Annotated in this window: 51 protein-coding genes (2 of these 51 only partly in view); 28 read left to right on the top strand and 23 right to left on the bottom strand. The window is 62.0% G+C overall.

Features of this window, described 5'->3' with window-relative positions:
- Both tesB and AB6O04_RS02705 read right to left on the bottom strand, forming a co-directional pair.
- Positions 1-659 carry the 5' portion of an acyl-CoA thioesterase II gene (gene tesB / locus AB6O04_RS02710; RefSeq protein WP_368562138.1) on the bottom strand. The gene continues 250 nt to the left of window position 1, outside the view, so only the first 659 of its 909 coding nucleotides appear in the window; the start codon lies at positions 657-659; the stop codon falls past the left edge of the window.
- A gap of 180 nt (positions 660-839) precedes the next feature.
- Positions 840-1,415 (bottom strand): N-acetylmuramoyl-L-alanine amidase, encoded by a 576-nt coding sequence (locus AB6O04_RS02705; protein ID WP_368562137.1) that lies wholly within the window; start codon positions 1,413-1,415, stop codon positions 840-842.
- Positions 1,416-1,627: 212 nt separating this feature from the next.
- Here AB6O04_RS02705 and AB6O04_RS02700 point away from each other — a divergent pair, with 212 nt between their 5' ends.
- The 3 genes from AB6O04_RS02700 (at position 1,628) to rlmKL (ending at position 4,888) form a co-directional block, all read left to right on the top strand.
- Positions 1,628-2,119 carry an MOSC domain-containing protein gene (locus AB6O04_RS02700; protein WP_368562135.1) on the top strand — a complete coding sequence of 164 codons (492 nt, stop codon included), beginning with the start codon at positions 1,628-1,630 and terminating at the stop codon, positions 2,117-2,119.
- Positions 2,116-2,643 carry a hypothetical protein gene (locus AB6O04_RS02695; protein ID WP_368562133.1) on the top strand — a complete coding sequence of 176 codons (528 nt, stop codon included), beginning with the start codon at positions 2,116-2,118 and terminating at the stop codon, positions 2,641-2,643. Before AB6O04_RS02700 ends, AB6O04_RS02695 begins: the two co-directional genes overlap by 4 nt.
- Positions 2,644-2,752: 109 nt before the next feature.
- Positions 2,753-4,888 (top strand): bifunctional 23S rRNA (guanine(2069)-N(7))-methyltransferase RlmK/23S rRNA (guanine(2445)-N(2))-methyltransferase RlmL, encoded by a 2,136-nt coding sequence (gene rlmKL, locus AB6O04_RS02690; RefSeq protein WP_368562131.1) that lies wholly within the window; start codon positions 2,753-2,755, stop codon positions 4,886-4,888.
- 364 nt (positions 4,889-5,252) lie between these two features.
- Here rlmKL and AB6O04_RS02685 read toward each other — a convergent pair whose 3' ends face one another.
- The 3 genes from AB6O04_RS02685 to AB6O04_RS02675 form a co-directional block, all read right to left on the bottom strand.
- Positions 5,253-6,347, bottom strand: a complete 1,095-nt coding sequence (locus AB6O04_RS02685; protein WP_368562130.1) for an alkene reductase — start codon at positions 6,345-6,347, stop codon at positions 5,253-5,255.
- Between the two features lie 94 nt (positions 6,348-6,441).
- The gene (locus AB6O04_RS02680; protein ID WP_368562129.1) at positions 6,442-7,293 is read right to left on the bottom strand and encodes a pirin family protein; all 852 of its coding nucleotides are present in this window, start codon (positions 7,291-7,293) and stop codon (positions 6,442-6,444) included.
- A gap of 22 nt (positions 7,294-7,315) precedes the next feature.
- A complete protein-coding gene (locus tag AB6O04_RS02675) occupies positions 7,316-7,696 on the bottom strand; it encodes a DoxX family protein (protein WP_368562127.1) in 381 nt (126 codons plus the stop codon).
- A 129-nt stretch (positions 7,697-7,825) separates the two neighbouring features.
- Here AB6O04_RS02675 and AB6O04_RS02670 point away from each other — a divergent pair, with 129 nt between their 5' ends.
- The 6 genes from AB6O04_RS02670 (at position 7,826) to AB6O04_RS02645 (ending at position 13,282) form a co-directional block, all read left to right on the top strand.
- Positions 7,826-8,746 carry a LysR family transcriptional regulator gene (locus AB6O04_RS02670; protein WP_368562125.1) on the top strand — a complete coding sequence of 307 codons (921 nt, stop codon included), beginning with the start codon at positions 7,826-7,828 and terminating at the stop codon, positions 8,744-8,746.
- Between the two features lie 185 nt (positions 8,747-8,931).
- Positions 8,932-10,152, top strand: a complete 1,221-nt coding sequence (locus tag AB6O04_RS02665) for a helix-turn-helix domain-containing protein (protein WP_368562124.1) — start codon at positions 8,932-8,934, stop codon at positions 10,150-10,152.
- 59 nt (positions 10,153-10,211) lie between these two features.
- Positions 10,212-10,889: a glutamine cyclotransferase gene (locus AB6O04_RS02660; protein ID WP_368562122.1), complete on the top strand. Its 678-nt coding sequence runs from the start codon at positions 10,212-10,214 to the stop codon at positions 10,887-10,889.
- A gap of 10 nt (positions 10,890-10,899) precedes the next feature.
- A complete protein-coding gene (locus AB6O04_RS02655) occupies positions 10,900-11,325 on the top strand; it encodes a GFA family protein (protein WP_368562121.1) in 426 nt (141 codons plus the stop codon).
- 509 nt (positions 11,326-11,834) lie between these two features.
- Positions 11,835-12,623: a DUF899 domain-containing protein gene (locus tag AB6O04_RS02650; RefSeq protein ID WP_368562120.1), complete on the top strand. Its 789-nt coding sequence runs from the start codon at positions 11,835-11,837 to the stop codon at positions 12,621-12,623.
- A 26-nt stretch (positions 12,624-12,649) separates the two neighbouring features.
- On the top strand, positions 12,650-13,282 hold the full coding sequence (locus AB6O04_RS02645; RefSeq protein ID WP_368562119.1) for a hypothetical protein: 633 nt from the start codon (positions 12,650-12,652) through the stop codon (positions 13,280-13,282).
- Positions 13,283-13,491: 209 nt separating this feature from the next.
- Here AB6O04_RS02645 and AB6O04_RS02640 read toward each other — a convergent pair whose 3' ends face one another.
- From AB6O04_RS02640 to AB6O04_RS02625, 4 genes are all read right to left on the bottom strand, one after another.
- Positions 13,492-14,238, bottom strand: a complete 747-nt coding sequence (locus AB6O04_RS02640) for a DNA-formamidopyrimidine glycosylase family protein (protein ID WP_368562118.1) — start codon at positions 14,236-14,238, stop codon at positions 13,492-13,494.
- A gap of 252 nt (positions 14,239-14,490) precedes the next feature.
- Positions 14,491-16,047 (bottom strand): CoA-acylating methylmalonate-semialdehyde dehydrogenase, encoded by a 1,557-nt coding sequence (locus AB6O04_RS02635; RefSeq protein ID WP_368562117.1) that lies wholly within the window; start codon positions 16,045-16,047, stop codon positions 14,491-14,493.
- A 122-nt stretch (positions 16,048-16,169) separates the two neighbouring features.
- Positions 16,170-17,285 (bottom strand): alanine dehydrogenase, encoded by a 1,116-nt coding sequence (gene ald / locus AB6O04_RS02630; protein WP_368562116.1) that lies wholly within the window; start codon positions 17,283-17,285, stop codon positions 16,170-16,172.
- Positions 17,286-17,347: 62 nt separating this feature from the next.
- Positions 17,348-18,724 carry an aspartate aminotransferase family protein gene (locus tag AB6O04_RS02625; protein WP_368562115.1) on the bottom strand — a complete coding sequence of 459 codons (1,377 nt, stop codon included), beginning with the start codon at positions 18,722-18,724 and terminating at the stop codon, positions 17,348-17,350.
- 258 nt (positions 18,725-18,982) lie between these two features.
- On the opposite strand from AB6O04_RS02625, the gene AB6O04_RS02620 reads away from it, so the two are divergent.
- From AB6O04_RS02620 to AB6O04_RS02610, 3 genes are all read left to right on the top strand, one after another.
- Complete coding sequence (locus AB6O04_RS02620) at positions 18,983-19,531, top strand: cupin domain-containing protein (protein ID WP_368562114.1); 549 nt, start codon at positions 18,983-18,985, stop codon at positions 19,529-19,531.
- Between the two features lie 242 nt (positions 19,532-19,773).
- Positions 19,774-21,276 (top strand): aldehyde dehydrogenase, encoded by a 1,503-nt coding sequence (locus AB6O04_RS02615; protein ID WP_368562111.1) that lies wholly within the window; start codon positions 19,774-19,776, stop codon positions 21,274-21,276.
- A gap of 209 nt (positions 21,277-21,485) precedes the next feature.
- Positions 21,486-22,784: an MFS transporter gene (locus AB6O04_RS02610; protein WP_368562110.1), complete on the top strand. Its 1,299-nt coding sequence runs from the start codon at positions 21,486-21,488 to the stop codon at positions 22,782-22,784.
- Between the two features lie 158 nt (positions 22,785-22,942).
- On the opposite strand, the gene AB6O04_RS02605 is transcribed toward AB6O04_RS02610, so the two are convergent.
- Both AB6O04_RS02605 and AB6O04_RS02600 read right to left on the bottom strand, forming a co-directional pair.
- On the bottom strand, positions 22,943-24,226 hold the full coding sequence (locus tag AB6O04_RS02605; protein ID WP_368562109.1) for an NAD(P)/FAD-dependent oxidoreductase: 1,284 nt from the start codon (positions 24,224-24,226) through the stop codon (positions 22,943-22,945).
- Positions 24,227-24,413: 187 nt separating this feature from the next.
- Positions 24,414-25,811: a glutamine synthetase family protein gene (locus tag AB6O04_RS02600; protein WP_368562107.1), complete on the bottom strand. Its 1,398-nt coding sequence runs from the start codon at positions 25,809-25,811 to the stop codon at positions 24,414-24,416.
- A 209-nt stretch (positions 25,812-26,020) separates the two neighbouring features.
- On the opposite strand from AB6O04_RS02600, the gene AB6O04_RS02595 reads away from it, so the two are divergent.
- From AB6O04_RS02595 to AB6O04_RS02550, 10 genes are all read left to right on the top strand, one after another.
- Positions 26,021-26,788, top strand: a complete 768-nt coding sequence (locus AB6O04_RS02595) for a gamma-glutamyl-gamma-aminobutyrate hydrolase family protein (protein ID WP_368562106.1) — start codon at positions 26,021-26,023, stop codon at positions 26,786-26,788.
- On the top strand, positions 26,785-28,176 hold the full coding sequence (locus tag AB6O04_RS02590) for a glutamine synthetase family protein (RefSeq protein WP_368562105.1): 1,392 nt from the start codon (positions 26,785-26,787) through the stop codon (positions 28,174-28,176). Before AB6O04_RS02595 ends, AB6O04_RS02590 begins: the two co-directional genes overlap by 4 nt.
- A 169-nt stretch (positions 28,177-28,345) precedes the next feature.
- Positions 28,346-29,707 carry an aspartate aminotransferase family protein gene (locus tag AB6O04_RS02585; RefSeq protein ID WP_368562104.1) on the top strand — a complete coding sequence of 454 codons (1,362 nt, stop codon included), beginning with the start codon at positions 28,346-28,348 and terminating at the stop codon, positions 29,705-29,707.
- Between the two features lie 88 nt (positions 29,708-29,795).
- Positions 29,796-30,911, top strand: coding sequence for a polyamine ABC transporter substrate-binding protein (locus AB6O04_RS02580; RefSeq protein WP_368562103.1), 1,116 nt, complete (start codon positions 29,796-29,798; stop codon positions 30,909-30,911).
- A gap of 156 nt (positions 30,912-31,067) precedes the next feature.
- Entirely contained in the window at positions 31,068-32,201 is a 1,134-nt protein-coding gene (locus AB6O04_RS02575) for a polyamine ABC transporter substrate-binding protein (protein WP_368562102.1), read from the top strand.
- 272 nt (positions 32,202-32,473) lie between these two features.
- Positions 32,474-33,604: an ABC transporter ATP-binding protein gene (locus AB6O04_RS02570; protein WP_368562219.1), complete on the top strand. Its 1,131-nt coding sequence runs from the start codon at positions 32,474-32,476 to the stop codon at positions 33,602-33,604.
- Positions 33,601-34,539 (top strand): ABC transporter permease subunit, encoded by a 939-nt coding sequence (locus tag AB6O04_RS02565; RefSeq protein WP_368562101.1) that lies wholly within the window; start codon positions 33,601-33,603, stop codon positions 34,537-34,539. Before AB6O04_RS02570 ends, AB6O04_RS02565 begins: the two co-directional genes overlap by 4 nt.
- A complete protein-coding gene (locus AB6O04_RS02560) occupies positions 34,536-35,378 on the top strand; it encodes an ABC transporter permease subunit (protein WP_368562100.1) in 843 nt (280 codons plus the stop codon). The genes AB6O04_RS02565 and AB6O04_RS02560 overlap by 4 nt, the downstream gene beginning before the upstream one ends.
- A 162-nt stretch (positions 35,379-35,540) precedes the next feature.
- Entirely contained in the window at positions 35,541-36,902 is a 1,362-nt protein-coding gene (locus AB6O04_RS02555; RefSeq protein ID WP_368562099.1) for an NAD-dependent succinate-semialdehyde dehydrogenase, read from the top strand.
- A gap of 317 nt (positions 36,903-37,219) precedes the next feature.
- Positions 37,220-38,080 carry a pirin family protein gene (locus AB6O04_RS02550; RefSeq protein WP_368562098.1) on the top strand — a complete coding sequence of 287 codons (861 nt, stop codon included), beginning with the start codon at positions 37,220-37,222 and terminating at the stop codon, positions 38,078-38,080.
- 58 nt (positions 38,081-38,138) lie between these two features.
- Here the strand turns inward: AB6O04_RS02550 and AB6O04_RS02545 are convergent, their stop codons facing one another.
- From AB6O04_RS02545 to AB6O04_RS02500, 10 genes are all read right to left on the bottom strand, one after another.
- Entirely contained in the window at positions 38,139-38,600 is a 462-nt protein-coding gene (locus AB6O04_RS02545) for a hypothetical protein (RefSeq protein WP_368562097.1), read from the bottom strand.
- Positions 38,601-38,945: 345 nt separating this feature from the next.
- Positions 38,946-39,668, bottom strand: coding sequence for an aquaporin Z (gene aqpZ, locus AB6O04_RS02540; RefSeq protein ID WP_368562096.1), 723 nt, complete (start codon positions 39,666-39,668; stop codon positions 38,946-38,948).
- Between the two features lie 198 nt (positions 39,669-39,866).
- Positions 39,867-40,730: a pirin family protein gene (locus AB6O04_RS02535; protein ID WP_368562095.1), complete on the bottom strand. Its 864-nt coding sequence runs from the start codon at positions 40,728-40,730 to the stop codon at positions 39,867-39,869.
- Between the two features lie 379 nt (positions 40,731-41,109).
- Positions 41,110-41,817 (bottom strand): deoxyribonuclease V, encoded by a 708-nt coding sequence (nfi, locus tag AB6O04_RS02530; RefSeq protein WP_368562094.1) that lies wholly within the window; start codon positions 41,815-41,817, stop codon positions 41,110-41,112.
- Between the two features lie 265 nt (positions 41,818-42,082).
- Complete coding sequence (locus AB6O04_RS02525; RefSeq protein ID WP_368562092.1) at positions 42,083-42,946, bottom strand: DNA ligase; 864 nt, start codon at positions 42,944-42,946, stop codon at positions 42,083-42,085.
- A gap of 288 nt (positions 42,947-43,234) precedes the next feature.
- Complete coding sequence (locus AB6O04_RS02520) at positions 43,235-43,774, bottom strand: histidine phosphatase family protein (RefSeq protein WP_368562091.1); 540 nt, start codon at positions 43,772-43,774, stop codon at positions 43,235-43,237.
- 33 nt (positions 43,775-43,807) lie between these two features.
- A complete protein-coding gene (locus tag AB6O04_RS02515) occupies positions 43,808-44,554 on the bottom strand; it encodes an alpha/beta fold hydrolase (RefSeq protein WP_368562089.1) in 747 nt (248 codons plus the stop codon).
- Positions 44,555-44,595: 41 nt separating this feature from the next.
- A complete protein-coding gene (gene mfd, locus AB6O04_RS02510; protein WP_368562217.1) occupies positions 44,596-47,844 on the bottom strand; it encodes a transcription-repair coupling factor in 3,249 nt (1,082 codons plus the stop codon).
- Between the two features lie 552 nt (positions 47,845-48,396).
- Entirely contained in the window at positions 48,397-48,672 is a 276-nt protein-coding gene (locus AB6O04_RS02505) for a DUF4242 domain-containing protein (protein ID WP_368562088.1), read from the bottom strand.
- Between the two features lie 312 nt (positions 48,673-48,984).
- Entirely contained in the window at positions 48,985-49,530 is a 546-nt protein-coding gene (locus AB6O04_RS02500) for an N-acetyltransferase family protein (RefSeq protein ID WP_368562087.1), read from the bottom strand.
- A gap of 109 nt (positions 49,531-49,639) precedes the next feature.
- Here AB6O04_RS02500 and AB6O04_RS02495 point away from each other — a divergent pair, with 109 nt between their 5' ends.
- The 5 genes from AB6O04_RS02495 to AB6O04_RS02475 all read left to right on the top strand — a co-directional run bounded on the left by AB6O04_RS02495 (position 49,640) and on the right by AB6O04_RS02475 (position 55,396).
- Positions 49,640-50,572: a cation diffusion facilitator family transporter gene (locus AB6O04_RS02495; RefSeq protein ID WP_368562085.1), complete on the top strand. Its 933-nt coding sequence runs from the start codon at positions 49,640-49,642 to the stop codon at positions 50,570-50,572.
- Between the two features lie 384 nt (positions 50,573-50,956).
- Entirely contained in the window at positions 50,957-53,113 is a 2,157-nt protein-coding gene (locus AB6O04_RS02490) for a TonB-dependent siderophore receptor (RefSeq protein ID WP_368562084.1), read from the top strand.
- A gap of 27 nt (positions 53,114-53,140) precedes the next feature.
- A complete protein-coding gene (locus AB6O04_RS02485; protein ID WP_368562083.1) occupies positions 53,141-53,485 on the top strand; it encodes a DUF3649 domain-containing protein in 345 nt (114 codons plus the stop codon).
- A 10-nt stretch (positions 53,486-53,495) separates the two neighbouring features.
- Positions 53,496-55,043 (top strand): PepSY-associated TM helix domain-containing protein, encoded by a 1,548-nt coding sequence (locus tag AB6O04_RS02480; RefSeq protein ID WP_368562081.1) that lies wholly within the window; start codon positions 53,496-53,498, stop codon positions 55,041-55,043.
- Positions 55,040-55,396: a DUF3325 domain-containing protein gene (locus tag AB6O04_RS02475; RefSeq protein WP_368562080.1), complete on the top strand. Its 357-nt coding sequence runs from the start codon at positions 55,040-55,042 to the stop codon at positions 55,394-55,396. Before AB6O04_RS02480 ends, AB6O04_RS02475 begins: the two co-directional genes overlap by 4 nt.
- A gap of 227 nt (positions 55,397-55,623) precedes the next feature.
- Here AB6O04_RS02475 and AB6O04_RS02470 read toward each other — a convergent pair whose 3' ends face one another.
- Positions 55,624-56,478 carry a 23S rRNA (adenine(2030)-N(6))-methyltransferase RlmJ gene (locus AB6O04_RS02470; protein WP_368562079.1) on the bottom strand — a complete coding sequence of 285 codons (855 nt, stop codon included), beginning with the start codon at positions 56,476-56,478 and terminating at the stop codon, positions 55,624-55,626.
- A 17-nt stretch (positions 56,479-56,495) separates the two neighbouring features.
- Positions 56,496-57,467, bottom strand: a complete 972-nt coding sequence (locus AB6O04_RS02465) for a LysR substrate-binding domain-containing protein (protein ID WP_368562077.1) — start codon at positions 57,465-57,467, stop codon at positions 56,496-56,498.
- A 100-nt stretch (positions 57,468-57,567) separates the two neighbouring features.
- On the opposite strand from AB6O04_RS02465, the gene AB6O04_RS02460 reads away from it, so the two are divergent.
- A protein-coding gene (locus AB6O04_RS02460; RefSeq protein ID WP_368562076.1) for an FMN-dependent NADH-azoreductase crosses the window boundary here: on the top strand, positions 57,568-57,671 show its start. Its footprint extends 592 nt past the window's final position; only the first 104 of its 696 coding nucleotides appear in the window; it begins with the start codon at positions 57,568-57,570; its stop codon lies off the right edge, out of view.

The following is a 57,671-nucleotide window of genomic DNA, read 5'->3' as shown; positions in this document are numbered from 1 at the left end:
CCATGCGGAAATGTCGCCGTGCCGAGTAACTGGAAATCGGAGGCATACGCGAGCAAAGCGCGATGCAGTTCCGGCGAGTCGCCGACTTTTTCGCTTAGACGGAACCACACCTGCTGATACGGCGGGCGCTTGGGCGGATTAAGTTCATCGCGTGGGTATACATGGCGAAACTCGAAGGGGCCGCGTCGCGACAACCAGCGCTGCACCTTGGTAGACAGCTTCGCCATGACCTCGGCCGGTATCGCTGGCGCGGGCTCGATATCTTCCGGTTGCGGCACTTCCGGCATCGATAGCTGATGCTCGGCGCCGGGCTCTTCAGCCTGGAACGAAGCCGCGCAGAAAAAAATGACCCGGCCGTGCTGGATGGCGGTGACCCGGCGCACGGAGAAGCTGCCGCCATCGCGGGTGCGGTCCACGTCATAGACGATGGGGTGGTCGATATCGCCGGCGCGCAGGAAGTAGGCGTGCAGCGAATGCGCGCGGCGCGGACCTTCCACCGTGGCCTGGGCCGCCGACAGTGCCTGGCCCAGCACCTGGCCACCGAAGACGTATTTGGTGCCGATATCGCGGCTCTGGCCTCGGAACAGATTGTCTTCCAAACGTTCCAGCGAAAGCAGTTCGATCAGCTCGCTGACCACGGGTTCGGGAGTGGGGGGCACGGGCGTTCGCCTGGCAAAGGAATCGCCGGATTATAAAGGCGGGAGATGAAAAGGCTTCGGCGCCTGTAGGGCAACCTTGTGGGAGCGACGTGAGTCGCGACCGGAAACATCAACATCGCGACTCACGTCGCTCCCACAAGGTAAGTTGCCGTGCGATGTGAGGCCCTGAGAGATCGCCTACTACGGCTTCAACCGCTCCAGCATCACCGCTTCCATCACCCGCGCCCAGGGAAATAGTGGCCCCGGATCCAACTTCCGGTGCACCTGCGTGCCGGGGTCATTGCTGGACGCCTCCAGCGTGGTGTCCAGTTCTTCGTGCCCGGCGATGTACTTCAGCGAGGGCAGTTCTCGCTGCAGCGTTTGCAGCAGGCTGATCACCGCGACGATCTGCGCTTCGGTATAAGGTTCTTCCATCTTCTGGTTGCGCGAATCCAGCCAGTCCGGGTAACGGCCGGTGTTGACCAGTTCGATGCCCACCGCGCGTGAGTTGTAACCGCGCACATGATGAGCGACGCGCTCAGGGCGCACATAGACATGCACGCTGCCGTCTCGGTCGATGTAGTAATGGCCGCTGTTGCCGGTGCCCGAAGCGTAGAGAATCTGTTCGCCAGCCTTGCGCGCACCGGCCAAATCCGGCAGCTCGGTGCAATGGATCACCACCAGATCAATCTGCGGGCGGGGGCGTTCTTCCAGCCGCAATTCGTAAGGCAGCGGCGAGACGGTCATGGGCGGAGATGGCGGCAGGTCGGGAAGCATGGCCGAATCTTAGAGCGTGTTGTGGCCTTTTTGGGGTGTGTGCGAAGGGATCCTCCTTCCGATTGCCCGGCCGCGCCGCCGGTGCTGGGCCACGCATCCCATAGCAGACGCCATAAACGCGCTCAGCACCGCAGCTTGAGCCAAGGCGGTGGCAGGGCCGGTCCAGTAAACTACACGTCTTTATGGGTCGCGACGCCTGAAGGAATCTGTCGATGCCGCTTTCTCCCGACTCCCCGCTCGCCAAACTGATGGCCAACCTGCCGCACGCCGGACGGGTGGAATGGATCGGGCTGCGTCCGGCTCGTACCGAGGCGATGACGCCCGTGGAGGTCGTGGACGCGGCGGAAGGTGGCGGGTTGGCCGGCGATCGCTACGCCGGCGGCAGCGGCAGCCGCGGCGTGACCCTGATCCAGGCCGAACACCTGCCGGTGATTGCTGCATTGGCGCGCTACCACGGCCTGGAGCCGGCACTGCTGCGGCGAAACGTGGTGGTCTCTGGCGTGCCGCTGATCGCGCTGAAGGAGCGCCGGTTCCGCATCGGTGAAGTGGTGCTGGAAGGCACGGAGTCCTGCGATCCATGCTCGCGCATGGAAGATGCGCTGGGGGCGGGAGGCTATAACGCCATGCGGGGTCACGGCGGCCTGTGCGCACGGATCATCGTCGGCGGGCGCTTCCGTATAGGCGATGCGGTGGAGCCACTGTGATGCGAGGCCACTGCATTCTTTCGCACGGTTTCGAAAGCGGCCCTGATGCCACCAAAGTCGCGGCGCTGGCGGAAGCCGCCGAGCGGATGGGCTGGACGCACGAACGTCCGGACTACACCGATCTGGATGCACGCCGCGACATCAGTTCACTGGGCGATGTGCCGACGCGTTTGGTGCGGCTGCACGAGATCGCCACGGCCGCGGCCGCACGCGGTCCGGTGGTGCTGGCGGGTTCCAGCCTGGGCGCCTATATCGCCGGCCGCATTTCCTTGCAGGTGCCCACGCGGGGGCTGTTCCTGATGGCGCCGCCGATCAATATGGGGCCGTTGCCGGACTTGGATGCGGCAGCCGTGCCGGTGTCGATCATCCACGGCTGGGACGACGAACTGATTCCAGCGCAACAGGTCGTCGACTGGGCGCATATGCGCCGTGCGCGCCTGCTGCTGGTGAATGATTCACACCGGTTGTCCGACCATGTGGTCGCATCGGCGGAAGCGTTCGCGCAGCTGTTGGCGGAGCTGTAGTTTTTCTTGTCGTCCCGGCGTAGGCCGGGACCCAGCGGCTTTCCTGACGTCGCGCAGTCACTAGGCCCCGGCCTGCGCCGGGGTGACGACCACTTTCGAGGTTTTACTTTTGAAATTCTTCATCTCCTGCGCCAAGGGCCTGGAATATCTACTCGCCGATGAGATGCTTGCGCTCGGCATGGCCAAGGCCACCGCGACCATCGCCGGTGTCAATGCTGAGGGCGAGCCGGTGGATGCGCAGCGTGCGGTGCTGTGGTCGCGGCTCGCCAGTCGCGTGTTGTGGCCGATCGCCGAGTTCGATTGCCCGGATGAGCAAGCGCTCTACGATGGCGTCGCCGCGGTGCCCTGGACGCAGCACCTGCGTTCGGAACACACCTTGGCCGTCGATGCGCATGTATCCGGCGAGGCCATCACCCACGCGCGCTTCGCCGCGCAGCGGGTCAAGGATGCGGTGGTCGATACGTTGCGTGCGCAGGGCCTGGAGCGGCCTTCGGTGGATGTCGATCAGCCAGATGTACGCATCAACCTGTCGCTGCGCAAAGGCCGCGCCACGCTATCCATCGATCTGGGCGGCGGACCAATGCATCGGCGCGGCTGGCGCCAGGTGCAGAACGATGCGCCGCTGAAAGAGAATCTGGCCGCGGCCGTGCTGATGCGCGGCGGCTGGCCCAAGGCCTATCACGATGGCGGCGCGCTGCTGGACCCGATGTGCGGCAGCGGCACGCTGCTTATCGAGGGTGCGTTGATGGCGGCAGACGTGGCGCCCGGGTTGCAGCGCCACGGCAACGTGCTGCCCAGTCGCTGGCTCGGCTTCGACGCCAATCTCTGGCGTGAACTGTATGCCGACGCCATCGAACGTGAGAGCAAGGGGCGTACGACGCTGAAGCCGGTGTTCTTCGGCAGCGATATCGACCCGCATGCAATCCGTGCTGCGCGCGATAACGCCACGCTTGCGGGACTGGCCGGCGTCATCCAATTTGAAGCGCGCGACATCGCGCAATTGGTGCAGCCTCCATTCGAGCGCGGTGTCGCAGTCTGCAATCCGCCTTATGACGAACGATTGGCTGCCGACGCGGCGCTGTATCGCCTGCTGGGCAATGCGCTGAAGCAAGCGGTACCGCAATGGCGCGCCAGCTTGCTGTGCGGCAGCGCGGAGCTGGCCTATGCCACCGGGCTTCGCGCCAGCAAGAAATACCAGATGTTCAACGGCGCCATCGAATGCGCGCTAATCGTGTGCGATCCAGTCGCCACGCCGGTGCGGGAATCCTCTGAGCCGCGCGTGTTGTCCGAAGGCGCGCAGATGGTCGCCAACCGGCTGCGCAAGAACCTGAAGAAGTTCAAGAGCTGGCGCGAACGCGATGGCGTGACGTGCTACCGCGTCTACGATGCGGACCTGCCGGAATACGCGGCTGCCATCGATGTCTATCGCGAAGAGAGCGGGGAAGAGCGCACCTTCCTGCATGTGCAGGAATATGCACCGCCGGCGACGATCCCGGAAGCCGACACACGACGTCGTTTCGGCGATCTGCTGGCGGCCGCGCGCGAGGCATTCGCGGTGCCGGCCGAGCGCGTCGCCATCAAGTCGCGCACACGCGGCAAGGGCGGCAGCAAGTACGGCCGCTTCCAGGAGCGCGGCGAGCTCATCATAGTGCGTGAAAGCGGCGCACGGTTGCGGGTCAACCTGTTCGATTATCTGGACACCGGACTATTCCTGGACCACCGCCCGTTGCGCCGGCATATGGCGCAGGAGTCGCGGGGCAGACGTTTCCTCAATCTTTTCAGCTACACCGGCGTGGCCTCGGTGCAAGCCGGCGTGGCCGGTGCCGGTTCCACTGTCAGCGTCGACCTGTCGGCGACCTATCTGGAATGGTGCGCAGCCAACCTGGCGCTCAACGGCTTGGGCGGTGCACAGCATCGCTTGGTGCAGGCCGATGCGTTGACCTGGTTGGAAGCGGAAAAGAACCGCTACGACGTGATCTTCTGCGACCCGCCGACGTTCTCCAACTCCGCCCGCGCCGAAGACTTCGATGTGCAGAAGGAACATGTCCGCCTGTTGCATGCAGCGGTAGCGCGCCTGATGCCGGAAGGTGTGTTGTATTTCTCCAACAATTTTCGGCGCTTCAAGTTGGACGAAGACGCCGTGGCTGAATTCGCACATTGCGAAGACATAAGTGCTCAGACCATTCCGCCGGACTTTGAACGGAATCCGCGGATACATCGGTGCTGGCGGCTGACTCGAAAATGAGCATATCCACTCTGTAGGGTGGGCCCCGGCCCACCATTGCCATGCCTGAATTCACGGCGAAAATCAGCGAAGTCGATCCGAACGCCTGTATGTGGCTTTCGATGATTATCTGCGCGAGCGTCGAGATGGCGATGGTGGGCCGGGGCCCACCCTATGGATGCGTCAACCGGATTTCGAGCCAGCGAAGTAAGCCAAGCGCACCCGGGATGCTTTACGCGGAAGCTCTCCGCTCTCTGCCCGAATGACGGTATCCACTTGCTGTGGTTGTTCGCCATCTGATCGCGCTGCGGCGCGTTCTTCATCGCCATCCGTCGGCGGGGCTGCGGATCGGGATTTGGTCTGTTTTCCTTCGCGGATCAACTGATCAGCTTTGAGGAAGTTCGACCACAACGCGGTCACGGGTTGGGTAATCGGTATAGCCCCGCTCTTCGCCTTGATAAAAAGTCGATGGATCGGGTTCGTTCAACGGATCACCATGTACGAATCTTTCGACAAGATCCGGATTGGCCAGGAAGGGAACACCGAACGCCACCAGGTCGGCTTCGCCGGAGCGAATGGCCGCCGCTGCTCGCGATGCGTCATAGCCGCCGTTGGCGATATACATACCGCCGAAACGCCGCTTCAATTCAAGGAAGTCGAACGGAGCTTCACCGACTTGTATGACATGCAGATACGCCAGTCCATATTGGCTAAGCGTCTCGGCTGCATATCCAAAAATCGCCTGCGGATTGCTGTCGCTGATGGAGAAGCCAGTAAGTGGCGACAAGCGGACGCCGACACGGTCGGCTCCGAAAACCGGGATGACGGCTTCCACTACTTCCCTGAGGAAGCGCGCACGATTTTCGAACGAGCCGCCATAGGCGTCGGTCCGCTGGTTGCTGCCGTCGCGCAGGAACTGGTCGACGAGATAGCCGTTGGCGCCATGGATTTCCACACCGTCGAAGCCGGCTAGTTTGGCGTTCTCAGCACCGTGGCGAAAGTCGGCGACGACGCCCGGTATTTCTTCGATATCCAACGCACGCGGCGTTTCGTAGGCCTTGAGCCCTTCCGGGGTATAGAGCTGGCCTTCCGGGTTGATGGCCGATGGTGCTACCGGTAGCTCGCCGTTGGCCTGCACCAAAGGATGCGACAAACGGCCCACGTGCCAGAGTTGCAGGAAGATGCGCCCGCCTTGTGCATGAACTGCATCGGTCACCAGCTTCCAGCCGGCGATCTGTTCCGCGGTGAAAATGCCTGGCGTTCTCGGATAGCCTTTTCCCTGCGCCGAAACCTGTGAACCTTCCGAGATGATGAGGCCAGCGCCTGCGCGTTGCCGATAGTATTCGGCGGCCAGGGACGTTGCAGCGTCGCCTTCACCCGCGCGACTCCGCGTCATCGGCGCCATGACGATCCGGCTTTTCAACGGCAGCGAGCCGATTTGGACAGGGGACAACAGCGGAGCTAGTCGGTTTGCGGTCATGGTTGTTCTTCTCTCGCAGAAAGATGGGAGGGGACTCAATCGAATTTTTTTCGGGCGCGTTTGGACTTGTTCGTGCCGAGGTGGCACAACGACGCTAAGGCAGGCGTCCTTCGCTCCGCAGGCGCGCACCGATGCGCTGTATCTCGGCTTCGCCTTGCTCAAGCGCTTCTTTGCTCGTGTGCACCGAGTAATAGCCCGTCACTAGTTCGTGCGGGTGCTTCACCGCCGAGCCCAAAACGAAGGTGGTATCGCCCCGGGCCATAACCTCGATGGCTTGGCCGGATTCGTCGAACACAATCAATTCCCCGGCATGAAGGGAATCGCTGGTATCAAAGTCCCCGCCATCCAGGCTCCCTGCACTGATCGCCAGCCAAGCCACCGCATGATGGGAAGGCGGCACATACCGCCAGCGTTCGCCATCTTTCAGCTGCACCGCGAGGTAGTTCATGTCCGCCGGTGCGGAGATGGCGCTCTGCGCCGCACCGTGGCGCCCGAGCAGCACGCGCGCAGGGCCTTCTTGCGGAACTTGCGACGGCGCCAGGTAGATACTTTGTGCAGGTGCATTTTCTTCCGAAGCGGGCAAAGCGACCCACAACTGGAATCCCATCATCGGCTCACTGCCAATCGGGGTGCCTGTGTGCCATACACCGTTGTCGGCGCGCATCCATTCGAATCCGCCAGCAGGCAGCACACCTTGTTTGCCAGTGGTGTCTTCATAGCTCACGTCGCCTTCCATCAAGAAGGTCACGGTCGCGATGCCGGAGTGCGGATGCATGCCGAACTTCGGGAGCCCGGCTGTGCTCTTGGTGCTGAAAAAGTCAAGAAAGACGAAAGGCTTCAAGAGCTCGCCCAGGTCGCTTGGACTGATAAGGCGTGTGATCGGTCCATGCGTGCTGCCGCGCGTGCGGAAGATGATGGTGCGTGCGTCATTGGTCGCAGTAGTCATGCGGATCTCCTCACCGCGGACGTCAGTACGCCGCACCTGGGCGGAAAGCAGGGCGCAGCCGCCAAGCCACGAAGGCGGCCAGCAAGCCCAACACCACCGCCGGCATCGGGCTGCCGCCTATCAGCACGAGGTGCGTCGCCACGGCGCCGACCATGGTGGCGGTAAGGAGCAGGGCACCGAAGAACCCCGTGGCGCGGATGAGGATCAGCACGGCTCCTACGACTTCCACAGCGCCGGTCACGTAGCGGAACCACTGGCCCGCACCGATGGCATCGAACACCTGGACCATTTGCGGTACCCCCGCCAGCTTGGCCGCGCCGGCGGCGCCGAAAGCCAGGGCCAAGAGCACACGGACGCCCCAGACGATGCGGCGCTGGGTGGAAAGTGAGGGAGAAGAGGTCATGGGAGCGGCTACCTTGTGACGTGGATGGAGGGGCTGGCGCCCTGATGTCAAAAGGATAGGGATGACTTGATTGATTGATTAGACGGTAGAGTAAGATTGGACTCGTCCATTTGTATTGGTAATAGGCTCGTGCTCGACCTGAACGACATCGCCCTGTTCGTGCAAGTAGTGCGTGCCGGGAGCTTCGCGGAGGCGGCGAGGCGGTTGGGCGTGCCACCCAACACATTGAGCCGGCGTGTCCAGCACCTTGAAGAGCAACTCGGTGCGCGACTGCTGCAGCGCTCTACGCGCAAGCTCACTCTCACCAGCGCCGGCCAAGCGTTCCATGAGCGCTGTGCGGGTGCGGTTGATGGGCTAACGGAAGCGGGGCAGGAGCTCGTGACCGGCTCCCAGGAGCCCAGCGGGCTGGTACGTGTCGCGGCACCGGCCGACTTCTTCAGCTTCTTCCTGATGGAATGGGTGGCCGATTTTCTAGGCAGGCATCCGCGGGTGCGGCTCGATTTCGTGCTCAGCGATGCCAAGGCCGATTTGATCGCCGAGCGAATCGACGTGGCGTTTCGCGGAGGACCCCTGCAGGACTCGGGCTATGTTGGCCGGCAACTGGTGAGTGCCGTGAGTGATGGTTTGGTCTCCAGCCCCGCCTATCTTGCCGCACGCGGCGCACCCGATACGCTGCAAGACTTGGTGAACCACGACTGCGTGAGCTTCTCCCATGCCAGCGGATACGCCACCTGGCGCCTGACCGGTCCCGACGGTGTCGAGGAAGAGGTGCAAGTCGCCGCCCGCTTCAGCGGCAACACAGCGCAGGCGTTGCGCAAGGCAACGGTAGCGGGATTGGGCATCGCGCTGCTTCCCTACGCGATCATCAGGCAAGACCTTCAGGCGGGCCTGCTAGTGCCGGTGCTGCCGCAATATCAGCGGAAGGGCTATGGCATGCATGTGCTTTATCCAAGCCGGCGGCATCTGCCTTTGGCGGTGTCGGCGTTTATTGATCTGGTGACGGAGAAATTGAAGGAGATGCATGGCGGCGGTAGTGATGCCCGTGTCTAGCGGACGGAGGAGGTTTTCCTGTGGAGCGACGTGAGTCGCGACGTTGGTGTTTCCGGTCGCGACTCACGTCGCTCACACACGGTGACTGTGTGCAGCCTGGTTGGCCTCGTCCATTTCGGTCATTTCTGGAGCACTCCATGATCAGGCACGAGCATAGGCGCCCGGCGGCAAGGTAGCCTGTTGTCATGGATTCCCTGATCGACGCCTCCGCGCGTGCGCTCGCTGCCGGCGATGCGCTCGGTGCCCTTAAGCGGATCGCGCTGCGCGATGACCCGCCGGCGTTGGCGCTGCGCGGCATCGCCATGGCCCAGCTGGGCGAGCATCCACGTGCCCGTGAGCTGCTGCGGCGTGCCGCCCGCGACTTCGGCAGCCACGAAGAACTGGCGCGCGCGCGCTGCATTGTCGCGGAGGCCGAGGTGGCACTGGCGATGCGCGACTTCAGCGGTTCTCCGCGCTCACTTGCCGCTGCGGCGGCAACGCTGGAAGCGCGTGCCGATCATGCCAACGCGCTGCAGGCGTGGCTGATTACTGCACGCCAGCTGTTGCTGCTCGGTCGGTTGGATGAGGCCGCGGCCGCGCTGGCGCACCTCGATGGACACGGCTTGCCGCCGGCGCTCGCGGCTATGGCTGAGCTGGCTACCGCCGAGCTGGCGCTGCGCTCGCTGCGTACCGGTCCGGCGCAAGCGGCGCTCGCGCGTGCGCATGAGGCAGCCGAACACGCGCGTGTGCCGGCACTGCTGGCCGAAGTGGCCGAGGCGCGTGCTGCGCTCGATCGTCCCGCGGCCCGGCGCATATCCGCCGGAGCCGAACAAGCGGTTCGTCTTGATGAAGTCGAAGCGCTCCTGGAATCAGGCGCATTGGTGATCGATGCTTGTCGCCGCGGGTTGCGTGCGGGTACTTCATGGCAACCGTTGACGCGCCGGCCGGTACTGTTCGCATTGGCGCGCGCGCTTGCCGAGGCGTGGCCGGGTGATGTCGATCGGGAAGCGTTGATCGCTTACGCGTTCCGCACGCGCAAACCTGATGAAACCCATCGAGCGCGCCTGCGTGTGGAGATCGGCCGCTTGCGTGCGCTCATCGTGCCGTTGGCGCAGATCGAAGCCACGACGCAAGGCTTCATCCTCAAGCCACGCAACGCTGGCGAAGTGATGGTGTTGGCGCCGCCCATCGATGGCGATCAGGCCGCGTTGGTGGCGCTGCTCGCCGACGGCGCAGCGTGGTCGACTTCGGCGTTGTCGTTGGCATTGGGTACCAGCCAGCGCACTGTCCAGCGTCAGCTCGTCGAACTTGAGGCGGAAGGGCGGGTACGTTCGATCGGGCGGGCACGGGCGCAGCGCTGGCTGGCGCCGCCGCTGACAGGATTCACGACGATCTTGTTACTCCCCACTGCGCTCTCGCCCGGGTAGATTGGCCTTGCGGCGCCACCTTGGGCGCGAAAGAACCTGTTCACGATGGGAGTCAAGCCATGAACACCAAGACAAGCAAAAACACATCCGAAGTACCGGCGCGTGCGGCCGAGATCGTGCGCGAGTACGGCCCGTTTGGCGATGCCAAGAGTGTGGGCGGCGTCACTCACGACGGTCGCCACGTCTGGGCCGCCATCGGTGATCAACTGGTCGCGTTTGATCCCGATAGCGGCGAGCAAGCACGCGCGCTGACGCGCACCGCCGATGCCGGCACCGCCTTCGATGGCACCTATCTTTATCAGATCGCCGAGACGCGGATCGACAAGATCGATCCCGCCACGGGCGACGTGATCAAATCCATTCCGGCGCCCGGCAACGGTGGCGACTCGGGGCTTACCTGGGCCGAGGGCAGTCTGTGGGTGGGTCAATACCGTGACCGCAAGATCCACCAGGTCGATCCGGAGTCCGGCGCCGTCATCCGTTCCATCGAATCCAACCGCTTCGTCACCGGCGTGACCTGGATCGACGGCGAGTTGTGGCACGGCACATGGCAGGACGACGAGAGCGAAATCCGTCGAATCGATCCGGAAAATGGCGCCGTGCTGGAGCGGCTGCAGATGCCGCAAGGCACCGGCGTCAGCGGGCTCGAATCCGATGGCGCGGACCTCTTCTATTGCGGTGGCGGCGACGCCGGGAAGGTGCGTGCCGTACGGCGTCCGAAAGAAGCCAGGGCATAGGAGCGCCAACATGAGCGATGTCTATACCGGCGGATGCGCCTGCGGGGCGATCCGTTATGAAATTTCTGGCGAACCTCTTTTCCAGAACCACTGCCAGTGCCTCGACTGCCAGCGCAAAAGCGGCACTGGGCATGGCTCCTACTTGACCTTCCTGCGCTCGGGTGTGGAGCTGCAAGGAGAAGCAACGCACTGGGACATCGTGGCGGATAGCGGCAACCCGAAGACGCGCGCTTTCTGTCCTGTCTGCGGATCGCCGGTCTACGTGACGTTTTCCGCCATGCCCGAAAATATCGCGGTGCACGCTGCGAGCCTCGACGATCCCACCCGGTTCAAACCGCAAGCAGTGACGTACGGCATGCGCGGGCACGCGTGGGATCTCATCGATCCAGCCTTGGTGAAATTCGACAAGATGCCGGTGATTGCCAGTACCGTCTGATGTTGGCAGCGACGCGATGTAGAGAAAAGTGTTTGAAAACCGTCCCGCGATCGTTGGCTGCCGCATGGCATCCTTGTGGGAGCGACGTAAGTCGCGACGTTGATGTTTCCGGTCGCGACTTACCGGTGCCGGCATGCCGATACCACTCCCACAAGAAATTGATTCCGCCTTTGTAGAGCCGAGCTTGCTCGACTGCTTTCGGATCCGGCTCCACATGAGCACCCTTAAGTAGCTATTCGCTACCGTCTGCCGTTGCGACGGCCTCATTGCCACTGATTCGGTGCTATCGCGGGGCGCAGCTCCGCTCTACGTCAGACCTCTGCCGTCTTAGTCGTTAGCCGTTATTCGAAACACCGGTTCTCCACCTCCCACACAGGGCGAATCCGCGCACCTGTTTTGCGCCCAAATTTTCGGTTTTTTTGATCGAATACAACCGCACCCATCATCCGCACGGTGAGTCAGGTGCACTGGCAACAGCCCCAAAAGCTAAGGACCACATGATGCACACCATGACCGTTATCACCACCGAGCCGAACACCAAAAACCATCCTGTCGTTTCCAGGGACGAATGGCTAGCCGAACGCAAAAAACTGCTGGCGCGCGAGAAGGAGCTGACGCGTTTGAGCGACCAGATCGCCCGCGAGCGGCGCGCGCTTCCGTGGGTGCGCGTCGACAAGAACTACGTCTTCGATACCCTTGAGGGACCGCGTACGCTTGGCGATCTGTTCGAAGGTCGTCGCCAATTGCTGGTGCAGCACTTCATGTTCGCACCCGGCTGGGAGCAGGGCTGCAAGAGCTGTTCCTACATGGCCGATCACAACGATGGTGCGAACCTGCACCTGGCGCAACGCGACGTCACATTGCTGGCGATTTCGCGCGCGCCGCTGGCCGATATCGAGAAGTTCCGCCAGCGCATGGGCTGGAAGTTCAAGTGGGTGTCCTCGTATGGCACCGACTTCAACCACGACTTCGGCGTCAACTTCACCCAGGATGAGATGTCTTCGGGCAAGGTCAACTACAACTACGTCAAGCAGCCTTTCGCGCACGAAGAGGCGCCCGGCATCAGCGCGTTCTACCAGGACGATACGGGCGAGGTCTTCCACACGTATTCGCGCTTTGGTCGTGGCGTGGAGGTGATGATGCACACGTATGCGCTGATGGAGCTGACGCCCAAGGGTCGCGATGAGGAAGCGCTTGAGTACCCGATGGCATGGGTGCGCCATCATGATCGCTACGAATCGGTAGCGGCGGCAAAAGCGGCGTCGATAGTGGCCGCGTGCTGCGAAGCGCATGCCTGAGTCCGTTCCGCCCGGATGCATGTGACATGCCTGCCCTGTGGCCATGGCTCGCCGTCGCTGGACTTGGCGCCCTGCACGGGCTGAGTCCGGCGAACGGCTGGATGTTCGCCGCGGCGTGCGGTGTGCGTGCGCGCGACACGGCGCACGCACAGCGAGCATTGCTGCCGATCGCCCTCGGGCATGCCGTATCGGTCGCGGTGGTGGCGTGTGCTGTTGCGTCCGGCATATGGATGGTGGAACGCGCGTTGGTTCAAGGCTTGGCCGGCGTGCTGCTCATAGGCGTGGCGTCGTACCGCTTGATACGCGGCGCTCGCCACGTCGCGCGTATCAATGTTAGGGCGGGGCAGGCCGGCATCGCACTCTGGTCTTTCCTGATGGCGACGGCGCACGGCGCGGGAATGATGCTGGTGCCAGTGCTGGTGCCGTTGTGTCTTGCCGACGGTCCGGCTCGTGAGATCACCGCTTCCGGATCGTTGGTTTTGGCACTGGCGGCTGTTGGTGTTCACACGGTGGCGATGCTGGTGACGACGGGTGTCATTGCGACTGGTGTTTGCCGTGGCGTTGCGATGCAGCCTCGTTTGCTGAGTGGCGCTGCACTGCACCAGATTTGGACGGCGATGCTGGCAGTCATGGGTGTGTCGTTGATCCTTCTTCGTTAAAGCCGTTTTGTTTCAAGTTGCGATCGGTTTCGTCACCCCGGCGCAGGCCGGGGCCCAGTGCCTTGTACTCCAGATGGCGAAAAGTCGCTGGGTCCCGGCCTGCGCCGGGATGACGGTGGAACTAATACGAGCAACCGTTCGGTACGAACCGCTTTAGCTTCTTGCTACCAGCTCCAGCTACCAGCCATCGGCACCGATTTCCCGTCTCTCTATTCCCCATTCCCAGCTCCATACAACACCTGACAAGTTTCGCAGAAGAAGCTACGCCGGTGAGTAGTGCCAAGGTGCGCTTTGGTGAGTCGCCCGTGCCCACGCGGGCATTCTGTCTTGGTGTGCACCAGCCAGTGTTTACGCAAAACGAAAGCTTTCTTCCATTCCAGGAATTCGAAGCTGTAGTTCCGCACTTCCGTGATCAGCTGGGTGAGTTTGCGGGCGGGCAGGGCGCCGATCTTGCTGCAAGGGTGGACTCGGATGCGGGACAGGACTTCGTTTTTGATGATGTTGCCCGATCCGGCGAAGATCGACTGATCCAGTAGCGCATCGCACGCCAGCATTTCCGGTTTGGCCTTGAGTTTGGCACGCGCGGCTTTTGGATCCCATTGGTCGGACATGACGTCCGCGCTCCAGTCGTAGGCTTGGTCCAGCGGCATTTCGATATAGCGCAGCGAGCAATTGTAGAAATGCAGATCGCCATTATCGAAGCTCAAGCTCATTCGCGCGGGAGCTGGCTTGGGGTCGTCGATACGGTAGCTGCCGAACAGCATCAGGTGAACGCGCATCGAAAAGCCGGCGAATTCGATCAGGAAATGCTTGCCCCAGCTGCGTAGCGATTCGACGCGGCAGCCGTGCATGCGGCTCAGATCCAAGCTGCTATTGCCCGTCACACGGCGTACGACCTGGCCCTCGAAGTGGGCAGCTTCTTCCCTCAGGATGACGATGGAAGGACCTTCCGGCATGTCGACTGCGGGCGTGCGACGCGATCCGTCGCTGTTTGGAGCCTGCCGAATGATGAGCGAAACGGGTGTGAAGGAGATTCAGGTGATTGCGAATGGACTTTGTGGGAGCGACGTGAGTCGCGACCGCGCCCCGATTGCTACTCTAGTGTGCAGGATAAAGAACGCGCCGCAGCGCGTCCGGATGGCGAACAAGCAGGCTTCCATCGCTCTTCGGATTCGCCGTCGCGACTCACGTCGCTCCCACAAGGGCACTTACTTCATCGTCGGCATCACGAATTCCGCATGACGCGCGCCTTCCGGCCAGCGTGCGGTAATGGTCTTCAATCGCGTATAGAACCGCACGCCATCCGGCCCATGCACATGCAGCGGTCCGAACAACGAGCGCTTCCATCCGCCAAAGCTGTGGAAAGCCATCGGTACCGGGATAGGAACATTAATGCCAACCATGCCAGCTTGCACACGATGCGCGAATTCGCGCGCTGCGCCGCCGTCGCGGGTGAACACCGCGGTGCCATTGCCGTATTCGTGTTCGTTGACCAACTTCAAAGCCGTTTCGAAATCCGGCACACGCACCACGCACAGCAACGGCCCGAAAATCTCTTCGCGATAGATGCGCATGTCCGGTGTGACGCGGTCGAACAAACAGCCGCCCATGAAAAAACCGGGATGGTTTCCCGCCTCGTAGGAGCGGCGCTCCGCCGTGTAGGAGCGGCGTCCCGCCGCGAGCTCTTCCCCACCGTCCAAAGAAAAGCCCCTTCCATCCACCACCAATTCCGCGCCTTCGGCCACGCCAAGATCCACATAACCGCGCACCTTGTCACGGTGCGCGCCAGTGACCAGCGGCCCCATTTCCGGATCGTCGCAACCAGGACCGATCTTCAATGCGGCGACCTTGGGCGCCAATGTGGCCACCAGCGCATCGGCGGTGGCATCGCCCACGCAGACCGCCACCGAGATCGCCATGCAGCGTTCGCCGGCGGAGCCATAGCCGGCGCCCAGCAACGCAGACGCCGCGCCATCGATGTCCGCGTCAGGCATGACCACCATGTGGTTTTTCGCGCCGCCCAACGCCTGCACGCGTTTGCCGTTGGCGCTCCCGCGCGCATAGATGTATTCGGCGATCGGTGTGGAACCGACAAAACTGATCGCCTGCACGCGCGGCTCATCCAATAGCGCATCGACTGCTTCCTTGTCGCCGTGCACCACGTTGAATGCGCCATCCGGTAAACCCGCCTGCTTCAGCAGATCGGCCATGAACAATGATGCCGATGGATCGCGTTCGGAGGGCTTCAGGATGAAGGTGTTGCCGCACGCCAGCGATACCGGGAACATCCACAGCGGCACCATGGCCGGGAAGTTGAATGGTGTGATACCGGCGGTGACGCCGAGCGGCGCGTGTTCACTCCATGAATCCACATCGCGGCCGACATTCATCGAGTGCTCGCCCTTCAGGAGATGCGGAATGCCGCAGGCGAACTCCACCACTTCCAATCCGCGCGTGACTTCGCCGCGAGCATCCGACAGCACCTTGCCGTGTTCGGAGGTGATGATGCGCGCTAGTTCGTTGGCGTGACGTTCCAGCAGTTCCTTGAATCGGAACATCACCCGCGCGCGATTGAGCGGCGTGGTTTCGGACCATGCGGGAAACGCGGCGGATGCGGCATCCACCGCCTTACGTACTTCATCCGCCGAGGCCAGCGGTACCCGCGAGGTGACGGCGCCGGCGGCGGGATCGAAGACATCGCCGAAACGGCCGCTGTTGCCTTCCACCCGCATGCCGTTGAAGTAATGGTGCAGCGGGTTGGTCATGCAACGTCTCCGGTATGGGACCTTGTAGGAGTGGTGCCGGCATGCCGGCACCGGTGAGTCGCGATGAAGCTTTCCCGGTAACGCTTCATCGCGACTCACGTCGCTCCTACAGGGTGCATTGCTTACGCCAGCGCTTTCGCCGCTGGCACGTACTCGTAGCCCAGATCGTCGGCCACGGCCTTGTAGGTGATCTTGCCCGCGTGCACGTTCAAGCCGTTGAGCAAATGCTCATCGTCGAGCAGCGCTTGCTTGGCGCCCTTGTTGGCCAGCTGCATGGCGTAGGGCAGGGTGGCGTTGGTCAGAGCGAACGTGGAAGTGCGCGCGACACCGCCGGGCATATTGGCCACGCAGTAATGGATGATGCCGTCCACTTCGTAGGTCGGGTTCTGATGGGTGGTGGCCTTGCTGGTTTCGAAGCAGCCGCCCTGGTCGATGGCTACGTCCACCAGCACCGAACCCGGGTGCAACAGCGAGAGTTGCTCGCGCGAGATCAACTTGGGTGCGGCAGCGCCGGGAATCAGCACGGCGCCGATCACCAGGTCGGTATAGGCCAGGCGTTCTTCGATAGCGTCGCGGGTGGAGTAGATGGTGGTCAGGCGGTCGCCATAGACCTCGTCCAGATACTTCAGCCGATCCAGCGAACGGTCCAGGATGGTGACGTGCGCATTCATGCCCATCGCCATGCGCGCCGCATTGATGCCGACCACGCCGCCGCCGATCACCAGCACTTCCGCCGGCTTCACGCCCGGCACGCCGCCCAGCAGGATGCCGGAGCCGCCTTGCGCTTTTTCCAGCGCGTGCGCGCCGGCCTGGATCGACATGCGTCCTGCTACCTCGCTCATTGGCGCCAGCAACGGCAAGCCGCCTTTGCGGTCGGTGACGGTTTCGTAGGCGATGCAGGTGGCGCCGGACTTCACCAGTGCCTTGGTCTGCTCCGGATCCGGCGCCAAGTGCAGATAGGTGTAGAGAATCTGGCCGGGGCGCAACATGGCGCACTCCACCGGCTGCGGTTCCTTGACCTTGATGATCATTTCGGCGCGCTGGAAGATTTCCTCCGCGCCGTCCACGATTTCCGCGCCGGCCTTGACGTATTGGTCGTCGGTCAGGCCGATAGCCTTGCCGCCGTCGCGCTGAACCATGATCTGGTGGCCTTGCAGCACCAGCTCACGCGCGCCGGCCGGGGTCAGGCCAATGCGGTACTCGTGGTTTTTTATTTCTTTGGGAACGCCGATCAGCATTTTTCTCTCCAGTAGCAGATGAGGCTTGCGCGTGGGGAGCGCTTTGGCCGTGTGCGGCGATTTTACGGGGTGGCGCGCAAAGTGTCCGCCAGAATTTCGAAGATCCGGTCGATGTGGGATTTCTCCACGATCAATGGCGGCGACAGCGCGATCACATCACCGGTTACCCGGGTCAGCAGCCCGCCTTTGTGGAACGCGTGGGTAAATGCGTCGTAGGCGCGCGTGCCGGGTGCGCCGGGACGCGACGACAGCTCGATGGCGCCGATCAATCCGTAGTTGCGGACGTCGATGACATTGGGCAGGCCTCTCAGCGAGTGAATACCTTCCTGCCAGTAATCGCCCAACTCGAGAGCCTTGTCGAACAGGTTCTCTTCTTCGTAGGTATCCAGCGTCGCCAGCGCCGCGGCGCAGGCCAGCGGATGACCCGAATAGGTGTAGCCATGGAAAAGGTCGATGGCGTTCTCAGCGCCATGCATGAAGACATCGTGGATGCGGTCGGACACGAACACCGCACCCATCGGCACGCAACCATTAGCAATCCCCTTGGCCGCGGTGATCATGTCCGGGACCACCCCGAACCGTTGCGCGCCGAAGGCATGGCCGATACGGCCAAAGCCGGTGATGACTTCATCGAAGATCAACAGGATGCCGTGTTTGTCGCAGATCTCGCGGAGGCGTTGCAGGTAGCCCTCCGGCGGGAGTATCACCCCGGCCGAGCCGGAGATGGGTTCGACGATGACCGCCGCGATGGTGGATGCATCGTGCAGCGCCACCAGGCGTTCCAGGTCTTCCGCCAATTCGACCCCGTATTGCGGCAAGCCTTTGGAAAACGGATTGCGTTGCAGGTCCAGGGTATGCGGTAGGTGATCAGTGCCGGGTAGCAGCGAGCCGAACCACTTGCGGTTGTTCGGCAACCCGCCCACCGATATCCCACCGAAACCGACACCGTGGTAGCCCTTTTCGCGGCCGATCAGGCGCGTGCGCTGGCCTTCACCGCGGGTGCGGTGATAGGCCAGCGCGATCTTCAATGCGCTGTCGACCGCTTCGGAACCGGAGTTGGTATAGAAAACATGGTTGAGATCGCCCGGCGTCAATGCTGCCAAGCGCTCGGCCAACACGAACGGCAGCGGCGAACTCATCTGGAAATTGGGCGCGAAGTCCAGGGTCTCGATCTGCTTCTTGACTGCCTCGACGATGCGCGGGCGTGCATGGCCGGCGTTGCAGCACCACAGTCCGGCGGTGGCATCCAGGATCTGGCGACCATCCACCGTGGTGTAGTGCATGCCCGAAGCGCTGGCCAGCAGGCGCGGCGTCGCCTTGAACTGGCGATTGGCGGTGAACGGCATCCAGAACGCGTCCATCGATCCCGGCGCCTGCACGGCTTGGTGGCCGTAGAAGTCGGCCAGGGCACGGGTGGAAGAGGTGTCGTCAGCGCTCATGGGGCGACTCCGAGGGGCGGGCGGGGGAAGATTTGCGCAGCTTATCGCGTTGAAAAAACTTTACAACCGCCGCGGTACGAAATTGCATTGAGACGCCTGGGCAATGAGCTTCAGAACCTTTACCAGGCGTGGAAAAGCGAAAAATCCCTTGTCTGCTTTCCTGGAGTCGGCGGGCGGTCACAGTTTCGGCGGAAATTGACCGGATCGCCTCACGGTGTAAAGTATCCCGCAACACCGGCAACCAGATACACGAGCGGAATGGACATCGGCGCACGCCTGCAATGGATCCGCAAATCCAAGGACCTCAGCCAGCGCGAGCTGGCCAAGCGCGTGGGCGTCACCAATAGCACCATCTCGCTGATCGAACAGAACAAGGTCAGCCCGTCCGTCAGTTCCTTGAAGAAGGTGCTGGACGGCATTCCGATTTCGCTGGCCGACTTCTTCACCCTGGACCTGGATGCCGAGGCGCGCGACACGCCGTTCTATAGCGCCGACGAACTACCGGACGTGGGTAGCAATGGGATTCATTACTACCTGGTGGGCCAGCACCGCCCGCAACGGCAGATGTGCATTCTGCGCGAGGTGATGCCGCCGGGCACCGATACGGGCGAGTCGATGCTGGAGCACGATGGCGAAGAAGGCGGCGTGGTGGTGCAGGGCGAAGTTGAAGTCACCGTAGGCGACCAGGTGCGCGTACTGCGCGCTGGCGAAGGCTACTACTTCGAAAGCCGCATCCCGCACCGCTTTCGCAATGTAAGCGATGAGGATGCGGTGATATTCAGTGCCAATACGCCTGCGACGTTTTGATTGTTTTTGATCTTTCCTTCTCCTTGGGGGTGAAGGCGTACGGCTTGCGAGCCATTGGCTCGCGTACGTCTGAACGCCCTGCGTGCTTCGCAGGGCCGGGGCGCGCAGTGAGATGACTTGATATGCCGAACTAACGAAAGGAAATGCAGGTCTGAATCGATCTGTACATCTGAAAGACTATTCCCTCATCCGCCCTTCGGGCACCTTCTCCCGGGGGGAGAAGGGAACAGCTAGAGGTTCCCATGAACGCTCCGCATACCTTCGACGCCTGGCAAGCCTTCGCCAGCAATCTATCCATCCGCACCCAAGCCTTCATCAACGGCTGCTACGTCGACGCCGCCAGCGGCAAGACTTTCGATTGCGTCAGTCCCATCGATGGTCGCGTGCTGGGCCAGATAGCCGAGTGTGCCGAAGAAGATATCAACCGCGCCGTCGCCGCGGCGCGCCGGAGCTTCGCGTCCGGTGCCTGGGCCGAGGCCAAACCGACTTACCGCAAGAAGGTGCTGCTGAAGTTCGCGCAACTGATCGAAAAGCATGCGGACGAACTCGCGTTGCTGGAATCGCTGGACATGGGCAAGCCGGTAACCGATGCGCGGCAGGTCGATGTCGCCGCTACCATCCGCTGCATGGCGTGGACGGGCGAGGCGCTGGACAAGATCTATGGCGAGGTGGCCGCGACGGGACCGGATGAACTCGGCCTGGTCACTCGCGAACCCTTGGGTGTGGTCGGCGCCATCGTGCCTTGGAATTTCCCGCTGCTGATGGCGACATGGAAGCTAGCGCCGGCATTGGCCATGGGTAATTCAGTGGTGTTGAAGCCTTCGGAGAAATCGCCGCTGTCGGCGATCCGGCTGGCGGAGATCGCAATGGAAGCCGGGTTGCCCGCCGGCGTTTTCAATGTGGTGCCGGGTTTCGGCAAGGAAGCGGGCGAGCCGCTGGCGCTGCACATGGACGTGGACGGGTTGGTGTTCACCGGCTCCACCGCGGTGGGCAAGCGGTTGCTGCAATGCGCGGGCCTGTCCAACATGAAACGCGCGTACATGGAATGCGGCGGCAAGAGCCCGAATATCGTGTTCGCCGACGCGCCCAATCTGGATAAGGCGGCCGAGGCGGCCGCCAGTGGCATTTTCTACAACCAGGGCGAGGTCTGCACGGCGGCATCGCGATTGTTGGTGGAACGTTCCATCAAGGAAGAATTCGTCGCGCGCGTGGTCGAAGCCGGCCGCAAGATGCAGCCGCGCCACCCGTTGGAGCCGGGCGCGCCGATGGGCGCGATGGTCGACGAATCGCAGACCGGCCGTGTGCTGGGCTACATCGAAAAAGGCGTGGCCGAAGGTGCGCGACTGGTACTCGGCGGCAAGCGCGCCGACGTAGTGGCCGGCGGCTGCTATATCGAGCCGACCGTTTTCGACGACGTGGCGCACGCGCATACCATCGCACGCGAGGAAATCTTCGGTCCGGTGTTGTCCGTGATCACCTTCGATGACGAACAGCAAGCCTTTCGCATTGCGAACGACAGCGAATATGGGCTGGCCGCAGGCGTGTGGACGAAAGACATCAGCCGCGCCCATCGCGTCGCCCGCAAACTCCGCGCTGGTAGCGTGTGGGTGAACTATTGGGATGGCGGCGACATGACCGCGCCGTTCGGCGGCTACAAGCAGTCGGGTAATGGCCGCGATAAATCGCTGCATGCCTTCGAGAAGTACACCGAGGTCAAGGCGACCTGGATAAACCTGGCGGATTAATACTGGTGTCTTTGTGGGAGCGACGTAAGTCGCGACGTTGATGTTTCCGGTCGCGACTTACGTCGCTCCCACAAGGAAAGATTCCCACAAGGAAAGATTCCCACAAGGAAAGATTCCCACAAGGAGAGATTCCCACAAGGAAAGAGCTACCCGACTTGCGATGCCGCCGCGATCTGACAGAATCGGGTGTCGCTCACCGAACGTTGCCCATGACCGCTTCCGTCGTCTCCGCTCCCCCCGTGCAAGGCAATTCCCCGCGTCGTGTGCTGTTCGCCAGTCTGATCGGCACGACCATCGAGTTCTTCGATTTCTATATCTACGCCACGGCGGCGGTGCTCGTGTTCCCCAAGTTGTTCTTTCCGGCCAGCGATCCGGCTTCCGCCACGCTGCAGTCGTTGGCGACGTTCGCGCTGGCGTTTTTCGCCCGGCCGGTCGGATCCGCGATATTTGGCCACTTCGGCGATCGTATTGGCCGCAAGGCCACGCTGGTGGCGGCGCTGCTGACGATGGGCCTGTCGACGGTGGTCATCGGCTTGCTGCCAACCTACGCCACTATTGGTGTGGCCGCGCCCTTGCTGTTGGCGGTGTGCCGCTTCGGGCAGGGGCTGGGATTGGGTGGCGAATGGGGCGGGGCGGTACTGTTGGCCACCGAAAACGCGCCGCCGGGCAAGCGCGCCTGGTACGGAATGTTCCCGCAGCTGGGTGCTCCCATCGGCTTCCTGTGTTCCACCGGCATTTTCCTGTTGCTCACCGAACTAATGACCGACGCGCAGTTTCTGGCGTGGGGCTGGCGCATTCCGTTCCTCGCCAGTGCGGTGCTGGTGTTGGTCGGTTTGTGGGTGCGGTTGCGTATTGCCGAAACGCCGGATTTTCAGAAAGCCATCGATAAGGGTGAACGGGTGCGACTGCCGATGCTGACCGTGCTGTCGAAGCATCCGCGCGCATTGCTGGCCGGAACCTTCGCGGCCATGGCGACGTTTGTGCTGTTCTATCTGATGACGGTATTCGCGTTGAGCTGGGGAACCTCGGCTCTGGGCTATTCGCGCGAACAGTTCCTGCTGCTGCAGATGGTGGGCGTGCTGTTCTTCGCTGCAGGAATTCCGGTGTCGGCGATGTTCGCGGATAGGCGCGGCAGGCGCTTGGCGATGATGCTGGCCAGTGTCGCTATCTTTCTGTTCGGCATATTCTTCGCGCCGCTGTTCACCGCCAACAATGCCTGGGGCGTACTGCTGTTCCTGTCGCTGGGATTGGGCGTGATGGGACTGACTTATGGACCCTGCGGCACCATCCTGGCGGAGATGTTTCCGACCGAAGTGCGTTACACCGGCGCGTCGCTGTCGTTCAACCTGGCCGGCATTTTCGGCGCCTCATTGGCACCGTATATCGCCACCTATCTGGCCAAGGACTATGGATTGGCATACGTGGGGTATTACCTGTGCGGAGCGGCCGCGCTGACGTTGGTGGCGTTGTGGATGATGCCGCGCCCCGCGATAGCAACGAGTAAGTAGCAATGAGGCCGTCGCAACGGCAGGCGATAGCGAATAGCCGCTTTGGCTCCTCGTAGAGCGGAGCTTGCTCCGCTGCTTTTTTGTACCCAAACCCATGGCTCGAAGAGCAGCGGAGCAAGCTTAGCTCTACGTTGACCCGGCGCCATCCCGTGATTGCTTCACCACAACGCATCGCGCAATTTGTACCACGCCATCGCGGCTACCAGTATCGGGGTGCGGAAGGCGCGGCCTCCCGGGAACGAATGGTGCGGAATGCGGGAGAACAGATCGAAGCGTTCGGCCTGGCCACGTACGGCTTCGGCGATCAGCTTGCCAGCCAGGCCGGTCGCCGCCACGCCATGGCCGCTGAACCCTTGGGCGAAATAGATGTTCGGCGCCAGTCGGCCCCAATGCGGTGCGCGGTTGAGGGAAATGTCCACGTAGCCGCCCCAGACGTATTCGATGTCCACATCACCCAGTTGCGGGAACACGCGGCGCATGCGCCGGGCCATGGTGCCGCGCAGGTTGGGCGGAGGCAGGGTGGAATAGCTGGCGCGTCCGCCGAACAGCAAGCGGTGATCGCGGCTGAGGCGGAAGTAATCCAGTGCCCAATTCACGTCAGCTACCGCCATATTGTTGCGAATCAGCTCGTGTGCGCGCTGTTCACCCAATGGCACCGTCGCACCGATGTAGGTACCCACCGGCATGATGCGCGACTCCAGTTCTGGCGCCACGCCCCGTAGCCAAGCGTTGCCTGCCAGGATGGCATGATTGCAACGCACTTTTCCTTGTGCGGTCGTCATGACAGGTGATTTGTCACGAACCAGTTGCGTCACCCGCGAACGTTCGAAGATACGTACGCCAGCGACCATTGCTGCTCGCGCCAATCCGAATGCATATTCCATCGGATGCAGGTGACCACTATGCGGATCGTAGACGGCGCCCAGGTAGCGATCGCTCGCGAGCTGCGCACGCAATTGCTCCCGATCCCACCATTCCATGGGGTAGTCGTAGCGTTCGGCCATGTGCGCCTGCCAGGCGTGCAGTTGCCGTTCCTGACGTGACTTGATCGGCACGCTTGCATGCCCGTCGCGCCAATCACAGGCGATGGCGTGTTTGGCGATACGTCCATGCATCCAGGCCATGCCTTCGCGCGAGAGATCGAACAGCTTGCGCGCATCGTCCACGCCGACCAGTGTTTCCAGCTTGTCCTGTTCGCAGCCGAAACCGACGAGGGCTTGGCCACCGTTGCGGCCCGACGCACCCCAGCCGATGCGTTCGGCTTCCAGCACGACGACTCGGTAGCCGGCTTCCGCCAGTTCCAACGCCGCCGACAGGCCGGTGTAACCGGCGCCCAGGATGCAGACGTCGGCGTCGATTCGGCCTTGCAGCGTGGGTTGTTCCGGCAGCGGCGTGGCGCTGGCGGCGTACCAACTGGCTGGGTAGGAGTTTTTGACTGTCAAAAGATCCTCGCTGGCTTTCCTTCTCCCTCCGGGAAAAGGTCCCCGAAGAGCCTGCCCCGTACTTGATACGGGGGCGGATGAGGGAGTGGATCTTCCGATTGCAGCGCAGCTTCCGTGATCGACACTCTCCTTCCCTCATCCGGCGCTTCGCGCCACCTTCTCCCAGAGGGAGAAAGGGAAAAAAACATCACACCGCCCGCAAATACCACGCGTATTCCAGATCGGTCACCTGAGTATAGAAGCTGTGCATCTCCTTCCGCTTCTGTTGCCCATAGATATGCCGGAAGGAGTCGCCGAACTGTTCGCGAATGAATTCGCTGCCCATGAAATCGGTTATCGCGTCACGCCAGAACGGTGTTCGAACTTCCGTCTGCTCATAGGCGTTGCCAGTGATCGGCGGACCAGGATCGAAGCGGTTCTCCAATCCATGCAGCATGCCGGCCAGTACCGCGGCGGTAACCAGATAGATATTGGCGTCGGCGCCCGCCACGCGATGCTCGATGCGCGTGTTGGCTTCGTTGCTGTGTGGGATGCGCATGGCAACGGTGCGGTTGTTGAAACCCCAGCAATCGTTGAGCGGAACGAACGCATTGAGCACGAAGCGCCGATAGCTGTTGGCGTGTGGCGCGAACAACAGCAGGCAGTCGCGGGCACTGCGTTGCAAGCCACCAATAGCGTGCTTCAACGTATCGGCAGGCGCATCCGGCGAAGAGGCAAAGATGTTGCCGCCGGACTCGTCCAGCACGCTGACATGGATATGCATGCCATTGCCGGCCTGCTCCGCGAAGGGCTTGGCCATGAAACTGGCCTGCATGCCCTGCTGCTGCGCTACCGCCTTGATGGCGCGCTTGAGGTAGACCGCATCGTCGCAGGCCAGCACCGCGTTGTCGCGATGCTTGAGGTTGATCTCGAACTGGCCCGGCGCGTATTCGGCCACGGCGGTGTCGGCAGGGATGCCCTGCGCGGCGCAGGTGGCGGCCACCGCATCGGTAAAACCGCGATAGTCGTTGAGGTCTTCCATGTAATAGACCTGTGTACTTTCATTGCGCTGGCCGGTCATGGGATTGATCGGCGTGCGTGGCCGGCCGTGGCTGTCCAGGCGCTGGTCGAACAGATAGAACTCCAGCTCCACTGCGACGACGGGCTTCAGTCCGCGCTGTGCGAAGCGTGTCAGTACGCGTTTCAGAACTTCGCGCGGGTTGGCTTCGAACATGTCGCCGCCAGCGCCCTCCATCGACAGCAGTAACTGCGCCATGGGGCGCGGTGACCATGGCACCGGCCTCAGCGAGCCGGGCACGGGGCGGCAGATGCGGTCTTCATCGCCGATGTCGTAGCCCAATCCGGTTTCTTCGACGGTATTGCCGGTGATATCGGTAGCGATCAGCGACATCGGCAGGCATACGCCATCGGCGTAGACCTTCTCCAGCGCGTCGCGGGTGATGCGTTTGCCGCGCAGCAATCCGTTCATGTCCGGCAGCAGCAGATCCACCAATTCGCAGCCTTCCACGCGCTGCAGGACGGCGACATCTTCGGCGGACAGCGTGGCGCGCGCAGGCGTGCTTTCGACGTGTGGATTGCGGGTCATGGCGGCTTCACGGGCAGTTCGCGGCAGCTTAGCAGACGGCACAGGGTGTCAAGAATCCTCAACGCGCCACGGCCGGTCAAGCCGCCAAGACGACCAATAATGGTGCCGCGCCGCACCAAATCAGCGCTGCTGGGGTAAAAATGAGCCCCTGTGTTGTAAAAATAAAACGGCCGAGTTAAGTTGCGGACACGCCACTTCGAGCTTTCCGCATGACCAGCCTGCCGCTGGTCGGTCTGCCTACCGACCATAAGCAAATCGGTGCGCACCCCTTCCTCGCGGTGGGTGAGAAGTATGCGCGCGCGGTGGTCGATGGTGCGGAAGCGGTGCCAGTGCTGCTGCCTACTTTGGAGCCGGCTTTACCGTTGCGGCAGTTCCTTGAAAGCGTGGATGGCATCCTGCTGACCGGTTCCGTCAGCAACATCGAGCCGCATCATTACAGCGATGAGTCCAGTTACGAAGGCAATCTGCTGGACCCCAAGCGCGACGCCACCAACCTGGCGTTGATTCCGCTGGCGATGGCGATGGGCGTGCCGCTGTTGGCGATCTGCCGCGGCTTCCAGGAAGTGAACGTTGCTTTTGGCGGCAGCCTGTACCAGAAGGTCCACGAGCAGCCGGGCTTCATGGATCATCGCGAAAGACCCGACGATCCGTTGGAAAAGCAATACGGTCCCGCGCATGCGGTCGCGCTGACGCCCGGTGGCATGTTGGCCGACATCGCCAGTGCCGAAAGCGCACAAGTCAACTCGTTGCATGGGCAAGGCATCTCGCGCTTGGGCGCAGGCCTGGCGGTGGAAGCGGTGGCGCCGGACGGTTTGATCGAAGCGTTCCGCCATGATGGCCCGGGTTTCCTGCTTGGCGTGCAATGGCACCCGGAATGGCGGGTGCGCGAAAACCCGTTCTATCTGTCTCTCTTTCAAGCCTTTGGTGCCGCCTGTCGCGCGCGCGCCGCCCAGCGAACGCAGCGGAACGACTCATGAGCCCACGCCCGACCCGCAGCAAGAAAAACGCCGCACCCGAACAGCAGGAAAGTTCGCTCAGACGCTGGTTGAAGGAACGCAGCATCACCGAAGTGGAGTGCCTGGTGCCGGACATCACCGGCAACGCGCGCGGCAAGATCATTCCCGCCGACAAGTTTTCGCACGACTACGGCACACGGCTGCCGGAAGGCATCTTCGCCACCACGGTGACGGGCGAATATCCCGACGATTACTACGAACTGACCTCGCCATCGGATTCGGACATGCTGCTGCGGCCCGATCCGGACACCATTCGCATGGTGCCGTGGGCGGCTGATCCCACCGCGCAAATCATCCATGATTGCTATACCAAGGACGGCAAGCCGCATGATCTGGCGCCACGCAATGTGCTGCGTCGCGTGCTGGCTGAGTACGAAGAGGCCAAGCTGCGCCCCGTGGTAGCGCCGGAGCTGGAATTCTTCCTGGTGCAGAAGAACACCGACCCCGACTTCCCCTTGCTGCCGCCTGCTGGCCGTTCCGGCCGTCCGGAAACCGCGCGGCAGTCGTACTCCATCGATGCGGTCAACGAGTTCGATCCCATCCTGGACCTGATGTACGACTATTGCGAAGCGATGGAGCTGGACGTGGATACGTTGATCCACGAATCCGGTGCCGCGCAGTTGGAAGTCAACTTCACTCACGACGACGCGTTGTCGCGCGCGGACCAGGTATTCCTGTTCAAGCGCACCATGCGCGAAGCGGCGATGCGGCACGGCATCTACGCCACCTTCCTCGCCAAACCGATGGAGAACGAACCGGGCAGCGCCATGCACATCCATCAGAGCCTGGTTGACCCAAAGACTGGCCGCAACGTGTTCGCCGGCAAGACCGATGGCAAGACCAGCAAGTTGTTCGGACATTATCTGGCCGGCTTGCAGAAGTACGTGCCGATGGCGATGGCGTTCTTCGGCCCCAACGTCAACTCCTATCGCCGGCTGGCGCTGGGCCAGGTGGCGCCGATCAACGTGCAGTGGGGATTCGATAACCGCACCTGCGGCTTGCGGGTGCCGATGGACACGCCGGAGAACACGCGGGTGGAGAGCCGCTTCGCTGGGTCCGATGCCAATCCATATCTGGCGATGGCAGCGACACTGGCCTGTGGGTTGCTGGGCATCCGCGAACAGCTCAAACCCACCGAGCCGCTTTCCGGCAGCGCACAGGACGTGGGCTTCGAGTTGCCGCGTTCGCTGGGTGAGGCGCTGGATAATCTGGAAACCTGCAAGCCACTGCAGGACATGCTGGGCAAACGCTTTGTCCGCGCGTATATCTCGGTGAAACGCAAGGAATACGAAACCTTCTTCCGCGTGATCAGTTCGTGGGAGCGGGAGTTCCTGTTGTTGAATGTTTGATGCTTTTTTCCTTCTCCCTCCGGGAGAAGGTGCCCCGCAGGGGCGGATGAGGGAGTGCGCTATCCGGCACCAGCGAAAGTTGGCCGCGAGCGGATGGTCCATTCCCTCATCCGGCGCTTCGCGCCACTTTCTCCCGGCGGGAGAAGGGAAAGCTGATCCTGGAGCTGCCATGAATCTCGACACCCGCACCCTGCAACAACTCGATGCCGCGCACCACCTGCATCCATTCAACGACAACGCAGCGTTGGCGAAGAAGGGCACTCGCATTCTTACCCGTGGCGAAGGTTGCTATGTGTGGGATGCGGAAGGCAATCAACTGCTCGATGCGTTCGCCGGGTTGTGGTGCGTCAATGTCGGGTATGGCCGCAAGGAGCTGGGCGAAGCCGCGTCGAAACAGATGACGCAGCTGGCGTACTACAACAGTTTCTTTCAGTGCACCACGGAGCCGACAATCCAATTGGCGGCCAAGCTGGCCGAACTGGCGCCGGGCGATCTCAACCATGCGTTCTTTACCAATTCCGGCTCCGAGGCCAACGACACCATCCTGCGTCTGGTGCGTCATTTCTGGGCGGTGCAGGACCAGCCACAGAAGAACATCTTCATCGGCCGCCACGACGGCTATCACGGCACCACCATGGCCGGTGCCAGCCTGGGTGGCATGAAAGGCATGCACAAGCAGGGCGGTCTTCCGATCCCCGACATCCACCATATCGATCCGCCATTCTGGTTCTCCGATGGCGGCGAGCTGCCCGAGGATGACTACGGTCTGCTCGCAGCCAAGCGACTGGAAGACAAGATACTGGAGCTCGGGCCGGATCGTGTGGCGGCCTTCATCGGCGAACCCATCATGGGCGCCATCGGGGTGTACATTCCGCCGCGGACGTATTGGCCGCAGATCGAGCGCATCTGTCGTAAGTACGACGTGCTGCTGGTCGCCGACGAAGTGATCTGCGGTTTCGGCCGTACCGGCGAATGGTTCGGTTCGCAGTATTTCGGTTTCCAGCCCGACATCATGACGATCGCCAAGGGCATCACGTCCGGCTATATCCCGTTGGGCGCAGCCATGTTCAATGATCGCGTCGCCGGCGTCTTGAAAGAGCAGGGCGGGGAACTGGCGCACGGATGCACGTATTCCGGCCATCCGGTCTGCGCGGCAGTGGCGCTGGAGAACATCCGTATTTTGCAGGACGAAAAGATCGTCGAAACCTGCAAGCAGGACACCGGCCCTTACCTGGCGCAGCGCTGGGCTGAGTTGGGCGAGCACCGGCTGGTCGGGCAGGCACGTATCGCCGGCATGATGGGTGCGCTGGAACTGGTGCCCGACAAAAGCAAGCGGGGTTACTTCCCGGATCGGGGCTCGGTGGGCGTGCTATGCCGGGATATCGCCCTGCAGCACGGGCTGATCCTGCGCGCCACCTGGGACGCCATGTTGCTGTCGCCACCCTTGATCATCAGCCGCGAACAGATCGACGAGTTATTCGAGAAAGCCTGGAAGGCGCTTGACGGCACGGCCGAGGCATTGGGCTTGTGATCGGCTGCGAGACGACCCGACGGCTACCCAAGGCGAGAGCCGGGCGTATTATGTTTTCTCCCCCTGTGCTGGTTTCTGGAGAAACCTCATGAAGCTTCGAGTGTTGTCGGTGTTGATGGCGGCCTGCGCATTGACTGCCTGCGGCGATAAAGATGAAACAGCGACGAAGGCCGATGAAGCCAAGGTCGTCAACGTCTACAACTGGTCCGACTATATCGCCGAGGACACGCTACCCAATTTCGAGAAGGCAACCGGCATCAAGGTTGTCTATGACGTATTCGATAGCGATGAGATGGTGGAGACAAAACTGCTGGCGGGCTCCAGCGGCTACGACGTGGTGGTGCCGTCGCTGAGCTTCCTGGGCCGGCAGATCCTGGCGGGCGTGTTCCTGCCGCTGGATAAAACCAAGATTCCCAATCTGCAGAATGTCGATCCGGAATTGCTCAAGCGCATCGCGGTGCAGGACCCGGGCAATCAGTACGCCGTGCCGTATCTGTGGGGTACCAGCGGCATCGGCTATAACGTAGACAAGGTGAAAGCCGCCTTCGGCAATACTGAAGTCGCCAATAGCTGGGACCTGGTGTTCAAGCCGGAGAACCTGTCGAAGCTGAAGGATTGCGGCGTTACATTGCTGGATACGCCATCCGAGCTGATCCCCATTGCGCTGAACTATCTCGGCGAGGATCCGCATAGTTTCGATCCCGCCATCATCGACAAGGCGGCTGCACTGCTGAAAGGCATCCGGCCGTACGTGCGCAACTTCCACTCTTCGTCCTACATCAACGATCTGGCCAACGGCGATGTCTGCCTGGTAGTGGGCTGGTCGGGCGACGTGATCCAGGCCCGCGACCGCGCCGCAGAGGCGGGCAACGGCGTCGACATCGCGTACTCGATCCCAAAGGAAGGCGCGCCGCAGTGGTTCGACATGATGGCGATCCCCAAGGATGCCAAGCACGTGGATAACGCCTACGCCTTCATCAACTATATGCTGGACCCAAAAGTCGCGGCGGCGAATACCAACTTCGTGACCTATCCGAACGCGGTGCCATCTTCCAAGCCGATGATCGAAAAATCCATCGTTGAAGATGCCACGATCTATCCACCCGCCGAGGTGGATGCCAAGCTGTTCACCTTCGCGGTACTGCCGCCGGAAGTGGACCGCCAGTACACCCGGATATGGACGGAGCTCAAGACGGGGCAGTAGAAAGTTAAGGGACAGTGGGCCGGCGTGTTGCGGGTCCAGCCAGGCAGGGCAAAAAATTGAAGTGGAAAAGTTCTGGTTGAACCTGAGATGGAAAATCTGATCGAAGCCGCACCACGCCCATCCCCCTGTCATGTCGTCATATCTGGAGAGAGATTGATGAAATTGAGAACCCTAGCGACCGCTATCCTGATCGGCGCTGTTCTGACCGCTTGCGGCGATAAGCCTGCCGACGGCACCGCCGCCAATAGCGAGAAGGAAGGAGAAGCCAAGGAAGTCAATGTCTACAACTGGTCCGACTACATTGCCGAGGACACGATTCCCAACTTCGAAAAATCGACGGGTATCAAGGTCACCTACGATGTGTTCGACAGCAACGAAGTTCTGGAAACGAAGTTGCTGGCCGGCTCCAGCGGCTACGACATCGTCGTGCCCACGTTGAACTTCCTGGGCCGGCAGATCCAGGCCGGCGTTTTCATGCCGCTGGACAAAGCCAAGATTCCCAACTACGCCAATCTCGATCCGGAAATCATGAAACGGATCGAAACGCAGGATCCGGGCAATCAGTACGCCATTCCCTACATGTGGGGCACCACCGGCATTGGCTACAACGTGGACAAGGTGAAAGCGGCGTTTGGCACTACCGAGATCGCCAACAGCCTGGACATCGTCTTCAAGCCCGAGAACATCTCCAAGTTGAAAGACTGCGGCGTTACGCTGCTGGATACGCCATCTGAAATTATTCCAATTACCCTGAACTACCTGGGCGAAGATCCCAACAGCACCGACCCGGCCGTGATCGACAAAGCCGCGGCGCTGCTGAAAACCATCCGTCCCTACATCACCAACTTCCACTCGTCGCAGTACATCGACGCGCTGGCCAATGGCGATACCTGCCTGGTGGTGGGCTGGTCGGGCGACATCATCCAGGCGCGCGACCGCGCTGAGGAAGCGGGCAACGGAGTAAAGATCGCCTACGCCATTCCCAAGGAAGGGGCGCCGCAATGGTTCGACATGCTGGCCATTCCCAAGAGCGCAAAGAATATCGACAGCGCCTACGCCTTCATCAACTACCTGCTGGATCCGCAGGTGATGGCCAATAACTCGAACTTCATCAGCTATCCCAACGCCATCCCCAAGTCGAAGCCGCTGATGGACAAGTCCATCACGGAGGACCAGACGATCTATCCGCCACCGGAAGTGGCCGCGAAGCTTTTCACTTTCGCCATTATTCCGCCTGAAGTGGATCGGCAGTACACGCGTATTTGGACGGAGCTGAAAACGGGGCAGTGAGGGTGATGAAGCGTAAAGGGTGAAGTCGCGCCTTCGGCGCTGCGAAGAGTAAATAGAAGCGGATTGCTTCATTTGCAGGCGGCATGGCCGCCGACTTCACTCTTCACAGCCCGCGGTGCGGGCGGCTTTACCAAGATGGTAAAGGGTGAAGTCGCGCCTTTGGCGCTGTAAAGAGTAAATGGAAGCGGGTGGCTTTATTTGCAGGCGGCGCAGCCGCCGACTTCACTCTTCACAGCCCGCAGCGCGGGCGGCTTTACCGTATGGGGAATCACATGGTGGAAGACCACGGCACCAAAAGCGGCACCAAAGAAAATGCCGAGGCCTATCTGCGCATCGTCGATGTGCGCAAGGAGTTCGACGGTTTCGTCGCGGTCGACGATACCAACCTGGCTATCCGCAAAGGCGAGGTCTTCGCGTTGTTGGGTGGATCGGGCTGCGGAAAGTCGACGCTGCTGCGCTGCTTGGGCGGTTTCGAAAAGCCTACCGCCGGCAAGATCTACCTGGACGGCCAGGTCATGAACGACCTGCCGCCGTACGAGCGCCCCATCAACATGATGTTCCAGTCGTATGCGTTGTTTCCGCATATGACGGTGGAGCAGAACATCGCGTTCGGATTGAAGCAGGACGGCTTGTCCAAGGACGCCATCAACAAGCGCGTGGAAGAAATGCTGGCGTTGGTACAACTGAACCGGCTGGCCAAGCGCAAGCCGCATCAGCTGTCCGGCGGTCAACAACAGCGCGTGGCGCTGGCGCGCTCGCTGGCGAAAGGGCCGAAGCTGCTGTTGCTCGACGAGCCCATGGGCGCATTGGATAAAAAGCTGCGTTCGCAGATGCAGCTGGAACTGGTCAATATCATCGAGAAGTCCGGAGTGACTTGCGTGATGGTCACCCACGACCAGGAAGAAGCCATGACCATGGCGACCCGCATCGCGCTGATGGATGCCGGCCGCATTCGCCAGGTTGGTACGCCGGACGAAATCTACGAGCAGCCCACCAGCCGGTTCGCCGCCGAGTTCATCGGTTCGGTCAACCTGATGGAGGGTGTGATCGAAGAGGATGAATCCGACTACGTGACCATCCGTTGCCCGCACTTACCTGTAGCGATTTATATCGGCCACGGTATCTCCGGTTTCGAGGGGCAGCAGGTTTCCTTCGCGGTGCGTCCCGAAAAGCTGGGCATCGGCAAGCAGGAGCCGGAGCAGTCGTACAACAAGGCCAAAGGCGTCATCGAGGATATCGCTTACTTCGGCAGCCATTCGGTTTATCACGTGCGATTGCCGGGCGGCTACAAGATCATGGCCAACTTCGCCAATGTGCAGCGCTGGGCAAGCGAAGGCATGACCTGGAACGACGAGGTGTGGGTGTGGTGGGGCGACAACGACGGCGTGGTGCTGACGTCATGAAGATCGCCACCTTCCTCAAGAAACTCTCGCCGCACCCGCGCTGGGGGGTGATCGGGATTCCTTATGTGTGGTTGCTGCTGTTCTTCGCCATCCCGTTCCTGATCGTACTGAAGATCTCGTTCGCCAAATTGGCGATCCAGATGCCGCCGTACACGCCCATCATGGAGTACGTGAACAATGCGGTGACCATGAAGCTCAACTTGAGCAACTACGTGGCGCTGTTCACCGATTCGCAATACGTACGGGCTTACTTGAGTTCAGTGAAGATCGCTGCAATATCGACCTTCCTCGCGCTGTTGGTCGGTTACCCGATCGCCTATGCCATCGCCAGGCTGCCGCCTGCCTCGCGCAATATCGCGATGATGCTGGTGGTGCTGCCGTCGTGGACGTCGTTCCTGATCCGGGTGTACGCATGGATCGGCATTCTCAAGAGCAGCGGACCGGTTGGCAGGCTGCTGGAAAAGTTGGGCATCATCGACCTGCTGGTCGGGTTGGGCCTGATCGATGGCCGACAAATTTTGTACACGCCTCTGGCCGCTTATGTCGGCATCGTGTACTGCTATCTGCCGTTCATGGTGCTGCCGCTGTACACCAATCTGGTCAAGCACGATAACCGACTGTTGGAAGCAGCCTACGACCTGGGCGCGAAGCCCTGGAAAGCGTTCTTCACCATCACTCTGCCGTTGTCGCGCGCTGGCATCATCGCCGGCTGCATGTTGGTCATGATTCCCGCCGTGGGCGAGTTCGTGATTCCCGAGCTGCTGGGCGGACCGGACACCTTGATGATCGGCCGCGTGCTGTGGGGTGAATTCTTCAACAATCGCGACTGGCCGGCGGCGTCCGCGGTCGCCATTGTGATGCTGATCCTGCTGTTGATTCCCATCCTGATATTCAACCGTGTGCAACAGCGCGAAATGGAAGGGAAGCTGATATGACCCGCTTCACCCGCCACTGGCCGAGCTGGCTGATTCTGGGCCTGGGTTTCGCCTTCCTGTACGTACCGGTCTTCATCCTGATGGCGTACTCGTTCAACGAGTCGCGCCTGGCGACCGTTTGGTCAGGATTTTCCCTGAAGTGGTACGGCGCGTTGTTCCGCGACAAGCAGATGCTCGACGCCGCCTGGATCAGCATCAAGGTGGCGTTCTGGACCGCTACCGCCGCGGTCGTACTGGGCACGATGGCGGCGCTGGCGATGACGCGCATGCGCCGGTTCACAGGCAAGACGCTTTTCGGAGCACTGATCACTGCGCCACTGGTGATGCCGGAAGTGATCATCGGCCTGTCGTTGCTGCTGATGTTCGTGTCGCTCGGCGAACTGTTCAACATGACGCCCAAAGGCATCATGGCGATCTGGATCGCGCATGTGACCTTCACGCTGGCCTTCGTCACTGTGGTCGTGTCATCGCGGCTTGCCGAGTTGGATAGGTCGCTGGAAGAAGCCGCCATGGACCTGGGTGCCAACCGGATCAAGGTGTTCTTTCTGATCACGCTGCCGATCATCGCGCCAGCGCTGGTGTCGGGCTGGCTGCTGGCGTTCACGCTGTCGCTGGATGATGTGGTGATCGCCAGCTTCGTCGCCGGTCCCAGTTCCACCACGTTGCCGATGAAGGTGTTTTCGTCGGTGCGGCTGGGCCTGAGCCCCAAGATCAACGCATTGGCCACGCTGATGATCGCGGCGGTGTCGATCGCCGCGTTCTTGGCATGGTGGTTGATGTACCGCGAAGAAAAGCGGCGTCAGCGTGATGTGCAGATGGCGTTGCAGGAGAATGGGTGAGGGTGGAGCGGGGAACAGGGAACAGGGAACAGGGAATGAAAGAATGTTGTCGCCGAAGGTATACGTACCTCCGGCGACAGAGATAGATCATTCCCCGTTCCCCACAACCCGCTAACGCCACAATGGTCAAAATATCTCGCATCCCACCGAAGCCTCCCCGCCATGACCGTCGACATCATCAATCCCGCCAACGGCAAGATTGAACATCGCCAGGAACTGATGAACGCGGCAGCCGTGGAAGCGGTATTGGCCGGGGCCCAGAAGGCTTTTCTTGCGTGGTCATCCCGGCCGCTGGCCGAACGCGGCGAGTTGCTGCGCCGGGTAGGCGCGGAGCTGCGGCGGCGCAAGGACGACTTCCAACGCACCATGACCGCCGAGATGGGCAAGCTGCGCAAAGAGGCGCTGGGTGAAGTGGAGAAATGTGCCGGCGCCTGCGACTACTACGCTGATCATGCCGCCGATTATCTGCGCGACCAGTCCATCGCAACCGATGGCAGCAAGAGCTACGTGCGCTACGAACCGCTGGGCTGCGTGCTGGCGGTGATGCCGTGGAACTTCCCGATCTGGCAGGTGTTCCGCTTCCTGGCGCCTGCGCTGATGGCCGGTAATGTCGCCGTGCTGAAACATGCCAGCAACGTGCCGCGCTGCGCCGATCTCATTGCTGAATCGTTGGCGGCGGCCGGCATTCCGCCAGGCGTGTTCGGTGTGCTGCATATCGATAACGATCAGGCTGCGGAAGTGATTCGCGATCCGCGCATTGTCGCGGTGACGCTAACCGGCAGTGAGCGTGCAGGGCGTTCGGTGGCTTCCAATGCAGGCCAGCAGTTGAAGAAGTGCGTGATGGAGCTGGGCGGCAGCGATGCGTTCGTGGTGTTGGACGATGCCGATCTGGAAAAGACCGTGGCCGGTGCGGTGGCATCGCGTTTCGCCAACGCGGGGCAAACCTGCATCGCCGCCAAGCGCTTCATCGTGGTCGACGCGATCGCGGAGGAATTCGTGAAGCGGTTTGTTGACGCGTCGTCCAAACTGACGTTGGGCGATCCACAGCAGGATTCCACCACGTTGGCGCCACTGGCGCGGCAAGACCTGCGCGACGGTCTGCACAAACAGGTGCAGGCCAGCATCGCCAAAGGTGCCAAACCGTTGTTGGGCTGCGTACCGGACGGATCGTATGCGGGCTACCCGGCATCGATTCTCGATAACGTCCGGCCCGGCATGCCGGCCTACGAGGAAGAACTGTTCGGGCCTGTTGCCAGCATCCTGCGTGTGCGCGACGAGGAAGAGGCGATACGCGTTGCCAATGACACCACATTCGGTTTGGGTGGCAGTGTGTGGACGGACGACCCCGAACGCGGCGATAGGGTCGCGCGTCAGCTGCAAGTGGGCGCGGCCTTCGTCAACGCTATCGTGCGCAGCGACGTGCGGCTGCCGTTCGGCGGCACCAAGCGCTCAGGCTTTGGTCGGGAGCTGGCCGACCACGGCATTCATGAGTTCATGAACATCAAGTCGGTCTATGTGGCTTGATGTGCTATCGGACGGACGAACCACAAATCCGAACCGATAAATCAATGTAGGAGCGGCGTCCCGCCGCGAGCTCTTCCTGTCAGATTGCCATAGAAGCAAAGAGCGATGGAAACTGCCTGTTCGCCATCTGGACGCGCTGCGGCGCGTTCTTTTATCGCGACACTGTGCCGCTATCGGGGCGCGCTCGCGGCGAGACGCCGCTCCTACACAGCCGCTTCGAGCGACCCTGGTCCATCATTGGAACAGATGGTTACGTTGGTCATCATTCCGTCGGAGGCGGGGCGGTGCCATCTTGTAGCGGTCACAAAGGAGCCGCCATGAACATTGCTACCCAAACCAGTCCTGCCCGCGTCCTGCGCAAAGTGCGCGGCCGCGCCGCTTCCGATGGTGCCGGCGTCAAACTGACCCGCGTGATCGGCGGTCCGGACCTGCCCGATCTGGATCCGTTCCTGCTGCTGGATGAGTTCGGCACCGATCGTGCTGAAGACTATCTGGCAGGCTTCCCCGATCACCCGCATCGTGGCTTCGAAACCGTCACGTATATGTTGGACGGCCGCATGCGTCATCGCGACAACCACGGCAACGAAGGTCTGCTGACGCCGGGTTCGGTGCAGTGGATGACGGCCGGCCGCGGCTTGGTGCATTCGGAAATGCCCGAGCAGGAATCCGGCCGCATGCGGGGCTTCCAGCTGTGGGTGAATCTGCCCGCGCGCGAGAAGATGACTGATCCCAAATATCAGGAGTTCGCGCCGGATCGCATTCCCGTCGCGACACCTGCCCAGGGCGTCAGCGTGAAGGTGATTGCCGGCGCAGTGGGCGAAGTGGTCGGCCCCATCGTGCAGCCCGCCACCGATCCGCTGTACCTGGACATCGCGTTGGAAGCGGGGCGTGACTGGCGTTATCTGTTGCCGGAAGACCACAACGTCTTCACCTATGCGTTTGAAGGCGCCGTAACTGTGGGCGAAGGTGATGACGCCCGGCCGCTGGAGACGCACGAACTCGCGGTACTGGGAGGTGGAAACGAACTGCACCTGCGTGCCGGTAACCAACCCGCGCGACTGATCCTGGTCGCCGGTCGGCCGCTACGCGAACCGGTCATGCGACACGGTCCATTTGTGATGAACACCAAGCAGGAACTGATGCAGGCCTTCGTCGATTTCCAGGAGGGGCGTTTCTAGATATCGGCATTGGCATATGTAGGAGTGGCGTCCCGCCGGTAGGAGCGAATCGTACGAATCAACGCCCCGCAGAGAGCAAAATCGCGCTGGTCTCGTTGACATCCAATTGCTGTGCCAGCGATTGCAGCGAACCTAGTTCTTCGGCGGACCCGGCATTGATCCAAACCTGGGCGTAGTGATTCTTGGCTAGCTTGATTACCGTGATACGGCGCGATTCCGCATCGGGAAAGTTGCGGCCGGCGAGGTCCGGGCGGTACCAGTACAGTTCTTTGCCGGAAAACATGCCTTCCTCGGCGCGTAGCGGACGGGTGAGGCTGATGTCAGGGTCCTTCGTCGTCAGCATGACGTTCAACACCTGGCGCCCGTCTTGCGTCACGGCTTTGCAGGCGATGAATTCGCGATCTACCCGCTGCTCCCATTGCAGGTCGGAGTTGGCGGGTAAAGCGGGACATTGAAACGACTGTTGCGCCAGCGCGGTGGCGGGCAATAACAACAAACCTAGGACGAGAGCGGTCTTCATACGGGGGTCCCCCTTGAGCGATGTCGCAATGCGCGGCGAATGTTGTGGCATCAATTGGATCGCCGTGGCGGGCCTTCGTGCTGGCCGGACCTCTTTATCCCCATGGTTCCCACGGCTTCCACTGCCAGCTTCCCCGCTGGCAGGTAGAACGACCATAGCCCAACCGATGGGCTATTGACAACCTTAGGAGAATGCCGTGCCCGCAGCTGGCGTGGCTATAGAGCGGAGCAAGCTCCGCTCTACGAAAAGCGCGGCTATTCGCTAGCGCCTGCCGTTGCGACAGCCTCGTTGCCATCGGCTCGGTGGCATAGCGGGGCGCAGCTGCACCCGCGGGCCGGCGGAAGGTCAAGTCTCGTCGCGGCCCAGCCAGCCGTACAGCATGCCGCCGATCAGGCCGCCCAGGATGGGCGCCAGCCAGAACAGCCACAGCTGGCTCAATGCGCCGGAGCCGGCAAACAACGCCACACCGGTGGAACGGGCGGGATTTACCGAGGTGTTGGTCACCGGGATGCTGATCAGGTGGATCAAGGTCAGCGCAAGACCAATCGCGATCGGCGCAAACCCCGCCGGTGCGCGCTTGTGGGTAGCGCCCATGATGACGACCAGGAAGAACGCGGTCAGCACCACTTCCGTCAGAAAGCCCGCGGCGACCGAATAGCCGCCGGGTGATAGCGCGCCGTAGCCGTTGCTGGCGAACGCGCCGGCAGCGGCGGGGTCGATGGCGAAACCCGCGGTGCCCTTAGCGATCTGCAACAGGATGAACCCTGCCGCGATGCCGCCGATGACCTGTGCCACCACATAAGGCAGTAACTGTTTGGCCGGGAAACGCCCGCCCGCCCAGAGACCAAAGCTGACCGCTGGATTGAAATGGCCGCCAGAAATATGGCCGAAGGCATACGCGCCGGTCAGCACGGTAAGGCCGAACGCCAACGATACCCCCAGCAAGCCGATACCCAGCGGGTTGCCATCTCCACCGAAATTGGCCGCCAACACCGCGCTGCCGCACCCACCCAGTACCAGCCAAAACGTACCCAGGAACTCTGCCGCCAGCTTCTTGCCAAGATTCATCGGAATCTCCTTGTATGTTGACCAAGCCGTCGGTCGACGGCGCAGGCACCATAGCCACCTGAAGGAGTGGGGGCAAGTAGGAGAGCGGCGTCTCCTCGTGTAGGAGCGGCGTCCCCGCCGCGAGCTCTTTCTGTCAGATCAGAGGAAGCCGAAGCAAAAGCTCGCGGCGAGACGCCGCTCCTACCAGACACGGCTACATCAACGCTCCGGCAACGGAATGAATTCTGTTTCGCCGGGTATCTGCCCGAAACGGCCTTCGAGCCAATCCTGCTTGGCCTGTTCGATGCGTTCCTTGGAGCTCGACACAAAATTCCACCACATATGACGCGGCGCATCCAAAGGTTCGCCACCCAGCAGCATCGCCTTGAGCGGCGTCTTGGCACGCAGCACCGAGCGGACGCCGCGATCCAGCACGACCAGATGCTTTTCCGGAATGTCGGCGCCGTCCAGCTGAGCATCGCCTTCCAACACATACAAGGCGCGCTCGATGGCGGTGTCGTCGATGGCCAACTCCGCATCAGCGTCCAGATCGATGGCGACATTGAAGGTGTCGGCGAATACCCGCACCGGCGACTCCTCGCCAAAGGCGCGGCCTGCGATGACGCGTACGAAGGCGCCGTCGCGACGCCACTGCGGCAAGGTTGCTGCCGCATGGTGGTGGAACTCGGGTGCGACCTCTTCGTCCGTCTTGGGCAGCGCCACCCACGTCTGCATGCCATGCACGGCGTGGCCCTGGCCGCGTTCGCCGACGGGAGTGCGTTCTGAGTGGGCAATGCCGCGGCCGGCGGTCATCCAGTTGACGTCGCCTGGCACGATCACCTGTTCCGAACCCAGTGTGTCCTTGTGGTTGATGGCGCCCGCCCAGAGGAACGTCACCGTCGCCAGGCCGATATGCGGATGCGGCCGTACGTCGATACCGCGGCCAGGTTCGAATATCGCCGGGCCCATGTGATCGACGAACACGAACGGCCCCACACTGCGTGCTTGCAGGCTGGGCACGGCGCGGCGCACTTCAAAGCCGCCGCCAAGGTCATGGACGCGGGGGGTAATGAGAGTAGTCATGGGTCCTCCTGTGTGGTTCGCAGGATCGCATGGCTTAGGCGAAAGTCTGTCGTCGTTGCGGAAACGGTCCGTTGCGCGATGGGCTGGGATGGGAATGGGGGAATGGGGGAATGGGGGAGTAGGGAGTAGGGAATAGGGAATAGGGAATAGGGAATCAAGAGCAAGAGCGAAAGTGTAAGCGGACCTTTTGCTCTGCCTCCCCCTTTCTAAAGGGGGATCGAGGGGGATTTGCTTTTGCTTTTCCGGCACGCGTTAAAGAACAACAACACCTGCGGCGCGCGGAAACTGTCCGCCGCGTTCAACGATCCCAGCAAAAGCATTGGCCGGCCAGAACGATGGCTTGTCAGCACTCGGGCAAAATCGCTCTAGAGCAGCCTGATCAAAGCAATCCGTTAGATGCCGGGGGCGTCGGAATGCTCACTTCGCCACGCCGCGATGCCAAGCGGTCGGCCAACCGCGTGGGTTCCGGCAGCCGGTAGCCAGCCAGGAAGCGCAGCACCAACGCCGCGGAGGTTTCCATGGATACGCGGTGTCCGGGTGACACGATCAGCGGATTGCAGCGCCGTTTGCTGCGCAGGGCCCAGCCGATTTGTTCACCGCGGTGCAGCAGCGGACTGCGATCGCCCGGTTGTGGGCCGGGTTCTTCGTAGTTTCCGCACAAGGCTTTTTTTGCGACGCCTATGGTGGGAAGTCCGGTGACCACGCCGAAGTGAGCGGCGATACCCAGCCGGCGTGGATGGGCGATGCCTTGGCCATCCACGAAGACCAGATCGGGCATGCGCGTCAGCATCGTTTTCGCTTCCATCAAGGCCGGCAATTCCCGGAAGCTCAGCAGCCCAGGCACGTACGGCATCGGCGTGGAAACACGGACGATATGCGCCTCGACCGGCTGAAGCGTATGTGCATTCAGCAGCACCACGGCCGCGCGGGCGCGGGTGCCTTCGTCCTCGAAGCCGACATCGAAGCCTGCAAGGAGATGCGGCTCGGGGAAGTCGTCCCGCAACAAAACGCGCTGCGCGAGTTCGGCTTGCAAGGTGCGGGCCGCCGCTACGCTGCCGTCCCAGTCGCCGAATAGGTCTGATCGCATCGTGTCATTCATGCGGATAAGGTTAACGCCGGAATGTTTGCATGGTGTGCATGCGCAGGAGCATTCAGGCATGACGTCATGACCCGCCATTCGGCTGTTGAAGAGCTCCTCAGCAGCGCTACTGGTCAACGCGGCTCCTGGTACAGGCGCTGGGTCCCGGCGTACGCCGGGATGACGGGAATGTTTGATGACGAGTCATTCGGCTGTTGAAGAGCGATTCGAAGTGAGTACTCGATACGAATCGCCCGGCGCGTCGCACGGATGTTCATTGCGGGTCAGGCGGTGGTGGGTCATGGCGAACTCGCAGAAAACGCGCGAAACGCGGAAGCCCCTTGGACGTAAGCCCGTTGTAGCGGTAGGTGACCATGCTGCCAATGGCTGGCGGTTCGGCTCGTTGGACATCGGTGAAACCAGTGCCCAGGCGAAATCGCCTGCCATCCGACAACTCGACCAGCAGCGCGCCCATCATGCCCACGTATTTACCTTTGCCTGGCGCATGACCGACTACGCGGGCTTCGGCATCCTGAAAAGGTTTGTACTTGAGCAGACTGCCGCTGCGGCCGGCCGAGTAGCGTGCGCTTCGATGATGCAGCATCAGCCCCTCGCCACCGGCGGCGACGACTTCGTTGAGCCGTGCATCGAGTTTTTCTGCATCGTCGAAGCGGGATTGTGCGACGGGTTGCAGCCATGCCACACCTACCGCGGACAGCAGCGTTCGCATCCGCATGACACGCGCTTCGAATGCGCCGCCATGATCAGGTAGATCGAACACCATGAAGCGCACCTGGCGCCACGCCGCATCGTCCGGCTGAATTGAACGCACCAACGCACTGACTTCATCGAAGCGGCCGCGTCCCATCCAGAGCTCGCCATCCATTGCCACGTTCGGCCACTTGGCCGTGAACCAGGCTGGCGGCGAGACACGTTGACCACCGCGAGTCCACAACTGCCGGCCGTCCCAGCGGCCGCGCACGCCGTCCAGCTTCTCGCTCACCCAATAGCTGGAAACGTCGCTGCCACCGCTGTAGTCGGTGGCGAGCATCAGCCGAGGTGGTGCATTCTCGCCAGCCGAGAGTGCGGGTGGCGCAAGACAGGCCAGCAGCAGAATGAACGTGCGAAGAAAAGACATTTTTGACTCCTCCTTGAGTGTGCATCGAATGCGCAATAGCGCCGAGTTCCGATGGTGTCCGTCAGCATCGTCCGATGCCGGTGCAGCTTACTTTCAGTGCGCGGTGAACTGGTCTGAGAGGAGTGTCAGAGTTTCCCGATTTTCTTGTGAGCGTTTGGAGCGAACAAACTGTGTCGCGTGTGCACCTGTGTGGCAAATGGTGATTCGGGGAAGAGCTCGCGGCGGGACGCCGCTCCTACAAGAGCGTGCGTGGCAGCGTTAGATCGCGCCCGGTGGAAAAACTCTGGCTTAGTATTCGCTCTGCGTCAGTCGGGCGACACCATCGGCACCGATGTCCACGCGGTACAGGCGATTGTACTGGCTGTCCGATATCGGTTCGACGTTCTGTCCCGACAAGGCGCCCACGATTTCTGGCACGGTGTTGCTGTGGCCGACGATCAACACCGCGCCTTGGCGGTGCTGCCGCAGCCATTGCGCGGCTAATTCCGCGATAGTGCCTTTCGAGAAGTAATGCGTCACCGGCACACGATGCTGATCCGCAGCGGGCTGGGCGGTCTGCTGAGTACGGCGGAACTCGGTGGCGTAGACAGCGGTGATGGGTTCATCGGCCAGCAACGTCGCTAATCTGCCGGCGCGCTCACGCCCCGTAGCCGTGAGCGTGGGATCTTCGGGGTCGTCGTTGGCTTTCTCGGCGTGGCGCACGACGATGAAGCTGACTTCATTGCCACCGCTGCCGGGATGGGACGGTGGCGCCGACGCGCATCCCGCCAACACGGCCAGGCTAGCCAGCAGAAAGCAGCAATGCAGGAGAGCGTGTTTATGGGGCATGGCGACCGTCCAGGATGAAGAGATGAGCGTTCGCTATCCCTGAAGCGCCTTCTTTACCATGCTTGCGAAGGCTTGCGGTTGTTCCAGCATGATCATGTGGCCGGTGCCGGGGATGACGGTGATGCTGTTGGCCTGGCGCAATGCCCAATCCTGCACGTCCCAGCCGGGCCGGGAACGTTCGCCCGCCAGCAAATGGACGCGATGACGCGAAAAGACATCGCGTAGCTTGGGCAAATAGCCGGGCGAACCGGTTTCTTCGACAACCGAGCGCGCCATCGCACGCACGGTTGACGCAGGCTGTTGCGCGAGATAGCGGGATGCGACTTCAGCCAGTAGCGGTTCCGCCGACACTCCGGCACGCGCCAGCCACGCAGCGGGGTCCGTGCGGAAACCTTCCAGCATCGCTTCGGCTTGCTCCTGGGACATGCCTGCTACCGACGCGGACCAGAAGGCGTCCTTCAGCGTGAAGTTGCCCTCGACGCTAACCAGATCCACGACCCGCTCCGGATGAGCATGCGCGAACAGCGCGGCAATGGCGCCACCGACGGAATGTCCCACCAGATGCACCGGCTCATCGCCAAAGTTCTGCCGTAGAACCCGATCCAGGTGGGCGACCTGCGCCGGCAAGCTCACCTCATGCGCAGGCACATTCTTCAGATCGCCGTAGCCCAGCAGATCGGGCGCCAGTGTCTTTGTCGGTTCGAAGTGAATCGACAGGTCGGGCACCTGCAAGGTGCCTATCAATCCGTGCACGAAAACAATGGGCGTAGAAGCGGACATCAGTAAGACCCAAGACTTAGGAATGAGAAGGACAGCACGGCTCAGGCCGCCGGCCGCAACGTGGTCAGCAGACCCTTGGCCGCGTTGAAACGGTCGGGCGCTTCCGGCAACGGCACCTTGATGCGCAGTTTGTCGGGACCATCCATGACGTACAACTTGGGCTGCTTCTGGATCATCTGGATGACCGCCATCGGGTCGATGTTGGGCTTGGCGTCGAACACGATGCGGCCGCCGTTCTCGCCCAGCTCCAGCTTGCGGATGCCAAGTGCGGTGGCGGTGAGTTTCAGTTCCGCTGTAGCGAACAAATACTTCGCCGGGTCCGGCAATATCCCGAAGCGATCGATCATCTCCACTTGCAGGTCGCGCAGCTCATCTATGTCACGCGCGCTGCTGATGCGCTTGTACAGCGTCAGGCGCGTATGCACGTCCGGCAGGTAGTCGTCCGGGATCAACGACGGCACATGCAGTTCCACTTCGGCGCCACGATGCTCGTAACCCAGGTCTACATCCGGCAGGTGGCCCTGCTTGATCGAACGCACCGCGCGCTCCAGCAGTTCGGTGTACAGGCTGAAGCCGACCTCGGCCATCTGGCCGCTCTGATCTTCGCCCAACAGTTCGCCGGCGCCACGGATTTCCAGGTCGTGAGTGGCCAGGGTAAAGCCCGCACCCAGTTCGTCCATGGCGGCGATGGCTTCCAGGCGGCGCTCGGCATCGGCGGTCATGCTGCGCTTTTCAGGCACCACCAGATACGCATACGAACGGTGGTGCGAACGGCCGACGCGGCCGCGCAACTGATGCAACTGCGCCAGGCCGAAGCGATCGGCGCGGTTGATGACGATGGTATTGGCGTTGGGAATGTCGATGCCGGATTCGATGATCGTCGTGCACAGCAACACGTTGAAGCGCTGCTTCTGGAAATCCAGCATGACCTGTTCCAGCTCGCGTTCCGGCATCTGTCCGTGGGCCACGCCGATGCGTGCTTCCGGCACCAGTTCAGAGAGATCGCGCTGCATGCGGCCGATGCTTTCCACATCGTTGTGCAGGAAATACACCTGCCCGCCGCGCGCCAGTTCGCGCTGGAAGGACTCGCGCAGCAACGCCGGGTCCCATGGTGTAATGAACGTCTGCACCGCCATGCGGTTGGCCGGCGGCGTGGCGATGATGGACAGGTCGCGCAGGCCCGCCATGGCCATGTTCAAGGTGCGCGGAATAGGCGTGGCGGTGAGCGTCAGCAGGTGGACGTTGGCGCGCAGCGCCTTCAGCGCTTCCTTCTGGCGCACGCCGAAGCGCTGCTCTTCGTCCACGATCACCAGCCCCAGGTCCTTGAACTTCACATCGGGCTGCAACAGGCGGTGTGTGCCGACGATGACATCGATCTTGCCTTCCGCCAATTTTTCCAGCTCGGCCTTGATCTCCTTGGCAGTCTTGAAGCGCGACAGAACCTCCACGCGCAATGGCCAATCGGCGAAGCGGTCGCGGAAATTGCGGTAATGCTGTTCGGCCAGCAGCGTGGTCGGCACCAGCACCGCGACCTGCTTGCCACCGCTGGCAGCAGCGAAAGCGGCACGCACGGCGACTTCGGTCTTGCCGAAGCCCACGTCGCCGCAGACCACGCGATCCATCGGCTGGCTGCTGCCAAGATCGCGGATCACCGATTCGATGGCGTGATGCTGGTCCGGTGTTTCTTCGAACGGAAAGCTGGCGGCGAAGGGTTCGTACATCGCGCGGTCCAGCGGCAGCGCCAGTCCGGCACGGGCTTGCCTGCGTGCCTGGATTTCCAGCAGTTCGGCGGCTACATCGCGTACCTTTTCTGCGGCCCGTTTCTTTGCTTTGGTCCAGGCCTCGCCGCCCAGCGAATGCAGCGGCGCGGTTTCCACCGATGCGCCGGAATAGCGGCTGATCAGGTGCAGTTGTGCGACCGGGACATACAGGCGATCGCCCTTGGCGTACTCGATCTCCAAATATTCGCCGGGCGTGCCGCCGGCCTCCAGCACCACCAGTCCGCGATAACGACCAACACCATGGTCCTCATGCACGATGGGTGCGCCTTCACTCAATTCGCCCAGGTCGCGGATGATCGCTTCGGGCTCGCGCCCAGTGCGCTTGCGTCGGTGCGTCTGCGTGGCGCGCTCGGGGAAAAGCTGGCGCTCGGTGAGTACCGCGATGCGCGGTTCGTCCAACGCGAAGCCGTCTTCCAGTGGTGCGACGGCGATGGCGAAGCGTGGAAGCGCGATAGCAGCTAAACCGTCGTTCCCGCGGTCTTCAACAGCCGAATGGCTGGTCAGTCGAGAATCCAGTGACTTCGTCTTGGCTTCTTTGCCGCGGTCAGAGGCAAAAGTCGCTGGATCCCCGCCTACGCGGGGATGACGATCTGATAGAAAAGCGGTAAAGCTTCCGGCGACTTCCGGCTGTAGTTCCGCCGCCTGCAACACCTCCAGCAATGCCTCGCGGCGGCCGGCCGAATCGGCGGCAATCAATACGCGTCCCGGGTAATGCGCCAGGAAGGACTTCAAGGCTTCGCCTGGCGCGGCATCCTTGGCGGCAATCGGTAGTGGCGGCATGGGTTGTTCGCCCAATGCCTGCGCTTCGGCATGGCGCGGGTGGTCGGGTCCGCAGACTTCGATACGTGGTTTCTGATTCAGTCGTTCGCGCAAGGTATCCGGCGGCAGGTACAACTCTTCCGGTGGCAATAGCGGGCGTTCGATGTCATGGCGGCGCTGCTCGTAGCGATTCTGGGTCTGTGCCCAGAACGCATCGGCGGAGCCATGGGCGCCGTCCGCCAGCAGCGGCAGCACTTTCTCGCCCAGATAATCGAACAAGCTGGCGGTCTGCTCGAAGAACAGCGGCAGGTAGTACTCCACGCCCGCAGGCGCCAGGCCGGATTTCAAGTCCTGGTACAACGAACTACGGCGTGTATCCACGTCGAAGCGTTCGCGCAGCGTGCCCAGGGCGCGTTCAATCGCGTTTTCGTCCAGCGGAACCTCGCGGCCGGGCAACATTCGCACCGCATCGGTCTTCTCCAGCGAGCGCTGGGATTCGGGATCGAACGCACGGATGGAATCGATGCTGTCGTCCAGCAGTTCGATCCGCAGCGGCGCGTCGGCGCCCATCGGATAGACATCCAGCAATCCGCCGCGCACCGCGAAATCGCCAGGATCCAGCACCTGCGGCACGTGCCGGTAGCTGGCCGCTTCCAGACGTCGCTTCTCCGCATCGAAATCCAACGTCTGGCCCACGCGGTAATCGAAGCTGCCGCCTATCACGTAGCGCAATGGCGGCAAACGCTGCATCAGCGTTTGCACGGGCACCACCACGATGCCGCGCTTCAGTGTGGGCAAGTGGTGCAGGGCGGCCAAGCGCTGCGACACGATGTCGGGGTGTGGGCTGAAGCGGTCGTACGGCAGGGTCTCCCAATCCGGGAACGGCAGCACCGGCAAGTCGCCGCGCGTGCCCAATAGCGTGTGCAGGTCGGCTTCCAGCTGATGCGCGCCCTGGGTATCGCGAGCAACGGCCAACAAAGGCCCGTCATGCGCTTCGGCGGCCTGGGCAAGGAACCACGCCAGGGCGGTCGGAGACGCCGGCGCGCGCCACCAGGCACGCAGCTGGCCGCTCTTGGGCAGCAGGGGAAGGGAAGAACGCAGGGATTTGGAATCGGCAGGCATCGGCACACAAAACGGCAGCAGCGCCGGACGCGGTCGCGCCCAGCGCAAAAAGGGAGCTTAGTTTAGCTGGTCGCTGTGCCAGTCCATGTCAGCAGAGTTCAGCACAGGTCGCGTGGGGCCCGCCTTCTTGGGTGGTTGCGATGTAGGTCCGGGCTACGCCCCCAGACGTTCTCAGGCCCCTCACGTCTCGGCGGTGACCGGATCGATCACCGAGGTCACTTGGGATACGCGGTTGGCCGGGAAACCACCCTGGCGGGCATGCTCGCGGATCGTCGCCTCGTCCGGTGCGATGTAGACGCAGTAGACCTTGTCGCCAGTGACGTAGCTCTGTAGCCACTGGATCTGTGGCCCCATGCCGTCCAACACGGCGCACGATTTCTGCGAAATGGCCTTGAGTTCACTTGTCGTCAATTGGCCGGCGCCGGGGATATCGCGCTCTATGACATATCTGGGCATGGATTATTCCTTGTATGGGCCTGTGGCCCGGTTTCATGGCTGGCATCGAGCACGAGATTCAGAATAGTCGTGCGCACTGTTTTGGAATGAGGAGGTGCCTGCCGTAAGCCTCCTGCGAAGGCAGGGCGGCCGGTGGCGGAGCGGGCAAGCGCAACGCATAGGGATACGTGAGCATCGCGAGCACGGCACGCGGGCCGCTGCCGAGCGCAGCAGGATCGTGGGCAGATTCGTAAGATGCAACGCGGTGCGGGCCCCTGGCCGGCCACGAGCGGCCCGGCTCAGACGGCGGCTATGGTGAAAGAATCGGTTGGGCTAGTCGTCGCCAAGGTTCAGTACGACCCGCACCAATCCAGGCGTGTCGTGTTCCCGCACCCGGTGGAATCCCAGCGATTCGGCCAACTGCAGCATGGGCTGGTTGCTGTCCAGCACGTCGCCGTACAGGTGTTCCAGCTTCTTGGATTTGGCCCATTTGACCAGCCGGCGCATCAGGTGCCGGCCCAAGCCCTGGCCGGCGATGAAATGGCTGACCAAGATGGCGAATTCCGCATCGCGGCTACGGGAGGTGACCGATGCGCGAGCGACCGCGCCTACCAGGGCTTCGCCAGGGGGAAGCGGTTCCGCGGCGACCAGCGCGAATTCGGTCTGTGGGTCCGGGTGGCTGAGCCGGTGCGCCATTTCCGGGGTCAGTTCCGTCAAGGCGTACAAGAACCGCTGGCGGATCTCTTCCGGCTCCAGCAGCGAGAACGCGCCCTGGATGGGGCCAGCGTCCTCCGGGCGGATCGGGCGGATCAACAGCTCCCGGCCGCTGGGGAGGCGGAAGCGTTCGTGCCAGGGTGGGAGTCTTTTCGGCGCAGTCATATGGTTTTGGATACTCCCATGGTCCCCGTGAAAGATTGTTCTAGCCCGCTGCACGACGATTGGCATCTGCTTGCTAGACTCACCGGCATTCACAGAAAGGGAGCATTCCATGGCAGGCGGCGGCGATTCTACGCGGGCGATTCTTTTTGCGCTGGGTGCGAACTTTGCGATTGCGGTTGCCAAAGGCGTGGCGGCCTTCGTGACCGGTTCCAGCGCCATGCTGGCGGAGACCGTGCACTCGCTGGCCGATTGCGGCAACCAGCTGTTGTTGCTGTTGGGCTTGCGGCAGGCAACGCGGCCTCCTTCGCCGGACCATCCGCTGGGCTACGGCCGCGCCATCTACTTCTGGTCGTTCCTGGTCGCGGTCATGCTCTTCAGCGTCGGCGGCATGTTTTCGATCTATGAAGGCGTGCACAAGTTTCAGAGCCCGGAACCATTGAACCAATGGTGGTGGGCGGCGGGCGTGCTGGTTTTCGCCATTGCGGCCGAGGCAGTATCGATGCGCGCCTGCATGCAGGAGGTGAACAAAGCACGCGGCGAACGTTCGCTGTGGCGCTGGTTTCGCGACAGCCGCCAGGCCGAGCTGGTGGTGATTTTCGGTGAGGATCTGGCTGCGCTGCTGGGCCTGGTGTTCGCGTTGATGGCGGTGCTGCTGTCGGTGATCACCGGCAATCCCATTTGGGATGCGGTGGGCACGATAGTGATCGGGGCGTTGTTGATCGTCGTCGCGGTGATGGTGGCGATCGAAGTCAAAGCCCTGCTGATAGGGCAGAGCGCGGACCCGATACTGGGAACGCAAATCAGCCAGTGGCTGGGTGGACGCCCGGAGATCAGCAAGCTGATCCATGTCATCACCATGCAGATGGGCAACGATGTGGTGGTCTCGGTGCAGGCGGTGATGAGGGAAACCGTCAGCGCGCAGGCGTTGCTGAGCGACATCGACCGGGTTGAAGCTGAGCTCAAGCAGCAATTTCCGGTGGTTCGTTGGAGCTTTTTCGAGCCTGATCGGGAAGGGGAACCGGGTGCTGCTGCGCCGGTGTAGAGAGCGAGTTTCTCGTCCGAATCGGCGAGGCGATGCAAGGCTAATGACGTAGAACGGCCCTTGCTCGGCTCTACAAAAGCGCGGATGAATTCCTTGTGGGAGCGACGTAAGTCGCGACGTTGATGTTTCCGGTCGCGACTTACGTCGCTCCCACAGTATGGCTATGTCCGCGCTGCCACATGGCAGATTGACCATCAATATAGGATCTCGGCTCCCCGCCGCTTGACCCGTGGCGACGTCCGGGTTTTAATGAGAATGATTTTCATATGCTGTTGGGAATGGATCGCCTTTAGCCGCTAGGCAGTTCCCCGACGCATGGGCCGTCGAGGAGGGGCGGCGGGAATCTTTCTCCATCTTCTAATGAAGAATTCCCAATAAAGACCGATGAAAAATAACGAAAAGTCCCCTATCAATCTCCGCCCTTTCCTTTTTCGTACTGCACCACTGGCGTTTGCTCTGCAGATGGCGCTGGCCGCGCCACTGGCGGCGGCTGAAAGCGCCGATGCCGATCGGGCCACCGAGCTGGCGCCGGTTGAGGTGGTCGGCGCCCGTATCGATGACGTTGAGGGCGGCCGGGTCGGTGCCAAGGTCGAGGCGCCGCTGCGTGAGATCCCGCAATCCGTCAGCGTGGTCACGCGCGAGCAGATCGAACAGCGCGGCGCCACCACGGTCGAACAGGCGCTGCGTTATACCGCCGGCATCAGCCTGCCGTACGGCTTCGATGCGCGGTACGACTGGATGGACATCCGTGGCTTCAGCGCGGTCAACGATATGTTCCGCGATGGTCTGCGCCAGCAGGGTGGTACTTTCAGTGCGCCACGGCTGGATCCCTACGCTTTGGAGCGGATCGAAGTGCTTAAAGGGCCGGCGGGCGTGATGTACGGCGCCGGCAGTCCCGGTGGGCTGATCAATCAGGTCAGCAAGCGCGCAACGGGAGAACAGGTCAATGAAGTGGGCGTCAGCTATGGCAGCTTTGACCGGGTCAGCTTGCGCACCGATTTTGGCGGCGCGCTGGGCGACGCATGGCGCTATCGCGTGGTTGCGTTAGGCAGCGACGCCGATGATCAAGTCGACTTCACCGAAAACCGCCGATGGCTGCTGATGCCGTCGCTGGCATGGAGCAACGAATCGACCTCGCTCGATCTGCAAGCCACTTGGCAGAAGGACGACGGTCGCTACAACTTCTCCTTCCAGCCGGGGCCCGGTGTCCGTGATCTGCTAGGCCTGGACTACGACGTGCCGCGCGACCGCTATCTGGGCGAACCGGGCTTCGACCGTTTCGACCGTGAATACGCCACTTTCGGCTACACGTTCGAGCACCGTTTCAATGAGACGTGGTTGTTTCGCCAGAACGCCCGTTACAACCGCACCGAACTGGACTACGGGACGATCGGCATCGTGGGCTTCAACCCGGCGCAACCAACCGAAGTCACCCGTTACGTCCTGCTGCGCGATGAACTGTCGCGCGGCACCGTCATCGACACATCGCTGCAGGCCAGCTTCGGTCGCGGCCGTGTGCGTCATACGGTGCTGGCCGGCATCGACGTGCAGCGCATCGAGAATGACGAGTACGGCGTATATACCGGCGGCAATGATCCTGTGACGGGTCTGCCTTATGTGGCCAACCTCGATCTGGTGAATCCGATCTACGGCAATCCGGTGACGGTGCCGCCTGGTGCGCGCATGGTGACCGACGGGCGGCAGGTCGGCCTGTATTTGCAGGACCACATCAAATTCGATGATCGCTGGGTGCTGCTGCTGGGCGGCCGCTACGACGAGGCGCGGCAGAAGATAGAAGGCACGACGTCCACTACCGATTATGCGTTCAGTGGCCGCGCCGGATTGGTGTATCTGGCCGAAGATGGCTTCGCGCCGTATCTGAGCTACAGCGAGAGTTTTTCGCCGCTTTACAGCAGCGGCTTCAAGCCCGAAACCGGGAGCCAGGTGGAACTGGGTGTGCGTTGGCAGCCGATCGGCAGTTCAGTGCTGATCAGCGGCGCGCTGTTCGATCTCCGCCGCGAGAACATGGTGGTGACCGATCCCGCCAATCCCATGCAGCAGGTCCAGGTCGGCGAGAGCCGTTCGCGAGGTGCCGAGGCGGAGATCAATACGGAGATTGCCGCCAACACGCGCGTGACGGCCGCCTACACCTATCTCGACACGGAAGTGCTCAACAACGGTGGACTGATCGATGAAGGCTCGCAGCTGCCGCGTGTGCCGGAGCATTCGGCATCGTTGTTCCTCGACTACACGCTGCCGGCCGGGCCGGCGTCGGGACTGCAACTGGGAGCGGGCGTGCGTTACGTCGGTGAGACGCTCTATACCGGAGGCTCGCTGATGAATCCAGCCGAACGGGTACAGGTCCGCACCGGCGCCTACACGCTGGTGGATGCTTCAGTGCGCTATCCGTGGCGCAACTGGCAGTTCGCGCTGACGGCCAGCAACCTGTTCGATCGCGAATATTCGATAAGCTGCGACAGCAATGTCTGTTATGGCGGCTACGCACGCAGCGTGAACCTTTCGGCCAACTACCGCTGGTAAGCGTGTAAGCCCACTCAGGAGAACATCATGCGGACCGCCACCCATCCCGATCATCCCGATTTAGGCCCGGCAGCGAAATCCCAACCACGCGGTACAACTCGTTGGGGCGTCGCCTCGCGTGTGCTGGCAGCGCTGTTTGGCGGCTACTTCGTCGCCTGGGGTAGCACGGCGTTCTTGACGTTGGTACTGCCGATGTCGCGGGTCGACCGCGTGGTCACCGCCAGCCTGTTGTGCTTCGCGGTGTGGTGCGCGGCAGTGGTGTATGCGTTCGCCGCTCGTAGCGCGTGGCGCGCGTGGTGGGTGCTGCTCGCGGTAGGCGGCGTGCTCAATACAGTCGCTTATCTGTTCGCCGAACAAGCAGCGCGGATCTGAGGGCGCCAGCATGAAGAACAGCTTCACTCAAAGCATGGCGTGGCTGCACACCTGGTCGGGCCTGATCATCGGCTGGCTGCTGTTCGTGATCTTCGTCGGCGGCACCATCGCCTGCTTCGACGCAGAACTGGATCGTTGGACCCGGCCCGGCGTGCCGGCGCTGGTGGCGGCCGACGCGAATATGGACAAGGTGATGCAGCGGTTGGAACGCGAAGATCCTTCGGCACACGTGTGGTACTTGTACATGCCGAATCCGCGCTATCCGGCGATCAAGGCGGGCGGCTGGGATGTCGGCCGCGAATTCACAACGCACAGTTATGACCCTCGTAGCGGCGAGAAACTGCCCGACAGTGCCGGCGGGGAGTTCTTCTTCACGCTGCACTACAACCTGCACGCCGGAACCATCGGCATGTACCTGGTTGGCTTGGCCGGGATGATGATGCTGGTGGCGATCGTCAGCGGCGTGATCATCCACCGGCGCATCTTCAAGGACTTCTTTACCTTCCGTCCGCGCGCCGGTGGTCAGCGCGCATGGCTGGACGGGCACAACATCACTGGCGTATTGGGCCTACCGTTTCATCTGATGATCGCTTACACCGGCGTGGCGATCTTCGTGTCGTCTTACATGTTGGCCGGCGTGCATCTGGTCTACAAAAGCGACATGGAGGCCTTCTTCGACGAGTTGGCGCCGCATCCGCATCGCGAAGAAATGCACAAGCCAATTCCGCAGCGTGCACCGCTGGCGCCGATGCTGGCCGATGCGCGCGAGCGTCTTGGCGGCGAGCCCTGGCTGGTTTCGGTAGAGCACCCTGACGACGCCTCCACCGTGGTCAGCATTGGACTGGATCACTCACGCCATGTCGCCTGGAACCATCGCACCGCTTACTACGACGGCGTTACCGGGGAGTTCATGGCGCAGGGACCGAAGCCTGGCGCCGCGTACCACACGTATCAGTTCCTCGGCGGACTGCACATGGCACAGTTCGGCAGTAGCAGCCTGTACCGCTGGCTGTACTTCCTGCTGGGCCTGGCGGGTTGCGTGATGCTGGCCAGCGGCTTGCAGGTGTGGCTGGAGAAACGCGAGAAGCGCGTGGCTGAAGCCGGTGCACTGTCCGGCTACGGGATGGTACGTGTGCTCAATCTTGGTGTGGTAGCCGGCATGCCGCTTGCCGTTGCCGCAATGCTATGGGCCAACCGCTTGATCCCGATGCAACTGGCCGGGCGAAAGAGCTGGGAAATCTACGCGTTCTGTGCAGTTTGGATTCTGGCGGCAGCGTGGGCGGTGCTGCGGGTGCGCACGCCGGCGCGTGCCTGGCGCGAACTGTTCGCGGTGACTGCGCTGCTGTTGTGTGGGCTACCGCTGTTGAACCTGATCACCACCTCCGACCGCCATCTGGGCGTGACGTTGGCGAATGGCGATTGGGTCATGGCATCGGTGGATCTGACCGTACTGGCGTTGGGTGTGTTGTTCGGACTGATGGCTTGGCGTGTCGGCCGTGCCAAGGCGCCTGCCCGCCAGCGTACGGCGGGGCTGCGTACCGCGGAGGAAGCGCGATGAATGCGGTGACGCCGAGTTTGATTTTCGCGCTGGCGCTTGTCTTGTGTTACGCCGGCTGGTGCCTGCTTTGCCTGGGCATGGAACGGCATCACCGCGAGTTCTTCGGCGTCGCGCCTTCGGCAACGCGGCGGCGGAAGCTGCGTGTCGGCGGCTGGTTTGCGCTGATGCTCGCATTCGCGATCAGCGTGTATGCCATCGGTTGGGAGTTCGGGCCGGTGCTTTGGGCCTGCGCACTGATGCTGGCGGCGTTGGTGTGGGCGCTGCTGCTGCCATTCGCCATGCGATGGGCGGTGCGGTTGGCGTGGCTGGCACCAATCGTGGTGGTAGCTATAGCTTTTGTGGGAGCGACGTGAGTCGCGACCGGGAAAATTAAAGCTCTTAGACACGGATTAACGCGGATAGACACGGATGAAAAGCTTATTTGCTTTATCCGATTTTTCCGTGTTGATTCGTGTCTAAAGCCTATGGCTGGTTTCCGGTCGCGACTCACGTCGCTCCCACAGGAGAGGCATTTACAAGGAGATCTTTAGCCTTTATCGCGATCTGATAGGAAGAGCTCGCGGCGGGACGCCGCTCCTACCTATTCTTTTTTTAGCCACTCCAAGCGTGTGGATGCCCGGGCTTCGCCCAGTACACGTTTCAGCATCGGCAAAGCCGGAGCGAGTGTCTGGTCGAACTGCCACGGCGAGTTGAGGATCAGCATGCCGCTGCCGTTGAGGCGCAGCGGGGAATCATCGGGGCGGATCTGCAGTTCCGCCAGCAATGCCGACCGGGCGGGCAGCGCTTCGGCTTTGCGGAAGAAATGCATCAGGCTGCGGCGCAGTTTGATGGGATACCAGACGGCATAGACCGCGTTCGGCCAGCGTGCCATCGCTTCGCGCAGGGTGGCGATGATCTGCGGGTACTCGGCGTCTTGAACCTCGTAGGGCGGATCGATCAGCACCAGCCCGCGGGCGAACTTGGTTTCGCCGATCTTGGGCGGCAGCAGCGCCTTGATGGCGGCATACCCGTCGCGCGCGTGCACGGCCACTTTGGCGTCGTGAGCGAACAGTTCCTTCAGTGCCTGTGCTTCTTCTTCCTGCAATTCACAGGCTGCTAGCCGATCTTGCTCGCGCAGTGCCTGCGCCACCAGCAGGGGGGAGCCGGGATAAGCGACCATCGCCCCGACCGGGTTGATGGCCTGCACGGCACGCAGGTAGCGCTCCAGCACTTCGGGTGCTTTCGGCTCGCCCATCAGCTTCAGGACGCCGGCATCGGCTTCGGCCGTCTTGCGGCTCTCCACTGCGCTCAGCAGGTAGCGCCCGCGCCCGGCATGGGTGTCCAGCACGAAGAACGGCGAATCCTTGCGCTTCAGCGCGTCGATCAGCGCCAGCAGTACGGTGTGTTTGAGGACGTCGGCATGATTGCCGGCATGGAAGGCGTGGCGATAGTTCATGGCGTCAGTCTACGCGGTCAGTCTTCATGGCGGCTCCCGGGCGGCTTCTTCGCGGAAGCAGAACTGTGGAGCTGGCAGGCCGCGGCCTCGCTTTTCAACCACTCCCGCACACGCAACAACGCAGGATCCTCATCACGGCTGGTTGGCCAAACCAGATGCGAGTCGAACCCGCGCAGTACCGGACCGGGCAACGCCTGTAGCGTTCCGTTGTTAAGTTCATCCACCACCAGCACGCGATTGGCCAGCACCACGCCTTGTCCGGCGATCGCAGCCTGGATGGCGTGCGCTTCGTCAGAGAAATGCAGCAGACGCATCCCTTTGGGCATCGCCAATCCGGCCTCGCGGAACCAGCGTGGCCAGTCCGGTGTTTGCTCATCCTGCAAGCGCCAGTCGTAGGTCAGGATGGAAGTACGTGCCAGTTGCGCAGGTTCCAGCGGTCCCAGCCACGGGCTGGCGACGGCAAGAAATTCGTTGGGCAGCAGATATTCCGAACTCATGCCCGGGTACTGGCCGCTGCCGTAGCGCACCGCCAGATCCGCGCGGTGGTTGTGCAGGTCGGCCGGTTCATCGGAAGCATGCAGATGCAGGTCGATCTCAGCGCCGGTTGCCGCAAAGCCAGACAGGTGCGGTACCAGCCAGCGCGCCGCGAATCCTCGCGTGACGGATAGCGTGACGACAGGGCGCGCTAGTCCCGGTCGTAAGCTATCCAGCGTCTGCGCGATATCGTCCAGCGCGCCGCGCATCACGGGGAACAAGGTTTCGCCTGCGCGCGTGAGCTGCACTGCGCGGGATTGCCGCTTGAACAGCGATACGCCCAGGCGTTCCTCCAGTGTGCGGATCTGGTGGCTGACCGCGGTGGGCGTGATGGCCAGTTCGTCGGCTGCGCGCCGGAAGCTCAGGTAGCGTGCGGCGGCCTCGAACACCCGCAGAGAGCCGAGCGGCGGCAGTTGTCGTCCAAGGCGAGTCTGCTTAAGGTGAATTTTTTTCATGTTATGGCAAAGAAATCATCGCTTTTCTTGGTTTTTATGGCTTGGAATCATGGCTTCAACGGGATCTGTTCATCCCAGCCACTCCAATCATAGGTGAGATATGTTCAGGATTCTGCATTTGGATGCCAGTGCACGCCCGGGTCGTTCCGACCAGCAAGCCCATGGCTCGCACACGCGCAGGCTCAGTGCGCGCTTCGTCGAACG

It is taken from the genome of Pseudoxanthomonas sp. UTMC 1351 (assembly GCF_040948865.1).
Classification (GTDB): domain Bacteria; phylum Pseudomonadota; class Gammaproteobacteria; order Xanthomonadales; family Xanthomonadaceae; genus Pseudoxanthomonas_A.
Note: the sequence above shows the minus strand (reverse complement) of the source record. Positions and strands in the feature narration are given on the sequence as shown.

Bases quoted from the DNA above. Each gene is read 5' to 3' on its own strand.
- AB6O04_RS02705 (WP_368562137.1), bottom strand. From the start codon at position 1,415: ATGCTTCCCGACCTGCCGCCATCTCCGCCCATGACCGTCTCGCCGCTG.
- AB6O04_RS02700 (WP_368562135.1), top strand. From the start codon at position 1,628: ATGCCGCTTTCTCCCGACTCCCCGCTCGCCAAACTGATGGCCAACCTG.
- AB6O04_RS02685 (WP_368562130.1), bottom strand. From the start codon at position 6,347: ATGACCGCAAACCGACTAGCTCCGCTGTTGTCCCCTGTCCAAATCGGC.
- AB6O04_RS02680 (WP_368562129.1), bottom strand. From the start codon at position 7,293: ATGACTACTGCGACCAATGACGCACGCACCATCATCTTCCGCACGCGC.
- AB6O04_RS02675 (WP_368562127.1), bottom strand. From the start codon at position 7,696: ATGACCTCTTCTCCCTCACTTTCCACCCAGCGCCGCATCGTCTGGGGC.
- AB6O04_RS02665 (WP_368562124.1), top strand. From the start codon at position 8,932: ATGGATTCCCTGATCGACGCCTCCGCGCGTGCGCTCGCTGCCGGCGAT.
- AB6O04_RS02660 (WP_368562122.1), top strand. From the start codon at position 10,212: ATGAACACCAAGACAAGCAAAAACACATCCGAAGTACCGGCGCGTGCG.
- AB6O04_RS02655 (WP_368562121.1), top strand. From the start codon at position 10,900: ATGAGCGATGTCTATACCGGCGGATGCGCCTGCGGGGCGATCCGTTAT.
- AB6O04_RS02650 (WP_368562120.1), top strand. From the start codon at position 11,835: ATGACCGTTATCACCACCGAGCCGAACACCAAAAACCATCCTGTCGTT.
- AB6O04_RS02645 (WP_368562119.1), top strand. From the start codon at position 12,650: ATGCCTGCCCTGTGGCCATGGCTCGCCGTCGCTGGACTTGGCGCCCTG.
- AB6O04_RS02640 (WP_368562118.1), bottom strand. From the start codon at position 14,238: ATGCCGGAAGGTCCTTCCATCGTCATCCTGAGGGAAGAAGCTGCCCAC.
- AB6O04_RS02635 (WP_368562117.1), bottom strand. From the start codon at position 16,047: ATGACCAACCCGCTGCACCATTACTTCAACGGCATGCGGGTGGAAGGC.
- ald (WP_368562116.1), bottom strand. From the start codon at position 17,285: ATGCTGATCGGCGTTCCCAAAGAAATAAAAAACCACGAGTACCGCATT.
- AB6O04_RS02625 (WP_368562115.1), bottom strand. From the start codon at position 18,724: ATGAGCGCTGACGACACCTCTTCCACCCGTGCCCTGGCCGACTTCTAC.
- AB6O04_RS02620 (WP_368562114.1), top strand. From the start codon at position 18,983: ATGGACATCGGCGCACGCCTGCAATGGATCCGCAAATCCAAGGACCTC.
- AB6O04_RS02615 (WP_368562111.1), top strand. From the start codon at position 19,774: ATGAACGCTCCGCATACCTTCGACGCCTGGCAAGCCTTCGCCAGCAAT.
- AB6O04_RS02610 (WP_368562110.1), top strand. From the start codon at position 21,486: ATGACCGCTTCCGTCGTCTCCGCTCCCCCCGTGCAAGGCAATTCCCCG.
- AB6O04_RS02600 (WP_368562107.1), bottom strand. From the start codon at position 25,811: ATGACCCGCAATCCACACGTCGAAAGCACGCCTGCGCGCGCCACGCTG.
- AB6O04_RS02595 (WP_368562106.1), top strand. From the start codon at position 26,021: ATGACCAGCCTGCCGCTGGTCGGTCTGCCTACCGACCATAAGCAAATC.
- AB6O04_RS02590 (WP_368562105.1), top strand. From the start codon at position 26,785: ATGAGCCCACGCCCGACCCGCAGCAAGAAAAACGCCGCACCCGAACAG.
- AB6O04_RS02585 (WP_368562104.1), top strand. From the start codon at position 28,346: ATGAATCTCGACACCCGCACCCTGCAACAACTCGATGCCGCGCACCAC.
- AB6O04_RS02580 (WP_368562103.1), top strand. From the start codon at position 29,796: ATGAAGCTTCGAGTGTTGTCGGTGTTGATGGCGGCCTGCGCATTGACT.
- AB6O04_RS02575 (WP_368562102.1), top strand. From the start codon at position 31,068: ATGAAATTGAGAACCCTAGCGACCGCTATCCTGATCGGCGCTGTTCTG.
- AB6O04_RS02570 (WP_368562219.1), top strand. From the start codon at position 32,474: ATGGTGGAAGACCACGGCACCAAAAGCGGCACCAAAGAAAATGCCGAG.
- AB6O04_RS02565 (WP_368562101.1), top strand. From the start codon at position 33,601: ATGAAGATCGCCACCTTCCTCAAGAAACTCTCGCCGCACCCGCGCTGG.
- AB6O04_RS02560 (WP_368562100.1), top strand. From the start codon at position 34,536: ATGACCCGCTTCACCCGCCACTGGCCGAGCTGGCTGATTCTGGGCCTG.
- AB6O04_RS02555 (WP_368562099.1), top strand. From the start codon at position 35,541: ATGACCGTCGACATCATCAATCCCGCCAACGGCAAGATTGAACATCGC.
- AB6O04_RS02550 (WP_368562098.1), top strand. From the start codon at position 37,220: ATGAACATTGCTACCCAAACCAGTCCTGCCCGCGTCCTGCGCAAAGTG.
- AB6O04_RS02545 (WP_368562097.1), bottom strand. From the start codon at position 38,600: ATGAAGACCGCTCTCGTCCTAGGTTTGTTGTTATTGCCCGCCACCGCG.
- aqpZ (WP_368562096.1), bottom strand. From the start codon at position 39,668: ATGAATCTTGGCAAGAAGCTGGCGGCAGAGTTCCTGGGTACGTTTTGG.
- AB6O04_RS02535 (WP_368562095.1), bottom strand. From the start codon at position 40,730: ATGACTACTCTCATTACCCCCCGCGTCCATGACCTTGGCGGCGGCTTT.
- nfi (WP_368562094.1), bottom strand. From the start codon at position 41,817: ATGCGATCAGACCTATTCGGCGACTGGGACGGCAGCGTAGCGGCGGCC.
- AB6O04_RS02525 (WP_368562092.1), bottom strand. From the start codon at position 42,946: ATGTCTTTTCTTCGCACGTTCATTCTGCTGCTGGCCTGTCTTGCGCCA.
- AB6O04_RS02520 (WP_368562091.1), bottom strand. From the start codon at position 43,774: ATGCCCCATAAACACGCTCTCCTGCATTGCTGCTTTCTGCTGGCTAGC.
- AB6O04_RS02515 (WP_368562089.1), bottom strand. From the start codon at position 44,554: ATGTCCGCTTCTACGCCCATTGTTTTCGTGCACGGATTGATAGGCACC.
- mfd (WP_368562217.1), bottom strand. From the start codon at position 47,844: ATGCAGCGTTTGCCGCCATTGCGCTACGTGATAGGCGGCAGCTTCGAT.
- AB6O04_RS02505 (WP_368562088.1), bottom strand. From the start codon at position 48,672: ATGCCCAGATATGTCATAGAGCGCGATATCCCCGGCGCCGGCCAATTG.
- AB6O04_RS02500 (WP_368562087.1), bottom strand. From the start codon at position 49,530: ATGACTGCGCCGAAAAGACTCCCACCCTGGCACGAACGCTTCCGCCTC.
- AB6O04_RS02495 (WP_368562085.1), top strand. From the start codon at position 49,640: ATGGCAGGCGGCGGCGATTCTACGCGGGCGATTCTTTTTGCGCTGGGT.
- AB6O04_RS02490 (WP_368562084.1), top strand. From the start codon at position 50,957: ATGAAAAATAACGAAAAGTCCCCTATCAATCTCCGCCCTTTCCTTTTT.
- AB6O04_RS02485 (WP_368562083.1), top strand. From the start codon at position 53,141: ATGCGGACCGCCACCCATCCCGATCATCCCGATTTAGGCCCGGCAGCG.
- AB6O04_RS02480 (WP_368562081.1), top strand. From the start codon at position 53,496: ATGAAGAACAGCTTCACTCAAAGCATGGCGTGGCTGCACACCTGGTCG.
- AB6O04_RS02475 (WP_368562080.1), top strand. From the start codon at position 55,040: ATGAATGCGGTGACGCCGAGTTTGATTTTCGCGCTGGCGCTTGTCTTG.
- AB6O04_RS02470 (WP_368562079.1), bottom strand. From the start codon at position 56,478: ATGAACTATCGCCACGCCTTCCATGCCGGCAATCATGCCGACGTCCTC.
- AB6O04_RS02465 (WP_368562077.1), bottom strand. From the start codon at position 57,467: ATGAAAAAAATTCACCTTAAGCAGACTCGCCTTGGACGACAACTGCCG.